The organism is Desulforhopalus sp. (genome assembly GCA_030247675.1).
Classification (GTDB): Bacteria; Desulfobacterota; Desulfobulbia; order Desulfobulbales; family Desulfocapsaceae; genus Desulforhopalus_A.
In genome coordinates, this window is the sequence record JAOTRX010000004.1 from 288,035 (window position 1) to 345,705 (window position 57,671).

Genomic DNA, 57,671 nt, shown 5'->3' on the forward strand with positions numbered 1-57,671 from the left:
GGTGGTACGGGTCAGTTCGTCAAGGAGGGCGACCAAGCCAGGTTTTTCCGGGAGATCGCGGCCATAGTTGCCGAGGTGGATGCCGGTGAGGACTATCTCTTTATGCCCTTCGTTGGCAAAGACCTTTGCCTGGGCTATAACCTCGGCCATCGGTAAACTACGGCTTGGCCCTCTGGTGAAAGGGACGATGCAGTAGGTGCAATAGCTTTCGCAGCCGTCCTGGATGCGCAGGTAGGCACGCACCCGGTCGCCGAAGCGGCGTACCGGCAGACGGCAGATTTCTAATGCTTCCGCGATATTGCCGAGGAGAATCTTTGGCGCGGCGGATGAGCCAGCGAGGGCCTCGTCAACCAGCTGGTCTTTTTTGCTGTTACCGATAAGGGTATAGGCTCTGCCTTGCAGCTCTTCGTCTGCGGCCAGCTCACTGGCGGCGATCTCGGCATAGCATCCGCAAATAATTATCTCTGCACCTGGATTCTTGCGCAGGGCTTTATGGATCGCCTGGCGGGACTGGGCCCCGGCGCTGCCGGTGACGGCGCAGGTATTGATGACGACGATGTCCGCCTGGCCATTGCGGGCGACTACGGTCAACCCGGCGTCCTCAAAGCCGGCCTTGAAGGCCGCCGACTCGTATTGATTGACCTTGCAGCCGAGAGTGGTGATCAGGACCTTCTTCATTTGGGTGCTTTCCCGGAGTGGATGATGCCGGAGCCGAGAAGCTCATCGCCGTCGTAGACCACGGCAAACTGGCCGGGGGTGATGGCCCGCTGCGGGTCGTCAAAAAGAATTTCGCCACGACCGTCCTCCTGCAAAACCAGACGTGCTGCCGAGCCCTGATGGCTGTAGCGGATGCGAACCGTATACATCATGTCGGTATCGGGTGGGGTTCCGGCCAGCCAGTGAAAACCTTCAGCCAGGATGCGGTTACTCATAAGATCCTGGTTGGTGCCGACGATGACGGCGTTTTGCGCGACATCAAGGCCAACGACATAAAGAGGTGCCTCGGCGGCAATGCCCAGTCCCCGGCGTTGGCCGATGGTATAGCGAAACAGACCGCGGTGGTTGCCAAGTCGTTTTCCCGAGGTCGAGAGGATCGGCCCGCCGGTTTCCTGTGAGGGAGCGAGGTTCTCAAGATACTCGCCGATCTCGTTATTCTGCAGAAAGCACACATCCTGACTTTCCAGTCCCCGAAAATCATCAAAACCGTATCCCTGAACCAGTTGATAGGTACTTTCCTTGGTTTGTTGCCCTAGAGGGAAACGAATTTTTGCCAACTGTTCCTGGTTGAGGCGCGAGAGAAAGTAGCTTTGGTCTTTTCTTTGGTCAAACCCCTTGAACAGGCGATGAATTTTTCCGTCTTCAATGATCCTGGCGTAATGGCCGGTGGCCATTGCCGTCATCCCGGCATTTGTCATGGCATCCATGAACAGGCCGAATTTGATCTCGCGGTTGCAGATCACACAAGGATTTGGTGTGAGCCCCTTGAAATAGCTGCCGGAGAAATAGTCCAGAACCTTTTCGCTAAAGGGTAGGCGCAGGTCGATGACGTGCAAGGGGATTCCCAGGCGGGCGGCAATGGTTCGCACCCGTTCCTCATGCGCCGCATAGTTAGGCTGGGCGAGGTGCATAAAAAAGCCCTCGACCTGGCAAGTCTCTTTGAGGAGAAGGGCGCAGGCGGTCGAGTCGACGCCGCCGCTCATGGCTATACCAATCCGTGTATCTTTCACTCTTGTTGTTGCAATCCCGAGCCTTGTGCTCTATGAAAGGGCTTGAAAAAGTATCCTTCGTACATACAAGTCGATTACCGCCGCAATTTAGGGAAAACCCCTGCGGCACCCGGTCTGAGCCGCCGCTGATTGCAGGAGAACAGGCCGGAAAAATAAGCCTTCACAATACTCGACCATGAAAAAAAATGAAAGCGGCAATGGCCGGACTCCAGCCATGCCAGAGCTGCTGGCACCGGCCGGAACCTATGAGAAACTGGTGACCGCCGTGCATTACGGGGCCGATGCCCTGTATCTTGCCGGTAAACGATTTGGCCTGCGCGAGAAGGCCGGCAATTTCACCGACGAGGCCCTCCGCGAGGGAGTTGTTTATGCCCACGAGCATGGCGTAAAGGTGTACGTGACGGTCAACATCTTTGCCCATAATAGCGACCTCGAAGGTCTTGAGGAATATCTGCTGTCTCTGCGGCAACTCGGCGTTGATGGCCTGATCATCGCCGATCCGGGGATCCTCAGCATAGCGCGTAGGACCGTGCCGGAGCTGCCCATCCATCTTTCCACCCAGGCCAATGTCACCAATGGTCCGGCGGCCGCCTTCTGGCTTGGGCAGGGGGCTGTCCGGCTGAATCTTGCCCGGGAGCTGTCGCTTGCCGAGATTCGCCAGATCCGGGCGCAAACGGCTGCCGAACTGGAGGTCTTTGTCCACGGCGCCCTGTGCATTTCCTATTCGGGGCGGTGCATGCTTTCCAACTACATGACCGGCCGGGACGCCAATCGCGGCCACTGTGCCCATCCCTGCCGCTTCAGTTATGCCCTCGTTGAAGAAAAACGGCCCGGCGAATATTTCCCAGTGGAAGAAGATGAACGCGGCACGTACATCTTTAATTCGAAAGACCTTTGTTTGCTTGAGATGCTGCCGCAGCTGGTGGCCGCCGGGATCGATTCCCTGAAGATTGAAGGGCGCATGAAATCGATATTTTATGTGGGCGGCGTGGTGCGAGTGTATCGGGCTGCCCTTGATTACCTCAAGGGGCTGCCGGTTGAGGCCTGGGATGATCCGGCAGCGATTCGTCTGCCCGCCGAATTTATGGAGGAGATCCAGCGCACCGGCACGCGGGGGACAACCGAAAATTTTATCACCGAGCGGCCGGGGAGTTCTGAGATGATTTATCTGTCCTCCCGGGCAACGCAGAGTTACGAGCCGGTGGCGGTAATTCTTGAGCCTGGCAGCAGCCTCTTGGTCGAGCTGCGCAATCAGGTTCTGGTTGGCGAGGAAGTGGAGTATATGGACCGGGGCATTGGTGTACAGCTGCTCACCATAACCGCCTTACGTGATAGCGAGGGGAATTCCCTTGATAAAGCCAATCCGGGTAATCGGGTAGTTCTGGTGACGGAGCCGGAGATCTCGCAGGGCGAGGCCAACGGCATTCTGCGGCGAAAGAAGCTTTGATTTGGGAGGGAAGAGCGGCAGAACAGTGAGGGCTACGCCCAGAAACAAAACAGGCGGCAAAAGCTCTTCACTTAGCCGCCTGTTTCGTGTAACATCACGAATAAATTACATATTATTCATTTTCGCTATTTCTTTCTGCCAGAAGGCCGGGCCGGTCTTATGGACCGCCTCACCGCTTGCATCAACTGCCACGGTCACCGGCATATCCTCAATCTCAAACTCGTAGATTGCCTCCATCCCGAGATCGGCAAAGGCAACAACCCGGGATTTCTTGATTGCCTTGGAAACCAGATATGCGGCACCACCGACGGCCATGCAGTACACGGCTTTGTGGTCCTTGATGGCCTGAATGGTTGCATCACCGCGTTCCGACTTGCCGATCATGCCAAAAAGACCGGCCTTTTCCAGCATCATATCGGTGTATTTGTCCATACGGGTAGAAGTCGTTGGTCCGGCAGGCCCGACCGCTTCGTCACGCACCGGATCGACCGGGCCGACGTAATAGATAAAGCGGCCGTTGAAGTCGACTCCCTCCGGTAAGGGTTGGCCATCGGCATACAGTTGCTGAATGCGCTTGTGGGCGGCATCACGGCCGGTGAGTATCTTGCCGTTGAGGAGCAGCGTCTGGCCGGCCTTCCAGGTGGCGATCTCTTCCTTGGTGATGCCTTCGAGGGACACCCGTTTTACCGAGTCACCGGCCGCAAGGGAGATGTCCGGCCACTGGTTGATGTCCGGTGGAGTTAGCTCTGCCGGGCCGCTGCCGTCGAGGACGAAATGGGTATGCCGGGCGGCGGCGCAGTTGGGGATCATCGCCACCGGCAGGGAGGCAGCATGGGTCGGGTATTCGGCAATCTTTACATCAAGGACGGTGGTAAGGCCACCCAGGCCCTGGGCGCCGATGCCGAGGTCGTTGATCGCCTTGTAGATTTCCAGGCGTAACTCCTCCAGTTTGTTGGCAGGTCCACGTTCGATCAGTTCCTGAATATCAATAGGTTGCATGAGGGATTCTTTGGCGAGGAGCACCGCCTTGTCGACGGTGCCGCCAACGCCGATGCCGATGATGCCCGGTGGGCACCAGCCGGCGCCCATGGTCGGAACGGTCTTCTTGACCCACTCAACGATCGAGTCGCTGGGGTTGAGCATGACCACCTTGCTTTTATTTTCTGATCCACCACCCTTGGCGGCGATATGCACCTCTAACTTGCCGCCGGCAACAATCTCGGTGTAGACCACCGCCGGGGTGTTGTCCCGGGTATTCTTCCGGTCGGTCGCCGGATGGGCGACGACGGATTTACGCAGGGTGTTGTCAGGATGGCTATAGGCCCGGCGGGCGCCTTCATCGACCATTTCCTGAATCGACGTATCGGTATCAAATTTACAGTCAGTCCCGATCTTTATGAATACATTGACAATTCCAGTGTCCTGGCACATCGGGCGTTTGCCGATGGCGGCCATCTTCGAGTTGATGAGGATCTGGCCGATGGCATCCTTGGCTGCCTTGTTTTGTTCCCTTTGATAGGCGAGATGCATTGCTTTGACAAAATCCAGGGGATGGTAGTAGGAGATGTATTGCAGGCTGTCGGCAATGGAATCGATAAAATCATTTTTCTTTATGATAGTCATGGTAATCCCTTAATGAAGTTGAAGGTTTAGCAGATCTCTGAGGGCTCATCATTCACCGGTGGATAATAGCTCCCTCTCCCTTACCGGTCAAGCCATAGTGTATGGAAAAACCGGAAAGCTGGCGTTTCCTTGGTAGCTTTTTCATGCGTTTCTCGAAAATTCAGTGTATTCTGTGGGTTTCCCGGCGGATTATGCCGCTGGTTCAGGGCCTTTAAGGTGACTAGTCGATGGAAAAAGAAACCGAAATTGTCAGGTTGGATAAATGGTTGTGGGCGGCGCGTTTTTATAAAACCCGCGCCCTTGCCAGCCAGGCCGTGGCCGGGGGCAAGGTTCATGTCAACGGCAATCGGGGCAAGGCTTCGCACAGTGTTGTGGTGGGCGACAAGCTTGTGCTGACCATCGGCACCATGGAGTTTCATCTTACCGTACTGGCAATCTCCAAACTGCGACGACCAGCCCCGGAGGCGCGCCTGTTGTATGTTGAGTCGGCGGAAAGCATTGCCGCCCGGGAGGAGCAGCGGGACCTCAAAAAGATGCTCAATGCCGGTTTTACCGCCCCTGCCCAGAAACCCGGGAAGCGCGATCGTAGAAAGATTCGGTCATTTACCAGAAACGATTGATTGGAACTGACCTTACATTCCACGCAGATGGTTGGTGGAGAGGAGCAGTTCCATAACCACAATTTGAAGAACCGAAAGAGAGACAAACATGCACAAAATAGAACGAGCGTTGATAAGCCTCACCGACAAATCCGGCATCGAGGGTTTTGCCAGCGAGCTGGCAGGGCTTGGCATTGAACTGCTTTCAACCGGCGGGACGGCGAAGAAACTTCGAGACGCGGGTCTTGCGGTACTGGACGTCTCAGAATTCACTGGATTTCCGGAGATGCTTGATGGCCGGGTAAAGACCCTGCATCCCAAGGTACACGGCGGCATTCTCAATCAACGGGCCAATGACGATCACCAGAAGCAATGCGCCGCCCACGGCCTGCGCAACATCGATCTTATCGCCGTCAATCTTTATGCCTTTGAAAAGACCGTCGCCAACCCCAATTGCAGCCTGGCCGATGCCATTGAAAATATCGACATCGGCGGGCCGACCATGCTCCGCGCCGCGGCCAAAAATTTCCACGATGTCACCGTTATTGTCGATCCCGCCGACTATCCGCAGGTGCTGCGGGAGATCAAGGCCACCGGCAATACGTCTCTCAAGACCCGGTTCGCTTTAATGAAAAAGGTTTTTGCCCTGACGTCGGTCTACGATACCGCCATTTCCAGATGGCTGGAGCAGGTTGATGTCGCGGCAAACAGCTACTTTTCCGGAGAATAAACCATGCTGAAGATGGCCGTATTATTGTCGGGCAGCGGACGAACTCTTGATAACTTCCATGAGCGAATAGAAAAGGGCACACTCAAGGCCCAGATTCAGGTGGTTGTCGGCAACGTCGAGGGCGTGCTTGGGCTGAGCAAGGCCGAAAGATACGGCTATCCGGCCTTTTACCGGCCCGATAATCAAGGTATCAATAAGGTCTTGCAGGATTATGATATCGATATCGTCGTTCTCGCCGGCTATCTGAAACTCTATACCCCACCTCTGAAGCTTGCCCGGGCGGTGATCAATATTCATCCTGCGCTTATTCCGAGCTTTTGTGGTGACGGATTTTACGGGCACCACGTGCACAGCGCCGTCAAGGCCCGTGGCTGCACGGTGAGCGGCTGCACGGTCCATTTTGCCAATGCGCAGTATGACCAGGGCCCGATCATTTTGCAAAAATGTGTCGAGCTTGCCTACGAAGACGATGTCGACACCATCGCTGACAAGGTGTTTGCGGTTGAGTGTCAAGCCTTCCCCGAAGCGATCAACCGAGTCGATGAACGGGGTATTGATTTCTTTTGGGAGAGGGTGCGAGGTGCTGTATGAGTAAAAGAGTTATTATGTCGGCCCATGATATCGATCTGGCCATTCAACGGATTACCTTGCAGATCCTCGAAAAGAACCACGGCGGCGGCTCCCTGGCAATAGTCGGCATTCATACCTGCGGCGTTTATGTGGCCAAGCGGATCCATGCTGCCATACAGGGGCAGGTGAGTGAAAACATTTCCTTCGGATCGCTGGATATAAACCTGTACCGCGATGACTGGAGCTTGATCAGTCAAAACCCGGTGGTCAAGACCACCGAGATCTCCTTCGATGTCGATAATACCAATCTGATCCTTGTCGACGACGTTATCTTTACCGGCCGGACCATCCGTGCCGCCATGGATGCCATTATGGACTACGGTCGCCCCCAGACCATCCAGCTGGCAGCCCTCGTTGATCGGGGGGGCAGGGAACTGCCGATCCAGCCCGATTTCACCGGAATGACTACGGCAATTCTGGCAAACGAACGGATTAAGGTGCTGCTAAGTGACCAGGGCGCGGATGGCGAGGTCATCATCGAAAGCTGATGGCGGCCGTCGAACTCCTCGCCCCGGCCGGAAGTGTCGAAACCTTCCGGGCTGCCTTGGACAGCGGCGCCGATGCCATCTACGTCGGCGCCCCCGGCTTGAATGCCCGCAATCTGGCGCGCGACCTGCGCCTTGAAGAAATCGGCGCGATGATCCGCTCCTGCCACCAGTTCGGCAAGAAGCTCTTTGTCGCTGCCAATAGCCTCATCCTTGAAAAAGAGCTGCCGCTGGTCATCGAAAATCTGGCGCTGCTTCAGGAACTCCAGCCGGACGGCCTGATTGTTCAGGATCTCGGGATTATCCAGCTGGTAAAGAGCGCTTTCCCCAAATTGAAATTGCACGCCTCAACCCTGATGCTCGCCCACAACTCGGAGGCGGTTGCCTTTCTCGCGGGCCTTGGCTGTCAGCGGGTGGTCCTTGCCAGGGAACTCACCCTGAAGGAGATAACGGCGATTGCTGCGCGCCGCGGTGACACCGAGATTGAGGTGTTTATCCATGGCGCCATGTGCTTTTCCTATTCCGGCCTTTGTCTGTTTTCATCGTACCTCGGCGGCAAAAGCGGGTTGCGCGGTCGTTGTGTCCAGCCGTGTCGGCGGGCCTACAGCGAGGCAAGCCAGAAGGGTCGCAGTCATGGCAAAAAGGATGATCCTTCCCGGTATCTTTTTTCCATGAATGATCTCAGTGGCCTGGACGTCTTGCCTGCCCTGCTGCAGACCGGCATCACCTCTTTGAAGATTGAGGGACGGTTACGTTCGGCCCACTATGTGCAGTCAATCGTTGGGGCCTATCGTCAGGTGCTTGACGCCGCCCCGGAGGACCAGGAAAGGGCCATTGCCAAGGCAAAGCAGCTGGCCGACAGGGCGATGAGCCGTAAGACCTCGTCCGGTTATTTTTTCTCGCCCCAGCCGGCCGAGGCGATTACTCCCTATCATTCCGGTAATATGGGGGCACACCTCGGTCGTTTTACTACCGTGAAAACGGCGGGGGATGAACGGATCTGCAGATTCGTTCTGAAGGGTGATTTGTGTGTCGGCGACAGGCTGCGCCTGCACCTGGAGCCCTCGGGCGAGCGCACGCCGTTGCGGGTGAAGGCCCTTTTTGTTGCAGGGAATGAGCAGGACCAGGCCACTGTCGGCCAAAAGGTGTCGATTGCCTTGCCGACAGGGTTCGAGGTGGCTCCCGGTGGTCATGTTGAGGTGTATAAGATCGACAGCGCGGGAGGCGGCCTTGGTAACTCAGGCTTTTTGCCGACGGCGGAAATCGCCAGGGAACTGGCCGGGGTACGCAAAAGGCTTGGGCGAACCATCCAGCAGATAACCGCGAAGGTCTGTGGCACCGGCGAGGTGGCTGAAAGTCCCGTCGAAGAGCATAAAGGCGAAAAGGCTGGCAAGCTCCACGGCCGTGCCACGCCGAAAAAAGGCCTCCCCATGGAATGGTGGCTGAAAATCGATTCGGTCAAGACGCTCCTTGGCGACCTGCCGCCATCGCTTGCGCCCGACCGGTTTCTTGTCAATTTTGATAAGCAGATTCTCAGCCAGGCAGGGAAGATTAAGGGCAGCCTCGGTCGAAGGGCGCGCATGGTAATCTGGGCCTTGCCGCCGATCATTATGGAAAATGATCTTCCCCGCTATCAAAAACAGATCGCCGTGCTGGTGCGCACCGGTTTTCGGAGCTTTCAGATTGGCCATGTCAGTCAGGTAGCGCTGTTTGGCGGTGAAAAGGTCCAGCTCTTTGCCGATTACACCATGAATCTGCTTAACAGTCAGGCTCTCGCTCTGGCCGGTGGGCTTGGGATCTCCAAGGCCCAGGCGGCAATTGAGGTAGATCGCCAGGCGCTTACCGATCTTCTTGCCGACAAAGGGAAGAAACCGGTCGGCGACGGTGACTACCGCGCCACAGAGCGCTCCATTCCCATCGGTTTGACGGTTTATGGCGCGCCGGCCCTGTACACCTCGCGGCTTGCCGCCAGCCATTTCCATTTTGACCGGCAGATAAAGAGCCCGAAAGACGAGGGCTATATAATTAAAAAGATGGATGGCTGTACCCAGACCTTCCCGGAAAAACCATTTTCCTTGCTGCCCTATCTCCAGGAGCTTCGCGAGCTAGGGGTGGGTTATGTGGTGATCGATGTGTCAGGCGGCCGGGACTCGAAGAAGAATCTCCAGGAATTACAAGAACGTCTCGCCAATTCAGGACGCTATGGCAAGCTTCCCACCTTTAATTATCTCGGGACGCTTTTGTAGCTCCGTTTCCATTTCTCGCCAATCAATTGGTCTTCTGGGGTTTGCCTTCATCCATGCGGCGCATGCCCTCCATGAGCAGTTTCATGAAAAAGCCGATCTCCGGGGTGCTGAAGTCCTCCGGAGCGATACCGGGGGTAAAGCGGAACCGCCCGGACTTTTCCTTGAGGATCTGATAAAAGGCCAGATCTCCGGAATATTCACTGTATTTGGCCTTGATAAGCGCCCCCTGGCGAAAAGAAAACCGGGCGGTACCCTTGCTGAGGTCGGTGATGGTCAGAATTCCGGTCTTGCTGTTCATATTGAGGGTCTGAAACAGTGCCTCGGCGGGAATTTCGGTGAGGTTGCCGTTGATTCCCGATGACAGATCTTCCGCCCGAATCTTGTTGGACTTGTTCAAACGTTCGGCCATGAGCCTCGAAAAATACAGCTGAATCGCCGGATAGATATCGAGAATTTTCTGGAAACTGGGCTGATTGATGAAGATGATCGAACTTGGTTCCTTCACCTGAATCGTGGCGTTGACGGCATCGTTGCAAATAAGGCTCATCTCCCCGAATACCTCACCCTTGCCGAGGGTAGAGATGATAATCCCAGCGTCGTTTAAGACATTGACGCTTCCTGAAACGATGATAAAGAACCTGCCCCCTGGATCGCCTTTGCGAATGACGATGTCACCGGCGGCGTAGGTATTCATAGTAAAGTAGCTGACCACCGTGTCGAGGTGCTTTTGATCGATATTTTTAAAGAAGGAAAAACTGCTAAGGAGGTGCACCACCGAGCCGAGTTCATCCGATAAGGTGTTTTTGTTGCCCCTTGCCAGGTGCTCTTCCTTGCTGTATTCGAGTTTGATTGCTCCGGTGCAACCGCTGCAGCTGATCATGCACACCGGGATTTTATCGGCCCGTTCGTACTGGATGACTATCCTGCCGAGATCGGCATTAAGGATTTTACAGACGTGTCGGTCGGTGGGATATTTGATGATGGTAGTGGTGATGAAACTGTTTTCGATTTCAGCGAGCAGCGGGATGGCGATACCTGATAGTTCAAAGACATCGGCGTACTGGTACATCGGACAGTTACGATTTTCAACGATACGAAAGAGTATTTTCGGAAACCCCATACATTTAGCCCTGCATGTTGATATCATTTGAACAGGTATGTGAAATGATAAATCATCCCGGTGTTTATCCTGAACAGCCAACATAGCCTATCTTTGCTGTAAGTGTCAATTAATCTGAGTAGTTTTCCATGCCGGTCGTCGTCCTTGATCTTCTGATGATATCTGTTGACATATTATTTCCGGTGCATTATAAATTGCGATCTTTGAATGTTAAATGCGCCTGGTTGCCGGCAGGGTTGGCCTTTGGGCTGGATGGCATTTTGGCGATACGAGAAAATCAACGATTTTGAAGAGATGATATATTTACAGGAGGAGTACCTACGTGGCTAATCATAAATCCGCTGAAAAACGAAGTCGTCAGGCTCAGGCTCAACGTTTGCGTAATAGAATGAACAAAAGTAGAATCAAGACGGTAGTGAGCAAACTCGATGAAGCTGTTGCCTCCGGTTCGACAGACGCAGCGCAGGAAGCCCTGAAAAAGGCCATTTCGGTAGTTGCCAAAATCGCGAGCAAAGGCACCATTCATAAAAAAACTGCCTCTCGAAAAATCTCTCGGTTGACCAAACGAGTTAACGCTATGAACTCCGCTGCATAATCTGCTGGAGCACCGAACCCCCTAAAGTGTGGGGAGCAGTAAGGTCGATGAAAGAGCCATGAAATCACAGGATTTCATGGCTCTTTTTTTTTTGTGGCCGATGGCCAGGACTGGACAAGACGGGGAGGCAACTGGTATGTTGCTTCTTTATCGTCGGCCAATGGCCGGAATAACAAGGAATGTAATGGTAATGGGGACATGGCCGAGAGAATTTTTAGCCCAGACAGGCAGCAGTTTTTAACCGATATGCAGGGGAACCGGCTGGTACCGGTTTCCACCCAGATTGTCGCGGATCTTGACACCCCTTTGACCTTGTTTTCCAAGGTTGCGGATGGCCAGAGCCACGCATTTCTTTTCGAGAGCATGGAGGGTGGCGAGAAATGGGGCCGGTTTTCGTTTATCGGTTTTGATCCCTTGGTTACCTTTACCTCTACCGGCGATTTAGTGACTGTGCGCCAGGTGCATGGCGGTAAGCGATGTTTTACAGCCAATCCCCTCGATGCCTTGAAATCGCTTGTGGCCGAGTTTGGAGCGGCGGAGTATGACCATCTTCCCCGGTTTTGCGGCGGGGCTGTCGGCTTCCTTGGTTATGATATGGTCAGGTTCATGGAGGACCTTCCCGACCAGCGGCCAGCTACAGGTCTTCCCGACTCATCGTTTATGGTGCCAAAGATCGTCCTGGTACACGACAGCTTTAAGCAAACAGTAACGGTAGTTTGCTGGGTGCAGACCGCTGGGGGAGATGGTGAGACCCTGTACAGCGAGGCCGTGGCTCTGATCAACGAGGTTATCGCCAGGATCAAACAGCCGGTGGCGCCGTCCCTGTTTCAGGAAAGTACGGTGGGAAGCCCGGCGCTCCACGTCTTTACCTCGAATATGGAGAAAGAGCAGTTTGCCGCCATGGTGGACCGGGCCAAAGAGTACATCCTCTCCGGCGATATCATTCAGGTTGTGCTCTCTCAACGTTTTCATACCCGTACCCAGTTGCCGCCCCTCGTGCTGTACCGCGCCCTGCGGCATATTAATCCCAGCCCCTATCTCTTTTACCTGCGCCTGGGCGATATTATCCAGATTGGGTCGTCGCCGGAGATCCTGGTGCGCAAAGACGGCCGGAACATCGAGCTGCGACCCATCGCCGGAACACGGAGGAGAGGTGCAACCGCAGAGGAAGATTTGGCCCTGGAGAAGGAACTTCTTGCCGACCCGAAAGAAACGGCAGAGCATCTGATGCTTGTTGATCTCGGTCGTAACGATGTGGGGCGTGTCGCCAAGGGCGGCCATGTGACGGTTCAGGATCTTCTGGTCATTGAGCGCTACAGTCACGTCATGCATATCGTTTCCGGGGTTCATGGCGAGATCGCCGACGGCAAGGACCAATTTGACGTCATGGCCGCCTGTTTCCCCGCCGGAACTGTGAGCGGTGCGCCAAAGATCCGGGCCATGCAGATCATCGATGAGCTGGAACCCGACAAGCGGGGTGCATATGCCGGTTCGGTAGGCTATTTTGGCTTCTCCGGCAATATGGATTTTTGTATAACCATCAGGACATTTGTCATGCACGGCGATAATCTGTGGATTCAGGCAGGGGCAGGGATCGTTGCCGATTCTCAAGCGGAAAAGGAGTTTGAGGAAACGGTCAATAAATCATTGGCATTGCGCCGGGCGGTTGAGCTGGCTGAGAAAGGATTTTAGGAAATGCTTGTTATAATAGATAATTACGATTCGTTTACCTATAACATTGTCCAAACTGTTGCCGCCAACGCCCTGGCGGAGGGTCGGACAGAAGATATTAAAGTCTTTCGCAATGACAAGATCACCGTCCAGGAGATTGAGGCGCTACGACCCGATCGGCTGTTGATATCGCCTGGTCCCTGTACCCCGAAGGAAGCAGGGATTTCCATCGAGTCGATACAATATTTCGCCGGCAAATTACCGATCCTTGGGGTGTGTCTTGGTCATCAGTCGATAGGCGATGCCTTTGGCGGCCTGGTGGTTCGGGCGCGGCGCGTTATGCACGGCAAGACCAGCCCAATGACTCACGATGGGATTGGGGTTTTTACTGGCCTTCCCAACCCCTTCGAGGGCATGCGTTACCATTCCCTGGTGGTTGAAGAAAAGGGCCTGCCCGATTGTCTGCAGGTGACTTGCCGGACCGATGAGGGAGAGTTGATGGGCCTCAGACACCGGGAGCTGGCTATCGAGGGAGTACAGTTTCATCCTGAGTCGATCATGACGCCTGCGGGTATCCAGTTGCTGAAAAATTTTATGGACCCCGGGTATCTGCAAATGCTCCGCCCTTGAGGCGCCTTGAAGGAAAACTCAATAGGTAAAAGGGATTATGAACATCAAACAAGCGATAAACAGGGTTGTCACAGGCCAGGATCTGACTGAGCCGGAGATGGTGGCGGTCATGAACGAGATCATGAGCGGCAATGCCACCGATGCCCAGATAGGCTCTTTTATCACCGCCCTGCGCATGAAGGGTGAAACCATCGATGAAATTGTCGGCGCGGTTCGCGTTATGCGTGAAAAGGCAACCTTTGTTGACTCGGGCATAAACACCGCCTCCGGTCAGGTACTGATGGATATCGTCGGCACCGGCGGCGATTGCTCGGGGACCTTCAATGTTTCGACAACCTCAGCCTTTGTCGTGGCTGCGGCAGGAATCCCCGTGGCTAAACACGGCAACCGCGCGGTTTCTTCGCATTGCGGCAGCGCCGATGTCCTTGAGGCCCTTGGTGTAAACCTCAGCCTCTCGCCGGATAAGGTCGCAATGTGTGTTCGCACTGTTGGTATCGGTTTTCTCTTTGCCCCTATGCTGCATGGGGCGATGAAACACGCCATCGGCCCGCGGCGGGAAATCGGCATCCGCTCCATCTTCAATATTCTCGGGCCAATGACCAATCCGGCCGGGGCCAACGTCCAGCTCACCGGGGTATTTGCCAGGGAGCTGACCACGGTTCTTGCTGAGGTGCTGGTCCGTTTGGGAATGAAAAGGGCCTTGGTCGTTTGGGGTGAAGGCAATCTTGATGAGTTGACCATTACCGGAACCTCGCATGTCGCCGATGGGCAAAACGGCAGGGTGAGCACCTATACTATTTGCCCGGAAGATGTTGGCCTGGAGAGGGCGACCCTTGAAGAGATTCGCGGCGGTGCCAGTCCTGCCGAGTCGGCGCAGCAGGTGCGCGAGGTATTAGGGAGTGTGGCCGGCCCGAAACTTGATATGGTGCTGCTGAATGCCGGGGCCGCCCTCCATGCTGCCGGCAAAAGCGAAACTATTAAATCGGGGGTAGCGCTCGCCAGAGAGGTCATCGCCTCGGGTGCGGCTCTCGCTAAACTTGAACAATTACTGGCATTTTGTCGTTCTGTCTCTGCTGCATAAACGAATTTCTTCTCAGACCATGATTCTTGATACCATAGTTGCAAAAAAGAAACAGGAAGTTGCCGCATTGCGGGCCAAGGGCATCGTTTTACCGGCAGAGTTCCAGGGCAAGGAAATTGCCCCGCCACGGGGTTTTCGCAAGAGTCTAACCGCGTATTCCGGGGTGGCGGTCATTGCCGAGGTGAAAAAGGCCTCGCCGTCAAAGGGCGTCATTTGCGCCGACTTTCAGCCGGTGAATATCGCCCGCAACTACCAGACAAATGGCGCCCAGGCGATTTCCGTGCTCACCGATGTCGATTTTTTCCAAGGTTCGCTGCTCTATCTCATGCAGGTGCGTGAGGCTGTGAACTTGCCGGTACTGCGCAAGGATTTCATCATCGATGAATTGCAGATACAAGAGGCTGTGCAGCATGGGGCCGATGCCATCCTGCTCATCGCGGCAATCCTTGACTGGCGGCAAATCGCCGATTATCAGGCCTGCGCCTTTGAATGCGGCATGGATGTCCTGGTGGAAGTCCACGATGAGCGGGAAACCGAACAAGCCCTCAAGGCGGAAAGTCAGCTCATCGGTATCAACAACCGCAATCTGCAAACCTTCGCCGTTGATCTGGCAACGACGTTTCGGCTGAAAAAGCTTATTCCCTCTGAGATTCCAGTCGTTAGCGAGTCGGGATTGAAGACGGTTGAGGATTTTCGCCGGTTGCGGGAGGAGGGCATCAAAGCTGCCCTTATCGGTGAAACCCTGATGCGCGCCGGTGCCGATAGTGACCTGCTCCGCTCACTGAGGGGCTAGGGGTTGCTCATGGAGCAGCGGCCAATCCGAAGAACCCGTGTCAAGATGTGCGGCACCACCCGGCTGGAAGATGCCCTCGGCGCCGCTCGCCTTGGCGTCGATGCCCTGGGGTTTATCTTTTACCCGAAAAGCCCGAGATACATCAGCCGGGAGGCGGTAGCCAGCATCCTCGCGAAACTGCCGCCGTTTGTAGCGCGGGTGGGGGTCTTCGTTGATGCGCCGCTTACCGAGGTGGTGCAAACGGTTGGAACCGGATTGTCATTTGTCCAGCTGCACGGCAGCGAAAGCCCCGAGTATTGCCGAGAATTACGAGCCCTGCTGCCCAGCTGCGGGTTCCTCAAGGCATTCAGGGTGAGTGCCGAGAGTTCCGGCGCCACCTTTACCCCGTACGAAACATGCGTCGATGCCTTTCTTCTTGATACCTATATGAAGGGCGCCAAGGGGGGGACCGGCGAGGTCTTCGACTGGTCGATTATCGACAAACTCAAGTTGCAGCGTCCGGTTATCCTTGCCGGCGGCCTTTCGCCGGAAAACGTCGCCCAGGCCATTTTGGAAGTTGCGCCCTATGCGGTTGATATCAATTCAGCAATTGAATTGCGGCCGGGAGTAAAAGACATCCGCCGTCTGCAGACAGTCATGGAAATGGTCGGTGAGGCCGACCGTCGCTAATTTTCCTGTAAGCTTTTTCGGGCCTTAACGGGCAATCACGAATGCCCCCCTATAACCGCTTTCAATGAGGGCCTTTTCCGCAGTTTTGGCGCTATGCAATGTCTTGCCGACATAGACCCGGACGCCGTATAAAATATCTTTAGGGCTGAAAGACTTATGGATGATTGTGGTATGCCCGGCATCAGTGAAGCGCTTTTGTAGCCTCGTTGCATTCGATTCTTTTGCGAAAGATCCAATCTGCACGAAAAATTCCCCCAATGCATAATCCTCGTTGTCTGGGGTGGCAGTTTCACCTTCTCTGGTGGTCGTCCCATCGGCCAGGGTAACGATTTGTACCTTAGCGGTGCCGTTGCCGACAACTCCCAGTGATTTAGCTGCCTTATAGCTTAAATCAATAATTCTTCCCCTGATTAATGGGCCTCGGTCGTTGACGCGGACCAGGGTGTTCTTACCGTTTTCGAGATTTTTTACCAGGAGGACGGTGTCCATAGGTAAAGTCTTGTGGGCGGCAGTGAGCGAGTGCATGTTATACAGCTCACCATTTGAGGTTTTACGGCCATGGAAGGGAGGACCATACCACGAGGCAAAGCCCTTTTGGATAAAACCGTTTGATGAGGGGGTTGAATAGTATGATTTTTCTGCAATAACAAATGGTTCCTTGCTTCTCAGCCAAATATTTCCCGCCTCTGCTCCTTTTGGCAAAAGAAAAAATATACTGAACGCCAGAAGGCAAACTACCCCCGGTAGACCCGCCGTCAGCCAGCGGGTGGAAGCCGCATTACATAGCTGTTTAAGGGTTCGCGAGGATAATCGGTGGCACAAGGCCATCCGGTGGTGAAGAAGGTACATCATAGGTTGATAATACAGCCTTGATTAAAAGAAGGCAGCTAAGAAGGCCAAAAGCGAGAACGCTTCTCAGCAACCCTTGCAAAGATTTACGAGGTATCTATGTGCATACCAGGCCGGCGACCCTTGAAGAATGGCTGGTTGGTGACCAACAACACTTCGCTGCAACAGGCCTCGGATAGGGCAAAGACCTGAGCATACTGCATCTATTATGTTCGAAATGATTGTAATAGTCAAAAACCAACCGAAAATTGGTAGCGAAAAAATGGCAGGGTAACGCCGGAGCTTGGCAGTGAGGAGACTGATTTTCTTTGCAAAGAGCGAAAAGAGTTTGTTGTACTATCCCGATTTTGCAGGAAAATATCAGAAGAACCTTGAGTAAATCAAAGAGTCCAAGCTTTCTATAATAGTTGAACTTTCAAGAAGTACCTGATATATAGGCCTACTGGAAGTCGCGGAGCCTTTTGTTGCATACGTTCTCTCGATCTTCCGATGTTTGCCAGCATAGCTCAGTTGGTAGAGCGGCGCTCTCGTAAAGCGCAGGCCAGCGGTTCGATTCCGCTTGCTGGCTCCAGTAAATTCAAGGACTTATGGCTTTATGTCGTAAGTCCTTTTTTCTTTTCCCCACACCATTCCCCACAGGTTGTCCGAAATACCCTATATGCTCATTTAAGGGATGATGCATTAAGACAAGCGGCAGATCTGGCCGGGGACATAATCAATGATGCAATAAATCAGAATTGCCAAACTATAGACCCACTTGCAGAGTTGAATAATGGATAAGCAACGTGGATTCAAATCTGGAATTATTATATTTACTCCAGAATGAAAGAGTGAGCGGCGAAAGCTTCTTGCTCATCATGGGATGAGCGCGGAAGATTTCTTCTGACGCATCACCCAACAACAGAAAGTGGACTATGTTGAGGAGAATCAGGCTGGTTTTTCTTACCTGGATATTCAATTGGAATGTCAGAGCAATGGCCCGTTTCCCGAAGACCTTCGTAGAAGCCTATCCGCAATGCAGACCCACCATAGTGACTTCTGACAATTTCGAGTCATTCCTCCTGCTGCCCGAGGATGATTGATCCGGATCCTCACACCGCACTTTCTATCACAACCATCTGTCTCAATTTCGAGCAGCACAAGTAGATTACTTTTGTTGACCATTGAGAGTAAGAAAGAAATCCTTGTAATGGTTTTTGAGAATTAAATTGACAATTTGTTCATGTAGGGGGTAACTGGGGCTCGAAAAGGGTAACCCAAAAAAGTCCCAATATAATCGGTTTTCAAACAGGATAGGGTAGCTACCGAAAAGCCGTAACCTTGACGGCCTACCAGTTCGATTTCTATATCAAGGAAATGATCTAAATAGGGTTGGGATAGAGTGTATTTTCTCAAAGAGACGGCCGATAAAATAAAGACTACCGAGAACGATATTTTACGCAGAGCAATGCTTAGCAATAATGATGGTTCTTTTTTCAGCAACCCTACAGATGTGTATCTGTCAATTTGGTATACAGGTCTTCTTTGGAAAAGGAGTACTGAACATGTCTTGGGAGGTCTCAGAGAATGGAATGGCCTCCTGGATATTCGGCCTGCTGATGTGCCAATGATTTTAGTAAATTTGAAGCCTGTTTACCTTTCCTCATTTATAGAAAGACGGGATCAATATATAGCATTGGAATCGCGTCCTGCTGGGCAATCACACGAAATAGATCCATATGTCAATGCCGGAGACACAAATGAGGGCGTTAGATTTCGCTCACTTGAGTACCCTGAAAGGCTCGTTCCTTTGATTAAGAAAGTGGAAGTTTCAAGAGATAACATTTTGGTTAATGAATGGAATTTTAGTCTGTTAAAAATGTTACATTCAAGTAATACGAATTCGAAATCTCCATTTCCTGTTGAACCTGTCGCCCAAAAAGATATGTCCGTAACATTGAGGGAAAAAGAAAAACCGTTGCGAACCTTAGAGACGATAGCGAAGTATTGTGGAGTCCACGCAAAAACCATTAAGCTTTGGAGAAAACGTGATAAGGATTTTCCCGCGTCGTCAGTCGGTACAGGGACAGTGACGGCATTACCGTCTGAATTAAATGCATGGATGTTGCGAAACAATAAAAAATAACTACACTCCCTTATCTTCCCCAATTTACCCCTAATTTACCCCTGTATCACCTCTTTGTTTTCCCCAATTTATCCCCGCTTTTGCTTCTGCAGCCTTTTTTTGATTGTGTAATTATCCACGCATATCCAACAGGGTATTGGGTTTTATATTATTCAACATAAGGAGAATATGTGATGGCAGAAAAAAAATGGATTAGTGAAAAGGAAGTTGAGGCGATGACAGGACGGAAATTACAAACCCTACGGAACGATCGGTTTCATGGACGTGGTTTTCCTTACGTAAAAAATGGAAAATCAGTGAGATATTTGGTCGATGATGTTGTGGCATTCATGGAAGCGAGGCGGATTTCTACCTCAGATGACCTGCAGAAACAAAATGTGCCACTTAAATGACCGGACACGAAAAAGCGACTTCCCTTGAATTGGCTGGCAGGCCGGAAGTCGCTCTCTCACAACAGAAATATCATAGCATTATTCACATACAAAAACGACCAGATGAACTTTTTAAACAGATAGGATCACACCAGAAAGCTCTTTTTTTCATTCCGCCACAAAAAAATTTTCCGTTTGTTGGAAATGTCAGAAATATTTAAGAATCAATAATTAGATTGGTGCGTTCGGACCACAACATGTAACTAAACTATGATTTTTGATGGAGAAGAGAATGGGTAATCCCCCTATAAAATACGAATAACCAATTTCGAATAAAGTCTAATCGGAGCGCTACATTTTTCTTGTTCTTGGCATGGTCTTTTACTTTGATGCCTAACGAGGTGAGGCCATGATATTGTTTGTCCAAAACGAACAGGGACAATATACCCCTGCAACGTCAAAAATGATCATCAAAGAAGGTCGTTGTCGCACTCGTGACGCTTTGAAAAAAGGAACTGATTATATTGGATCGACAGAAGATGCAAAGGAGGCGATCTCCACCCTTCTCATAAAAAAAGAGCATGAGGTCTTCGGTTGTCTGTTTTTAGACTGTAACCACAGGATTATTAAATGGACAGAAATGTTTTTTGGTACTATCGATTCTACAGTTGTTCACCCTCGCGAAGTGGTCAAAGAAGCCCTACGTCTAAATGCCGCCTCGGTAATTTTGGCCCACAACCATCCTTCAGGGACTAGTAAGCCAACACGACAAGACATTGAGATCACACGTATTTTAAAAAATGTTTTGTTGGTTATTGATGTTCTGGTGCTGGATCACATAATCGTAGGAGATGACGTGACATCTCTTAGCGACATAGGACAGTGTTAATCTCTTAGATCTGAAATCCTCTCTCAAAAGGTTTTAGCGGGCGGTCTGTTTAAGCACCGAGACTTTAGTCAGATGCATCTCCAGTTGCTTTTTGAGAGTATTGATGAAAAAGGGTTTCGATCTCTGTAATAATCTCGCCGCTGGTGAGTGAGTATTATATATCGACTACGCATCCGTTGAGGCTGGACGTGCTAAGGACCATCAAAACATGGCTTACCGAAAGTAAAAGCTCAAGTTAAAAGTAGAAGAATAGGTTTGGTACGTATACTCACTGACCATCACGGAGACTCAGGAACAATCTGAGGCTTCTACCTTTTATTTTTCTGTCATGAAATGTTTGCTTCTCAAAAGATCAATATGACCTTTTTATGTTGCTAGGTGTTCGAGGCAACCAATTGATTACGTATATACAGTAGATACCTTTAATCAATAAGGATTCCCTCCAGATTAAGATGCTCTTTGGATAGCTCTTCTTTGCAGTTGCTCCATTTCTGACCAATTCTGTGTTGTTATCCGATCATACGCTCTCAGGAAACATATAAACTGAATGTGTCGGGCATTCACTTTACAGATCGAACCTAAGACAATCACCGACCCGCCGAAAATTAAGACTAATAGTGCACCTTTTTCCAGATGGAGCCTTGAACCTTATTCTCGATTAATGTGGGTACGGTGTCATTATTGCGGGTTTCTACACTTAGTGAGTCTCACGCTGTTCTATGCCGTGAAGCAGGAAATTGTTGATAGCATTAAAGAGCTATATCTCATTGTACCGTCCCAATTGATGGAGATACCCGCAGTAATCAACTACTCCTAACAAGAGGTGGGCGGCAAGTGTCGGGTTGATGGGGCGGATGACACCCTGCTCCACACCCTTTTGTATCTCACGGACGAGGGGAGTTGTTATCTGCCGCACGATCTGTCGGTACTTCTCACCGAAAGCATAATTAGGGCTCACCGAGGCACCGCGGAGAAGGTTCATTGCGTCGGCCCACCTGGGATAGGTCACAAGAAAGCTCCAGGCCCGTTTGCGCAATCGCAGCACAATGTTCCGTCATCCTTTACCTCCTGCCAGACGTCCGCGTACAGATCGAAAAAGAGACGCTCGGCACTGTCTATGAAGATCTCGTCCTTGTTCTTGAAGAAGACATAGAAGGTTCCCCGACCGATTGCCGCCTCGGCAACAATATCGGCGATGCTCGTATCCGCACACCCTTTTTCTATGAAAATACGGATCGCCGCGCGGACGATCGCCTCCTTTTTGTCGATATTGAGAGGGAGCGCGTTCTCCACCCCATGCTGGTCCTGCAATCCCTTGGCGGTGCGCCGCAGCCAGTCCGGCAACTGCCCGGTCAAGTGGCGGAAATGCAGATAATCAAGAAGAATGTCGTTTCGACCGCCCCAAAGGGCGGCATTATAAAGATCTTCAAGGGTTTCCGGCGAGAAGAAGAAACCGGAATCGTTCTCCGTCAAATAAGGATAATGGGGAACGATCAGTACCCGCGCAACGGCAGAGCCAGCTTCGGTCTGCTAACGGGCGCCCAATTCATCTCCCTGTCGATAAAGTTCAAGAAGCAGATTCCTTGTCTTTTTCCGATCGCGGAGCAGTTCCTTCTTGATGGCACAAAGCTGTTCATAGACCACCGCACTGTTGGTGCTGGCGTAGGTCGGTCCAGGTTCCATGAAGTAGGGTGGAACGATCCCCAGCCTGGTCAGCCTGCGGGGCCATTTTTTGTAATAGAATTCGGTAATCTTCAGGTTGTAGATGAATTGGGTCTGCAGAAACCGGTGAAAACCAATGTCGGTGAAGCGGCGCAGGTGAGGGTTCTCCCACTCATTGAAACCATCGTGATAAAGAACCCCCTCGCGCAAGCCTCGCATGATCGGCAGAACGTTGTGCAAGAGATATTCGTTGGGTACATGGCCAAACAGAACCCCTTCAGGAGCCAGCAGGTCGCCAATCATCTTCAGGGTTCGAAGGGGATCCCGCAGATGCTCGAAGACATCGGAGCAAACTGCGATTTCGATATTTTCCAGGTGGGGGGCCGGCCCTTGGTCGAGATCGCACCGATGAAACACCGCACCGAACCTTGCAAAGTCGGCCTGAAACTCGGTGCCGACGTCGATGGCATGCTTTTCCGCAATCATCGCGGGCGCCAGGGCCAGAAACTCTGGGCTTCCAGACCCGACTTCCGCCAGACTCCGGCTGTCCATCCGTTCGATGAATAACAGATAGAGGGCGCGCCAGCGGCCGAGTTTCAGCTTCCGGCGGTGCCGGAGAAGGTAACTGGACTCTTCTTCACTCAAAGGAGTAATCCCCCTCCCCCACGAATCGGCAGGCACAATGCTTCCGATAGAGATCGCAATGGACCTTTACCGCATGGTTCATGTTCATGGTGTCAATCATCAGTGCACGTGCCTGTCGGCCGTAGGCACGGCGGGCTTCTTCAGGGCCCTCGGCAACCTTCAGGAGAGTTTTCGCCAGGGCCGCGGGACTTCTTTCAACCAGGATGAAATGCTGCTCTGCTTGGCCGAGTTGCGTCGAATCACGGAAAAATGGAGTCAACACACAGGGCAGTTCGCAGGCCATGGCCTCCAGAACCGCATTCGGGACGCCCTCGTTTTCGGACGGGAAGACGAAAGCGTCAGCTGCCTGCAGGTAATCGACGATATTGCTTTTGAACCCATAAAAAATTACCGAATCCTCCATGCCGGGGCCTGCCATCGCTCGGGCGATGGCAGCGGTAAAATCCGCCCATTTTGGGTTCTTGAGATCGAACCGGGGCCCGATGATACAGAGCCTGGCCTTGCTCCCCGCGTTCACCACCGTCTGCCACGCTTCAAGCAGTATGTCGGTCCCCTTGCGCGGCTGTACTGACCCGACGTAAAGAAATACCGGTTCATCCAGTGGCAGTCCGAGAGATTGCCGCAGTCGCAGTTTGTCTTCAGTAGTCGACGCAGGGCGGAACACCTCGGTATCGACGCCATTGGCCACGATTTGTATTTCCCTCCTGACTCCTAATTGAAGTAAATAGTCCCGCTGGTCTTCAGACTGACAGATGATGGCATCGTAGAAATCATACTGCTGGCGTTGCAACCTCTTGAGGGCCCGGCTTTTCACTTCGTAATCTTTGGTAATCGACAGGATTCTCACCACGGGGAAGAGGCGCAGAATCAGTGCCCAGAGGAACGTTTTGGGCTTGGCCTGCTGCAGCATGTGCACCACCCGGATGTCCCGGTTGGTCAGCAGCATCCCATAGACCAGCTGAAAAAGTATGAATCTTCTGACTATTTTGCTTTCGCCAAAAGGCCGGATCGAAACAGCCGGTGTGTCGTCTACCCGCGCCCGCATCACCAATCCCTTCATCGGCGGAGGGCTTGCTAATCCATCCATGCTCTTGAGCCGGAGGGGGGGGGAGGTCGCTACCACCGGCTGGATGCCATAGAATGGCATCCGCCGGAAATATTGGCGGTACCGCCTGGTACTGCCAGCAAAGGCAAAAAAACCGCCAGACGCGAACAGAACCCGCAAGGGTTTGTGCGCATCGTTATTGCAGCCTTCCGGTATGCCATCGGCGGGGAGCGATTTCTCATCACAAAAACCCGAAATGGCGTGATTTTTTCTCATATTCAGAAGTCCTTACTTGCGGGAAGTTTCTCTGGCACCAAAATCAGTTTTCTAACCATTATCATACTCCAAGTTCATAAATGAGTCGGATGTCCGTCCCTGGGTAAATAATTTCAGTTTCATTAAGCTGTTCAAAAAGTGACTGGAGAGATCTGTTGGCCGCGGGCCGGGAAGCACCATGGATCTTGATCCGTAGAATCTTATTTTCGATACCAGGGAGAATATCAGCCTCGGTAACGAACAAATCCTGGAGTAAACGTCGAGTCGCCGTGGTATCTGCCGTTGACCCAGTAAATAAACCGGTCATTGCCGTTTCAGCACTGTAAGCAAGCCTGTCGGAGGAGTTGGGTTCTGCTGGAGCTGCTGTATTGAGAATCATCAACTCCTTCGTGTATGAACTTATCAGAGTTTTAACTCCCGGTCCAGTCGTCCATGAAAGTCTGTTTCACAAAAATAGTTTTCAGCAACAGACGCGGTTGTTTTGATCGTTAATATTGACCTGAATACACTGGTCGTGTACCTTCTTGCCGGCGGTGACATTTTCAGGGTTGTTTTCGAAACCTCTGGAAATTTTTCAAGTCGATACCATTTCGTTTTGTTTCTGCATTCGTCCTTCTCATCCCTTTATTTCATTGTATGAAAGACACCATTTCTGCAAATGCGGTACCCCCAAAGAGCGCAGCATGTACAAGGGGTTCACTGCGAATCGTGAAGGTTGAAACTCGTCCGGAAATCAAGAAATTTATCCAAATTCCCAGGTCGTTATACAGGGACGATCCAATGTGGATACCGCCACTTCTCCTTGAGCAGCGCATGCTTTTCTCTCCTAAGAATCCGTATTTTGAACACGCAACCTGCTGTCGTTGGATAGCACTTCGAGATGGCCACCCGGTAGGACGTATCAGTGCCCAAATAGACAGACTGCATCTCGACCGCCACCAGGATGGCACAGGATTTTTCGGGATGCTGGAGGTGGAAGATAACAGAGAAACTTTTCGGGCAATCCTTGCGACCGCGGAAGACTGGCTCCGCAGCCAGGGCATGAAATCGATCAGGGGACCGTTCAACCTGTCCATCAACCAGGAATGTGGTCTGCTAGTCGACGGATTTGAGACGAAACCGTCGATGATGATGGGTCATGCCCACCCGTATTATGCGATGCGTCTGGGACAGTGCGGTTATGTGAAGGAAAAGGATCTCCTGGCGTACACGATTGCCACCGATGTCGAACCCTCGGACGTCATGAAACTACTTGTCAAACGGACCCAAAAACGTGTCGAGACGAGGCCCGTTCGAAAAAAAACCTTTCAGGAAGACCTGGATGTTGTCTTCAACATATTCAATGATGCCTGGTCGGATAACTGGGGTTTTATCCCTTTGACCAGGAACGAAATCGTCCATATGGCGAATGATTTAAAGTTGCTGATCAATGAGCAGTTCACCAGGATCGCCTTTGTGGATGGTCAGCCGTCTGCATTTATCGTGGTGCTGCCCAATTTGAACGAGGCTATAGCGGATCTCAACGGCAGACTGTTCCCTTTTGGATGGCTCAAGCTGTTGTGGCGCCTCAAGGTAGGACACCCGCGAACCGGGCGGGTGATCCTCATGGGCGTCCGGAAGGCGTATCAGGGAACCGTTCTGGGGGCAGCCCTGGCGTACAGGGTGATCGGCGATGTCCAGCAGGCGATTGTTGATCATGGCGTGAGGGAACTGGAATTGTCCTGGATCCTGGAGGACAATATCGGGATTCAGAGCATCATTCAAGACTGCGGCGGCAGGCAATACAAGCGATACCGCATTTTCGGCAAACAACTGTGAGCACAGACACCATGGATTCCGGACAGCAGGTATTTACCGCAATTATCCTCGCCGCGGACCGGGAAAGGCACAACCCCGTTGCCGTAGCGGCGGACGTCCGTTGCAAGTCGATGGCGCCGGTGAACGGCACTCCGATGCTCTTCAGGGTCATTGAAGCGCTGGCATCATCCGCTTCCGTACACAACCAGACCCTTTGCGGCCCTCCCCGATCCATCATGGATCAAGAACCGACGCTGGAAGAGTATGTTGTTTCCGGCAGGGTGGGCTGGATGGAAAATCAGGCGACGCCAAGTCTGAGCGCCTTTCATGCCATGGCATCACTGCCCGAGGATGTCCCCCTCCTGTTAACCACCAGTGATCATGCCCTGCTCAGCCCGCGGATCGTGGATTACTTCTGTCGTGAAGCCTGCAGAACGGAATGTGATGTTGCAGCGGCAGTGGTCCGCCATGAGGTTGTGACGGCAGCCTATCCTCACACCCGCAGAACCGCATACACATTCAAGGATGGAGCATATTGTTCGTGCAACCTTTTTGCCTTTATGACATCACGATCACGGCAGGTGCCAAATTTCTGGCGCCGGGTTGAACAGCAGCGCAAGAATCCGCTACGGGTGATCAATATCCTGGGATGGATGACGGTAATCCGCTACCTGCTGAGGAACCTTACCCTGACCGAGGTTCTGAACAGGCTGTCGCGGCAACTGGGATGCACGGCCGGGGTGGTTGTCCTCCCGTATCCGGAGGCAGCAATCGATGTAGACTCGGCCGACGACTGGCGATATGTGCAGCAGATCGCGGCCAAGACTTTGTCATGACACGTGCCGGAGACCACCTTGTCAGTTGACTGTCACGTTTTGCACCTCCAATTCGAGGGTGCCGATGCTGTTGACGGTTCCGCTGATCTTGACCGGTATCCCTTTTTCCGGATCCAGGTATATCCGAATGTCTTTTTGAAGGCCAAAGAGCGAAAAGACTTCAGGAGCCTGATTGGCGGTTCCCATGTTTTCCGAGGTGACGGCATACACAACCGGAAGAATCTGCTCCGTCACAACAGTCTCCTTAAGTGCAGCGGAACGGACTGTGTACGCGACTTGTAAAGGGGAGGCTCCTTCTTGCGTGATGGTGAGGCGATGCAGCTGTTTTTTGCCGAAAACGCAGAGTTCAAAAGGATCTTGCCCGATGACAGGGGTAAGACTTGATACCTTGTATACAATGAGGGCCGGGTCCGATATCGTGCCGCAACCAGTCCGGTTTCCAGGATATCTGTACAGGGACTCCGTGTGCTGTGACCATACTGACGCGGGGAGTTTTTTCTCGGCCGAGTTTCCCGGCACAACTTTATGCCGGCGTACACCTTTTTCCTCCCAGCAATAGCTTTTCATCCAGAAGGCATTGCCTTGGTTCAGGCGGTTACGTTTGTAGGGCAGTCCATCATGTTCTTTAAACCAGACCCTTTCTTCGTATTTGTCTTCAGAGCCCAGGCCCTGCAACGAGGCTTTTATTGTCAGCAACATGCCGTCATGAACTGTTTCCGGACAAGCACCCCATTCCTTCCCTTTGGGAGAGGAATTATTCCCGGAGGAGTCAGCCATTGACTCAAGCTGCATTTGGACTTTAAAGTAAGCTGAAAATTTGGAACCTGTAAATATCAAGTCAGACCAGGAAACTTTCTTGTTCGTCGGGTTTGCAGTCGGAGTATTTTCTCCGGCAAGACAGGATTTCGGCAGAATAACCAGACCTGCCAGCAGCAAAAAAAATACACTGAGTTGCACCACCGACTGCATCGTCTTCATCCGGCCGTTAATTCCCGACAACAACGTATTGAAATTATATCGTAAAATTGACATAAATGTTTTTTTCTACCCAACATCGATGCATAACTGCCAGGCAGCATCCCCGAAACCCAGCACTATCATCCCATTTCCACTTCGGTTAGGACGACGACTGATTTTGAGGAAATTTCCTCACCAGACAAAGAACTCTTTATTACTCGGCCAAATTGATATACAAGTGCGGATGTCGCTCTCTGTTCAATCTCCCCAGCAGGATGTTTCAAAACTGTTTATACACCAGAATGGAGTTCTTTGCATGAAAGTCATTATTTTAAGCGCCGGCCAAGGCAAACGGTTATTACCCATGACTGCTGATTTACCCAAATGCCTTTTACCGGTTCAGGGCAAAACAATCATCGAATGGCAGATCGACGAACTGCACAAATGCGGCATTGACCAAATCACCGTAGTCGTCGGATATAATGCCGATAAAGTTAAAGAACTTCTGCGACATCGCTACGGATCGGAAAAGATCAAAACCTGTAACAATGCAGATTATGCAACAACCGACAACTTGATCAGCTGTTGGATGGTTCGGCATGAAATGACAGAAGATTTTATTCTCTTGAACGGTGACACCCTCTTTGAGGCGCTGATAGTCAAGAGTTTGCTGGCATCGCCTGCCGCCCCCATTACGGTTACCGTGAATCTCAAAGATACCTATGATGCGGACGACATGAAGGTCAGTCTGAAAGGGCAACGTCTCACCCATGTCGGCAAAAATATTCCGCAGGATAAAATTGACGGGGAATCCATCGGCATGATCCTGTTCCGCGGTATAGGCCCGATGCTCTTCAGGAAAGGACTGGAAAATGCCCGGGCTGACGCATCGTGTTCCCGGAGATGGTTTCTGTCGGTCATTGATGAGATTGCCGGAAAAGAAACCGTGCTGACCTGCTCGATCAGGGGATTAGCCTGGTGTGAAATCGATTTCCCGGCAGACCTGAACGAGGCTGACCGGATTGTTGCAGCAAACTTCCACAGGCAGGAAACGGCAGAGCTTCAGGTTTCTTGACAGTAAAAGGGTTTCCACTGTAGCCGACGGCAGGCACAGGCTCTTCAAACGGAGTTTCAACGACGGATACAACGTGATTATTGATCGTTACATAATGCGAGAAATAATTAAACCCACAATGATCATTTGCGTTGTGCTGGTTTTTATCTTCGGATGTTATATCTCGGCCCGTTTCTGGGAAGATGCGGTTCATGGTCTGTTGTCGGGTGTCACCGTCTTCCTGTTGGTTCTGCTCAGGATTATTATCGCCCTTGAAGTGCTGCTGCCGACCACATTTTACCTGTCCGTGGTAATCGCTCTCAGTCGCTTCTACAAAAACGGTGAGATAACCGCCATGTTTGCCAGCGGAATAAGCATGGCCAGGATCACTCTCTCTATTTTCCTCTTATCCTTAATGGTTGCTGCGATTGTTGCCATCCTCTCGCTGTACATCCGTCCCTGGGCCTGGACGCAGTTCTTCCTGCTGAAGGCTCAATCAGAAGCCCAGTTTGATCTTACAAGGATGCAAAGCGGCAATTTTTATGAGGTCGACGACGGGGAACGGGTTATTTTTGCCGACAAGGTCAACACCCGGGAAAACCGGGCAGAGGGAGTTTTTATTCTGAACAAAAAAAATACTTCGCTGCAGATAATTTATGCGGAACAGGCCGACCAGTACCAAGACGAGAAGAGCGACAATCCCATCATCGCATTCAAAAACGGCCATTGGTATGAGTTTCCCAACTCAAGCGATAAGGGATTGATCATAAAGTTCAAGAACGCTGCCATGCCTCTACAGCCTGATGGTACCATCCTTCCCAGCCACAAGGTAAAAGCCGCGGCTACCAGAACCCTTGTGCCCGCGGATAATCTGGAGGAAATAGCAGAATTGGAGTGGCGGATCATCACCCCCCTGTCCAGCATCCTTCTTGCGCTGCTCGCCATCCCGTTAAGCCGGTCCTCGCCGCGTCAGAGGCAGCGCGTCAATATACTGGCGGCCATTCTGATTTTTGCCGCTTATTACAATTTCAGCGCCATCGCGAAGAAATTGGTCTCCCAGGGTGTTATCGGCATTTTGCCCGGAATCTTCTGGAGTCAATTGCTGCTGGTTGTCTGCCTCGTCCTCCTCACCTGGCGGCCTCGTTTTTTCCGGCACTGGCACAGGCTATGAGAATCCTGGACGTGTATATAGGCAGAACGTTTCTGACATACTGTCTGTTCATCATGCTTATTCTGGCGGTGCTGCTCAGTCTGTTCGAGTTGATCTCGCAACTTGACGATGTAGGAAAAGGCAGTTATCGACTGCACAACGCCATCCTTTTCGTACTTCTGACCCTCCCCAAGCGTATTCTTGACCTACTGCCGATTACGACGCTTCTTGGCGGTATTGTCGCCATGGGAGCCATGTCCGACCATGGGGAAATTGTCGGCATGGAGGCCGCGGGCATATCTGTTCCGAGAATATGCACGACGGTTCTGGTCACCAGCATGCTTTTAATGCTGACAGCCGGCATACTGGCTGAATTAGTTGTGCCGACTATGGAGCAACAGGCCCGCAAGTCCCACGCGCAGGCCATCTCCAGTGATGAAGGTATTGACTTGAGCAGGGAAGGTTTCTGGTTGCGCCGTGACAATGCCTATATCCATGTTGAAAAGATGCTCCGAGAAGGGGTTGCCGCCAAGCTTGATATTTTCAGATTCGATGACCAGAAACACCTGCAGACCTTTACACATGCGCAATACGCCGTTCTCCAAGACAACAGCCAATGGATCCTGCACAATATCACCCAGAGGACGATTGACGACGGTGAGATGATCACCAGACAATTGCCCACCCTGGCCATGGACATTTTTTTAAGTCCCGAGCAGGTGAGAATTCTGGGCCTGCCTCCCTACAGTTTATCGACCCCCGACCTTATTCGTTATATCGAAACCTTACGAGTGAGCGGCCAGAATGCTGACCAATATTCTATCGCATTGTGGCGCAAACTCACTGTCCCCCTGGCCACCGTGGCTATGGCGTTGCTTTCCCTCAGTTTTGTCTTCGGTTCTACACGGAGTATCAGTGCCGGTTATCGTATCACTATCGGCTCATTTGTCGGAATTGTCCTGTATTTTGCCGACCAGATGTCGATCCAGTGGGGGCTGCTGCTCAATATGAGTCCTTTTGGTACTGCCATGCTGCCTGTCCTGCTGATTTCGGGCATCACTCTCGTGCGGTTGCGCAAAGCCTTTTGACCGGAACGGCCCGCTACCAGGGAAGAATCATCTCCCGTCGCTGTCCGGCAATAAACTCCTCCCGGTCTGCCGCGAAGATGCGTTCCTCCATGCGGACAATCCATCGGTCGGCGGATCGCTTGATTTCATACAGGGAATAACGGGCACGCCGTTCGTCGGTGCGCACCAAGGATGATACCGATGGCACTCCCATTGCGGGGATCAGTCCCACCGGCCCGGAGAGAGAGCCCTGTATTGTTTTGTGGGCATGACCAAAGAGGACCAGTTCGACCCCGTAACGCGCAATCAATGCCTGCAGGGCCGACGCATCGGTTAGACTTCGCCGCCGGCTGACGACACCCGATATCGGCGGGTGATGGATCAGAAGTATACGGAAAAGGTGTTGACCAGGCAACTGCTGCAGAAGCATTTCCAGCTTAGCCACCTGCTCTTTGCCGAGTCTGCCCGTGGCAAGGTGGAGTGCGCTCGGTCGGGCCGTACTTGTGCTGATCAGGGCAATATCACGACGGATGCGCAGCGTCGGAAAGAGTTCCTCTAGGCTGGTGGCGGAAGCAGCAGTCTGCGGAGGCGAGTTATCGCCCTGCATGTAGGGCAGCCAGAAGGCAAACGATTGCTGCCATGCAGTCCTGACATACTGGTCATGGTTGCCGGGAATGACGGTGACCTGTTCGGGTGTGCCGACCGCCTGCAGCCAATCCCGGGCCGATGCGAATTCAGCTGGCAGGCTCAGATGGGTCAAGTCACCGGTAATGACAATATGGTCCGGTTGTGTCCGTTGCAGATCTTTAGAAAGAATGGTAAGTAACTCATCGTGCTGCTCGTGTCTGCGTTTCAGCTGCCAGCGCAGACAGCCGAGCATTCTTTTGTTGAGAAAATCACCTCGGCGGCTGTGCTCAACGCAGGTGATGTGCGGGTCAGAGCAATGGGCAACAACGTACCCCTTGGCTGCAGATGCATCGTCCGCCGCCCGGATGATCGTCCTGCCGGAGTTGAGAATGTCTGGAAAGGTCGCTGGCATAATGGCCAAACCTATACAGGAAGGAGAGTGTTTTTGCAAAGATTGACTATAAAAGAACAGCAGTATGAGTAAATATATCCATTTTTGTCATACATGTCCGGTACAGATCTGGGGCATGACCTCACAACAGCGGATAGAGCGTATTCTGGGAGAAACCGCCCAAAGCTGTACCGCAGATGAATTGAAAAAGCTGTCTGACAGCGATACCGTCCTGATTCTCCGTGGCGACTACCTGTTCGATGACCGGCTGATCGAAAACCTTGCTGGAACGCCAAATGTTCTCCTGAACTTGCAGGACCGCCAGCCGCAGACAGCCGTTGCCGCGCATGTCCCGGCCGGCTTGGCACAGCAGGCCCTGGATCTGATCACCGACAAGACAACGAACGACGTACTGCCCGGCGTGGAAAATCTGACCCCTTCGACCTTCCCTCTATCGTTTCATAAAAAATTGCGCAAGAATGAACCGCCGTTTGTCCTCCCGATCACCGCTGAACGAAAAAAGGACCTAGAACGGCGTCTTTTCGACTGGTCCTATAAAGGCGTCACGGATCTGGTCACGAAATGGGCATGGCCCTGTCTGGCCCGCCATGTGGTGGGGTTTTGCGTCCGGCTGCATATCAGGCCCAACCAAGTCACCCTGGCCGGTTTGGTGCTGGTGATCATCGCGGGGATTTCCTTTGCCACCGGCCAATACGGCATCGGACTGGCAGCGGGATGGCTGATGACCTTTCTGGACACTGTGGACGGCAAACTGGCCCGCGTAACTCTGACTTCCAGTAAATTCGGCCACTACTTTGACCATATGATCGATCTCGTCCACCCTCCCCTCTGGTATATACTGTGGGCGATTGGCTTACCTGATGCCCAGGCAGACAGTCTGGGACTCCCTTTGAACGCTTTTTTCTGGGTGATCCTGGCCGGGTATGTGGGCGGCCGTCTGGTCGAAGGATCCTTCCAGTTATTGCTCGGCAGGTTCAGCATATTCTGCTGGCGGCCGTTCGATTCGTATTTCAGGCTGATTACGGCCAGACGAAATCCGAACCTGATCCTGCTGACGCTCAGCTATCTCGCTGACCGTCCGGATCTAGGACTGGTGGCCGTGACGATCTGGACGGTTGCCAGTACCCTCATCCTGCTTGTCCGACTGGCGGCCGCCGGTTATGATCGGGCCAGACAAGGAGGACCGCTCGGTTCATGGTTGTCCGAGGCGGATACGCCGAGGTATTACAACTCACGTGCGGCCCGGATATTTGCAGGCCATGCGGGCCGCTGATCTGCAATGGTTTTGCTCTGCTTGCCGAAATGAAATGGCCGCGACAACGCCTGCAGTTGTTCAGCCGGTGCGGATCGGCGTTCTGTATAATCCGTTGAGTGGTAAAAACCGTCAGGCCCCTGGAGTCCTGCCGCGTATAATCAGCGGCTATCCCAAGGTGCTTCTGAAAGAAATCCGGACTCCCCATGCGGTGCACGACGCGCTGGTAGATTTCGCCCGCCAGGACATTAACCTGATCGTAATAAGCGGCGGCGACGGAACTGTCCAGGCCGTCTTGACGGTGATGTTCACCCGGCAGCCCTTTGTCACGCACCCTCAACTTGTTGTGCTTGAAGCGGGTACGACCAACATGATTGCTGGCGATGTCGGCCTATCAGGCGATCAACACCGGGCCTTGCAAGGTCTGTTTGCCTGGGCCCTGACCGGCAGGGGCCGGGTCACCCGGGCTCAAAGACCGGTTCTTTGCCTGCGGGTCTCCGGTCACGAGGCGAAATACGGCATGTTTTTCGGCGCTGCCATCATCAGCCAAGGCATCCGATACTACCAGCAGAACCTCCATAACCACGGATTACACGGTGTTTTGGGGATAGGTCTGACCCTGTTCCGTTCCCTGTGGGCTGCTATCAGACACAGCAACAGGCAGATGACAACCACCGCCATGACGGTTTGTCTTGACGGACGACCGCCGCAACGGGACAATTTTTTGTTATTTTTTGTCACGACACTGAATCGGCTGTTTTTCGGTCTGCGGCCGTTTTGGGGAGATGAACAGGGGCCGTTGCGCTATACAGCCGTGAGAACACAGGCACCATATCTCCTGCAGGTCCTGCCCATGCTGGCAAGAGGAAGGCGGTGCCGCAAGGGAACGCCGGAGAATGGCTATTTCTCCGGCAATGTGCGGGATATACAGTTTTTTCTGGACAGCCCCGTTGCACTGGACGGTGAATTGTACACACCGGATTCCATCCAGGAACCAACCGTGTTGCAGTGCGGCGGCAGTGCCACCTTTTTACGAGTAGAATAATGTCACCTCCAACAGAACTGGTTCATGTAATCCAGCTGCATACTTCTCGACATGCCTCACCGGCGGTCTCCCTCCTGATGCAGGAGGTTTTTTCCCGTCATGGTAACTCCGTGCAGGGGATAGTGTTTTATGGGTCCTGCATGCATTCGGGTGATGACCTGGACGGACTTTTTGATCTGTACGTTCTGGTGGACGGGTACCTTTCCGCCAATCGCAGCCTCCTGTATGCTTTCCTCAACAACGTGCTGCCGCCCAATGTTTTCTATCTGGAATCCCTGCTTGAAGGTAAACGGGTCCGTGCCAAGTACGCTCTCTTGTCCCTGGCTGATTTACGCAAAGGAACATCGAGGCGCTGGTTCCATTCTTATTTATGGGCCCGTTTCTGCCAGCCGTCGGTGGTCGCCTATGTACGAAACGACGATGTTTTGAACCAGATCCACACGGCCTTTGCTCAGTCGGTCATCACTTTTATCTCAAGGGTATTGCCGCTCTTGCCGCCGCAATGGACCATCCGGAATCTGTGGCAGAAAGGGCTCGGAATGACGTACCGGGCCGAGTTTCGTCCAGAACGTCCGGACCGGCAGGCACGCTTCTTCGATGCGTCAGCGAACTACTTTGAGGAAGTGACCCTAAAAGCCCTTGAGAGCGTTCCGTTCCGGATAACAAGCACAAACGGCCAGGGGGCTACGCTTTATTCGGCCAGCGTTGACAATTCAGTGAGTTTCTTTTCACGTCTCACCTGGGCCATTCGCATTGTGCAGGGAAAAATCCTTTCCGTGTTGAGACTGATGAAGGCTGCATGGACCTTTGAGGGCGGCGTGGAGTATATCGTTTGGAAGATCGAGCGACATTCCGGAGTCAAAATCGAGGTGAGCCCTTTTTTAATGCGGCATCCCATTCTCGCCCTGTGTTTTTTATCATTGCGGTTATATCGGCTGGGTGGAGTTCGATGATTCTGGTTCAGGGCGTTTCGGCAGCGTATCGTTACCGGTTTACCTGCTCTCGCAAATTGAACATTTTTCTCAGGCAACTAAAATAGTGGTAAAAATGATGCTTTTGAAGTAAAAAAACTGTCAGTAAAAATTACAGAATGCCATCAGACAGCAAAAACGAACGGTCTATGTTGTTATATGGTTTTCCTGGAGTTATTTCAAATTAATGAAAGCAACGCCTACTACACATGATTTACCGTTACTATACGAAGGATTTTCGACCCTTGCCGAAGCGCTGGATTACGCGGCCCAAGGAGAAACCGGTTTTAATTTCTATTCCGGCCAGGGAAAACTCTTTGCAACGCTCTCCTACGCGACCTTGCGCGATGATGCACTGAACCTGGCAAAAAAGTTACTCTCCTTGAACACGCCCCGCGGTACACGGGTGGCTTTAGTTGCAGATACGCATCCTGATTTTGTCCGGTTCTTTTTCGCTTGCCAGTATGCGGGGTTCATCCCGGTCCCCCTGCCAGCTACAATACAACTGAGCGGCCAGCAGGAATATACCAATCAGCTGGAACGCTACCTGTCAATATGCCAAGCGGAAATCGCCATAGCTAATGATGATTTTCTTCCCTTTCTGATCGAGGCAGCCGCACGGCTGAAAATCCGCTTCGCTGGAAATTCACAGACTTTTGAAAATCTACCGGAATCGGAAGCCCCACTGCAGCCCCTGCAAGCGGATGAACTGGCGTATCTTCAGTATACTTCGGGCAGTACCCGCTTCCCGCGAGGGGTCATGATCACCCAGGAAGCGGTTTTGCATAACACTCAGGCAATCATAAAGCATGGTGTGCAGATTCGCAGGGGAGATCGTGCCGTTTCCTGGCTTCCTTATTATCATGATATGGGACTTGTCGGGCTGCTCCTTACACCCTTGGTCTGCCAGGTCTCGGTCGACTATCTGAATACCCGACATTTCGCGATGCGCCCGCGCCTGTGGTTGAAGATCATGTCCGAAAATCGGGGGACCATATCCTTCAGTCCGCCGTTCGGCTACGATCTTGCCGCCCGCCGTCTGCGGGACGTCGATCTGGCCAGTTACGATTTACGGAGCTGGCGGGTGGCCGGTGTCGGCGCGGAAGTCATCCAAACCGAAACCCTTGCCTTTTTTGCTGATCGCTTGAAGCTCAGCGGCTTTGATGCGCACGCTTTCCTGCCCTGCTACGGCATGGCTGAATGTGCTCTGGCCGTGTGCTTCGGTCAGCTCAGTCAAGGAGTGCAGGTGGATCGTGTTGACGCGGAACAGCTTGCTTCCCGCAAGAGAGCTCTTTCTGTTCAGCCTGATGTGAAAAATGGAACACACAGAGCCAAAAAATTTACCAACTGTGGAAGCTTGCTGCCCGGATACGAGTTGGAAATCAGAGACGCGCAGGGCCAAATACTCCGAGAAAGGGATTGCGGGATACTCCATGTGCGAGGCCCGAGCTTGATGTCAGGTTATTTTGACAACCCTGAGGCCACACGTGAGGTCCTTTCTCCGGACGGCTGGCTCAATACGGGCGATATAGCGTATCTGGTCGGTTCCGATGTCGTTATTATTGGACGGTTAAAAGACGTAATCATCATGAATGGCCGCAATATCCTGCCGCAGGATATTGAATACCTGGCGGAATCACTGCCTGAAATACGGACAGGCGATGCGATAGCATTCCCAGTCCCGAACCCGCAATCGTATGATCAGGCGGTTCTTCTTGTTGAATGCCGGGAAAATGACCTGCTGAAACGTCAGGATCTTGTCAAAAAATTAAAACAGAAAGTCCGTGCAGAGTTGGGAATCGACTGCATTATTGAATTGGTGGGCCGCAACACCTTAATCCGAACGACGTCCGGAAAGCCATCCCGTCACTCCACCAGGAATGACTATCTGCAACATATGCTTCAACTCACCACTGTAAGTCCATGAGACGCTGCAAAAATCGGATAGAATCCGTAAAATTATCATGTCTCGAACTATTGCAATAACCGGAGCAACTGGATTTATCGGCAGCATGGTGGCCCAGAGGTTGGTTTCCTCCGGTTGGCAGGTGCGGGCGCTGGTCCGACCTGCTTCGCTCCATAAGCGCCCCCAAGGTCTTGGTGTCGAGTGGATTACAGGTGGCATGGACGATACAGACAGCTTGCAACGGATGACCGCCGGGGTGGAAGCAATTGTCCACTGTGCCGGTGTGGTCCGCGGATCCACTCTGAAGGATTTTGAATACATCAATGTTGATGGTGTAGCCCGATTGGTTAAGGTAGCGACTGCGCAGCACCCTCAACCGAAGTTTTTACTCATTTCCTCCCTCGCAGCCCGTGAACCCCATCTTTCATTTTATGCCGCGAGCAAGCGCAATGGCGAGAATATGCTGGCCTCTCTCGCAGGTGATATGTTTTGGGGGGTTTTTCGCCCTGCCGCGGTATATGGCCCCGGAGATCATGAAATGCGGCCTCTGTTCCAATGGATGTTCAGAGGTGTCGCCCCGCTCATCGGATCTGAAGAAAAACGTGTTTCGCTATTGTACGTGGTGGATCTGGTTGAAGCCATGCATTCCTGGTTGCAGAACAGCAAACATTCGCAGCGTTGTTATGAGTTGCACGATGGTCACCCGAACGGATATTCATGGCATGAGATTATTTCCGCCGCCGAACGGTTGAGCGGGAAGGCAATATTCAGGGCTCATATACCGGTATGTTGTGTGCGAATACTCGCAAAACTGAACCTCATGGCAGCACATGTTCTTGGCGGACCGCCAATGCTGACGCCCGGCAAGGTGCGGGAATTGATCCATCCGGACTGGGTGGCGGACAACAGTCAGTTGCACGGTGAAACTGAGTGGAGTCCTCGGATTTTGCTGGAGGAAGGGTTGCAGCAAACGATGAGGCTTGCAAGATGACAGTTCTTGACACCGTATAAAAAAAAGAAAGGTTTACATTTCATGGCAACAGATGAACAGATATTGCAGCAGATCCAAGGCTTGTTGCAACAGATACTCCCGGGACATGCCCTGCGGGTGACGGTAGACCTGAATCTGACGAACGATCTGGATCTTGATTCACTCAAGGTTTTGGAACTTCTGGAGAAATTAGAAGACGCCTATGACATTTCCATACCGATTAACATACTGGCGGGGATCCGGACCGTGGGAGATCTCGTTGAAGAAATTGAGAAATTGACTGATTCATAACGAGCCGGCCATGCTGATCCCGGGCCTCTCCAAGGACATGTCCGGCCTTTTGTTGATCGACCCACCTTAAAGGGGGTACGTGGCAGCCAACAACCTGCGCGTTTTCGCCTTTGTTCTTGGGGCCAGATCCGGCGACCACATCTTACACGTTGAATAATGGAAAGAAAGCTTTCAGCACGGGGACTTGAGAAGTCCTATAAAGGCCGGAAGGTTGTTCGCGGGGTCGACCTGGAGGTTAACTCAGGGCAGGTTATCGGCCTGCTGGGTCCGAACGGTGCAGGAAAAACAACGACCTTTTATATGGTGGTCGGCCTGATTCAGCCAGACAAGGGCCAGGTTCTGCTTGATGAACAGGACCTGACCGACTTGCCCATATACACCAGGGCTCGTGCCGGAATCTCCTATTTACCGCAAGAAATGTCCGTTTTCCGCAAACTGACCGTTGAAGACAATCTACTGGCCATCCTGGAAACCTTAAATATCAGCTACAGCGAACAACAGATACGCAAGGAGCATTTGTTGGCTGATTTCCGGTTGTCGTATTTAGCAAAAAACCTGAGTTATACGCTGTCCGGCGGCGAACAGAGACGTCTTGAGATTGCCAGAGCACTGGTGATAGAACCGGCATTTATCTTGATGGATGAACCATTTGCGGGAGTCGACCCCATTGCCGTCATCAATATTCAAAACAGTATCCGTCAATTGAAAGGGAGAGGGATCGGTGTGCTGATCTCGGATCATAACGTCAGGGAAACGCTGTGCGTCTGCGATAAAGCCTATATTCTCGACCATGGAGAAATACTGGAATTTGGCGAACCTGACTTTATCGCCACCAGTCCCAGGGCTAAAGAAACCTACCTGGGAGAAAAATTCCGGCTTTAAATTCCGGCCCCCTGCAACTTCCCGGCCCGCTACGCCAGGGAAATATGGCGCTGTATCTCTCAGGGGCATAGTCGCCTCATTCTATGTAATGAGCAAATCCGCTTTCGAGCCGGTATGCCCGGTCGGCTGCATCCAGGATGGCTGTCTGATGAGATATAGCCAGAATCGTGAGCGTACCGCGCAGCTGCCTCAGGGTAACACAGATAGCAGCCTCGCTGGCCGGATCAAGGGCGCTGGTGGCCTCATCCAGGATCAGCAGCCTGGGTTTATGGACCAAGGCGCGGGCGATGGTAATGCGCTGTCGCTGCCCACCTGAAAGGCGGCTTCCCCGTTCTCCAACCACGGTATCGATCCCATCCGTCATTTCAGCGACAAAATCCCAGGCCCCCGCTGCTCGCAGGGCATCTTCCACATCCTTGTCGGTGAACCTTGAGTCGCCAAGAGTCACATTCAGTTGCACGGAATCATGCAACAGCAGGGTTTCCTGCGGCACATAACCTATCATATGGCGCCAACTTCTCAGGTTGATCGCGGCAAGGTTTCTATCATCAATCCACACTCGGCCTGTCTGGGGCGAAAGCAGGCCGGTTATCAGATCAACGATGGTCGTCTTGCCTGCACCAGATGGGCCAATGATCGCTGAAAATGTCCCTTTGGGAAAATCCAGCGATATATTTTTCAAAATCGGTTTGTCCCCATACGAAAAATTGACATTGTGCAGGCGGATCGAATCGTTAAAGATCGGTTCAATCGTGCCGCTAAGATCTTCTTGTTCCTCTTCGTTCTCCTGAATCCTGGACAACAGAGACCAATATGCACTTTCAGCGATGACCATGGTCTGATGTTCTTTCTGGGCGTTCTGCAAGGTCTTTAGAATTTTCACCAGCATAAAGGCCATGGTTATAACGGTGGCCAGAGGGACATGCCACCAGATCATCGCCACATACAGGGCAAAGGCGAAAAAGATGGTAATCAGGGGTTCCTGCAGGGCCTTTAAGGCCTCTTTACTGAACACCTGCTTCTGCAAGACCCGGTTTAATTTTCTCGTCTCTTTCTGCAGCACCAGATCGGCCATATTTTCCCGGGCCATGGCCTTTAATGGTTTAATGGATTGCAGGGTATCGGTCAACAGGGCGAGCAGCGAATTGAGCAGGCTTGTCTGACGTTGCCCGGCCTTTTTGGCTTTGGTGACTAAGCTGCCAAGGATATAGAGGATAATGACGCCGGCCGCCAGTGCAATGAGGGTCTCTTTCCATGCCATCAGCAAGGCAACACCTGTGTACACCGCCGTGCGCAGAAGCAACGCGATGACCCGGATACCATACAGATAGGCGTCTGCCGACCGGTTGGCCTCAGTGGCAAACGCATTCGTATACTTGCCGATCGGCTGATGGACATAGTATTCCCAGCGTGTGGCAAAGAGTGCGCGTATCAGCGCCAGACGTAGATCAGTGGCCACCTGGGCCACCATATATCCAACCTTCTTATTCGCCAGCAGGGAGAGCAGGGCTGTTACGATAATGCATCCCACAAAAAAAGCTAAAAGGACACCCATGGTGGGCCGCAAACCGACCGCAGCAAAAAAACCGGTAACAAAGTGTTCCAGCGGCGAATGCGAATATCCGGCGAGACTATCCGCCCCGCTTGTTGTGTTGATGACAACGCCCAGGAGGGGCAGCAGCATCGTTAAGCCAAAGCCTTCGGCAATACCGGCAAGCAGCATGGCGATGAGCGTGACAATGCTCTGGGAAGGGTACGCCTTGAAGAAAGTGATGATTAAACGCATGGCCGCTTGCAGTTGACGCACAAAAGAATATTGGAGTATCCGAGAAGCTCAGCCATTTTGGCGACTGGCAATTCCTTGATCAATCCGGCATACGAAATTCGAACGACGTTTCAGGTACGAGAACCTGCCAGCGAAGCAAACGCCTCACCAATCCTTTCGATCTGCTCCTTGGAGTGTGCGGCACTGAGACTGCAGCGGAGGAGCGCCCCCCCGCCAGGTGTGGCGGGCGGCAAGACCATGTTGACATAGATGCCGCGTTGCAGCAGGCTGTTCCATATGGCGAAGGCCTCTTCCACGTTCCTGTAGTGTATGGCAATAATAGGACTGGCGGCGGGACCAACTTCGTAACCGAGTCCTTTGATCCGTTCATACAGGAAATTGGCATTGTCCCATAGCCGTTTTCGCAATGCAGGTAGTGAACGTATGATTTTCAGGGCTGTCCGGGTGGAGGCGATCGTCGATGGTGAAAGAGAGGCGGTGAATATATACGGCCTGCTGGCGTAACGGATAAGTTCCAGTTCCGGGTGGTTGCTGGTGCAGAAACCACCGATCGCCCCCAGGCTTTTGCTGAATGTCCCGATGACAAAATCTACCAGATCCTCAACCCCGGCCTCCTCGGTCAAGCCGCGGCCGTTCTCCCCAAGCACGCCGAGGGAATGTGCTTCATCAACAACGAGATACGCACCATACTTCTGCTTCACGGAGACAATATCTGCCAGCGGCGCCCTGTCGCCCATCATGCTGTACAGGCCTTCAACCACAATCAGCACATTGGTTTCTCTTTTGACAAGCCGCTGCAGGCGCTTTTCCAGATCGCGGACATCGTTATGCCGGAATCGGATGACTTCCGCTCCGCCCAACCGGCATCCGTCATAGATGCTGGCATGGCAGTCAGCATCCAGCAGGATCACCTCACCGGGGCCGACGGCGGTTGACAGTATAGCCAAGTTGGCGAGATACCCGGTAGAAAATATGATGGTATGGGTACGGCCATAAAAATCCGACAGCTCGTGCTCCAACGCAATATGTCCGGCAAATGTCCCGTTGGCCATTCGCGAACCAGTTGTGCCGGTGCCCTCCTTTTCCGCGGCCAGACATGATGCGTTGATGCATTCCTTGTTAAAGGTGAGCCCCAGGTAATTATTGGTGCCGAGCAGAAGTGTCGGGCGGCCGTTCACCACAGCCTCGGTGGGTGACGATATGTCCTCCAGAACGATGTTGAAGAAATCACTGCAATTCTTCTCCATCGACCTCCTTACCTCCGCCAGTTGCCGGAACTTATAAAAAATATCCATTTTTATCCATTTCAGGTTCTTTCTTTGTTAACTACTATCACTTGTGTTCCAACATTTATTTAAATAACGTAGGACGGTCAATCCGGCAAGAGGCTCATGCCCCAGAGAATAACCGGAGATCAAGAAAGAGAAAACCTTAAATGCTGCTTTGCGATCATTCTGAATGCGAATGTAATTTCCTTTTAGGTACCCCCGGCTTTGTCGGGGACAACAGAAGAGAGGTGGTTCCGAAGAATTGAACAAGCTGTTAAGTGGAAATTATCTCTGGCGGGTTAACGTGCCCTTCACCTGGAAGAATGAGCGGAGGGGAAATACCGTCTGCGTTGCACGAGGTTTGTTGGAATTTCAGCTTTCTCCAAGAAGTTCCCTTCGTATTAATATCCGATCATAAGCTCAAGAACTTCTCAATACACCCATGGTTAAAGCTACTACTGTATCTTGGAACCTCTGCTTGCCCAGATTCCTAGCAACAAATTTTGAATTTGGTTGTTGAGCTTATCCATGAACACCTTTACCTCAGTCGTGAGAGGGCATAGCTGAGCTTATTCCTGAACATTTGGACCTTGAGAAGAGCCCAAAAATCACACCAGAAAAGGAGCAATGTGGATCTTTTGTAAATTCGAAATTATCCCAGACGAAATCAGGATCTGAGCGGCCGAAAGAGTGGGGTTTTTACAAAAAACTTTTGAACAACAACACATTCAGCAGCGTTATGACGGTGCCGATAAAGAGCAGTAATAGCGTTGTTGCATTTGAGTTCGCATACTTACCCATGACCTTCCGCGACGAGGTCAGGTAAATCTGCAGGAAAATGGTAAAGGGGAGCTGGATGCTGAGGAGCATCTGGGAAAGGATGAGGGCCCTGAACGGGTTACCGATAAAGAGGATGACCGCGAATGCACCCAAGAGGGAGATGGCAACTCCGAGGCGAGTGTGGTTGTCTTTGAGGTCGTAGGGCTCGTTGTACATGCCGGCAAATATTGTGCCGCCGGCCATGGCCGAGGTTATGGTCGACGCCAGCCCGGCAAAGAGCAGGGCAACGGCGAATATCACCGCGGCATTTTCTCCCACCAGCGGCGTCAGCAGTGACTGCGCCTGCTGTAGTTCATTCACCGGCCTGCCGGCCTTGAAAAAGGTGGCGGCTGCCAACAGGATCATGGCGCTGTTGATGGCCCAGCCAATCCCCATTGACATCAGGGTGTCGAGAAATTCATAATCAAGCTGTTTGCTGATGGTGTTTTCATCTTCAAGATTCCACTGACGGCTCTGGATGACCTCAGAATGGAGGAAAAGATTGTGCGGCATGACAACCGCCCCGAGTACACTCATGACGATCATGATTGATCCTTCGGGTATGGTTGGAGTTATCCAGCCCGCGGCTGCCGCCGACCAGTCGATATCGACCAGGATGAGTTCATAGAGAAAGGACAGGCCGATAATCGAGACGAAACCGACGATGATTTTTTCAGTTATCTTGTAGGAATTGCTGAACAGCATGATCCCGACAATGGCTATCATCAGTAGTGATCCCGGTACAATGGGGATATGGAAGAGCATGTTTAGGGCGATGGCTCCTCCCATGATTTCGGCAAGCGAAGTGGATATTGAGGCCAGCACTGCCGTGAGTAGGACTCCGCGCGAGAGAGCCTTCGGGGTATAAGTGGTGGCGGCTTCCGAGAGACAGAGCCCTGTGGCTATGCCCAGGTGAGCGACGTTGTGCTGCAGGACAATCAGCATGATCGTGGAGAGGGTAACCATCCAAAGCAACCGGTAGCCAAATCCAGCTCCAGCGGCGATGTTCGCGGCCCAATTGCCGGGATCGATGAAACCAACGGTGATCAGCAAGCCGGGTCCGATGTATTTGAAGATCTCCAGGGCAGCAAAGACCGGGCGATAGCCTTTCCGGTCAATGGTTTCGAAATTAAATTTCATAGCAGTTGTTTCGGTGGCACAGGAAGGGCTGTATAAAGAAGGCTGACTTGTGGCATGGCCTGTCCATGCCTCAGTTCATCAGCTTATATCGGCCTTCTCGGTCACAGAGTGTGGTAGGTAATAAGTAGATGCTTTATTGAGTGTTCCTGAAAAGCCCCTTTCCAGCGAAGGGCTATCCTAGCAAAGCAATAAACCTACCCTCTCAAGACAGCATTTGCAAATATTTTCAGTCTGCAACCAATAGCTGAAATCCGCCTAAGGTTGCCAAAATTTTGTCAACAATATCAATAAAAAGAAGTTTGTCATTCCTTCACATCGATGAAAAACCTCTGATAATTTTTCCATCTTCCACAGGAGTTTCGGAGATAATCCCTCCCCGCTCAGCAATCCCCTTTAACATCAATACGTTGCGTCGCTCAATCCCGTAAGACCCTCCAGGAAAATCAATATCGTCATGCGAACATCCCAAAAATATTGGGTTTGCGAAATATTTTTCTTGACATGTAAGGCCCTACTGATATTATGCCTGCATGGCGCATTTTCACATAAAAACCAAAAAGGGAAGACCCTACCTCTATGTGCGGGAGATTGCCAGGGTAGACGGCAAGCCAAAGGTTATTTCCCAGATCTACATCGGGTCACCGGAAAAGGTCGCAGGTTTGCTTGGCGGCAAAGAGGCGGATCTTTTGAACTTGAAAGTTGAAGAGTTCGGCTCACTCTGGCTTGCACATCAGATCGATCGAGATATTGATCTCTGCGGAATCGTCGATAGTGTCGTTCCAAAGGCAGAGAGGGAAACCGGTCCTTCGATCGGTGAGTATTTTCTCTATTGCGTACTGAACCGGATGGTACAGGCCGTCAGTAAAAACAAACTCGCCGATTGGTATAAGAAGACGGCCATCCAGCATATCCGACCCGTCGATCTGGATGAACTCACCAGCAAGCGCTACTGGGAGAAATGGGACCGAGTGAGCGAAACAGAACTACAGACGATTGCTCGCCAGTTCTTCGAGCGTATCTGGCAAATCGAGACGCCGACCGCCGATTTTCTGCTCTTCGATACCACCAATTACTATACCTACATGGCCAGTCAAACCGACTCGAAGCTTGCCCAACGGGGAAAGAACAAGGCGGGCAAGCATCATCTGCGGCAGATTGGCTTAGGACTTCTGGTCGCACGGGATTCACGGTTGCCGTTGTATTACAGTGTCTATCCCGGCAACATCCATGACAGCAAGCATTTTGAGGCGGTGATGGATGAGATGTTTGGTGTTGTTTGTGGCCTCAACAAAACGAAAGAACGGCTCACCGTCGTTATCGACAAGGGCATGAACGCCGATGACAATTACGCTTGGATTGACGAGCAGTCCCGGGTTCACTTTATCACCACCTATTCGACATATTTTGCCGAAGACCTGGCGATAACCCCGATGAATCACTTTGAACCTGCCGATACGACCGAGAATCGTCGGCGTATTGAGGAAGGTCAGGAGGATGAGTGTCTGCTCGCGTACCGGACCAAAGGCGAGTATTGGGGCAAAGAGCGAACCGTGATTGTTACCCATACCCCTGCGTCTGCCCGCAAGCAGGCCTACACCTTTGCCGATAAACTGGAGGCCATGCGCCAGGAGTTGCTGGCCGTGCGGGCAAAGGTAAGAAAGGCTCCGCACTGGCGGAATGAGGTAGCTGTTCGAGAACGATACGTCAGATTTTGTGAACACATACACATGACGCCGCAATTGTATGAGCTGGAATTCGAACAATCCCCTGACGGCCTGGTGCTGACCTTTCGCAAAAATACCTACCTGGTCGACCGGAAGCAGGCCATGTTTGGGAAAAACATCATCATTACCGACAATACCGATTGGTTAACGGGCGATATCATTGAGGCAAGCCTTGCCCGCTGGCAGGTTGAGGAGCGCTTTCGACTCAGCAAGAACGATGATTTGGTAGGCACGAGCCCTGTCCGACATTGGACGGACAGCAAGATCAGGTGTCATCTTTTTACCTGTGTAGTGGCCATGACCTATTTGCGCAGGATCGAGTTGAAGATGACAGCTGCCGGACGGAAACGTTCAATTGAGGAGATCATGGAAGACATGCGGCATCTGCATTATGTCTTGAGCATAAAAAAGGGGAGCCGGACACCTGAGCGCCGCCTGGAAACTCCCAGTAAGACCCAAGGCGAAGTCCTATCGGCCTTTGGCTACCGCGTCGACGAGAGTGGGGTCTTACAGGGTCCCGTGGGTTAAACCCTTATGCTGCAAGGGCTCGCGGCCCGCCGCGCTGGTTATCTCCGAAACTCCTGATAATCAGGGCGTGGTGTAATAATACTTTGGGGTGCACCCCGGATGCTTACAATTCGGCACTGAATTTCAACGATTATTTGAGCTCCGTCGTTGCAAAGTGATTTCAAAAACGCCACGGCAAGTTAGATTGCGAAAATGCAATCAAAGATGGATCTAAGGGTAGTCAGAATGTTCAAAGTACAACCAGAGAGGTACAACCTTTTCACTTTCAGGCTTCAGGATGCTGATCATTAAAGAGCAAGAAGCACTGCTGCCACCAGACAACTCGTTGGCGCACAAAAGGAAAGTAAGAGCTGATCGAGGGTTCTGTACGACGCTGTTCCTACTCCGATATCACTATGGCAGGTGGTGAATCCTCCGCAACTCTTTATGATACCGTAAACTATGGCAAGACCCATCACCGGTAATGCTTGCTATGTCGTTACTTGATTCGGATAATCTGAGCATCTCGCCAGACAAGAAATCCCTAATTCACAAGAAAGCTGGCTGGACCTTGACTTTCACACCGAGCACCGATAAATAATCGGGAACCTCGATTATTTGGCAATCTCCGGCCATGTCTCAATTGCTTAGTAAACAATTATCAGGATAGGCTGGGGATACTTGAGGAGGTTGAGCAATACCTTACCCAATTTGCTTACTCGTGAACAATTATTGTAATTAAGCACACATATATCAGAGAATCGTGTAGCTTGCGATTCTCTGCGTTTGTCGCCTGATTTATCAGTCCAAAGTTTCGGCTTTTGCCTTTTCCAGACAGTCAAGACAAATACCATGGCTGGATTTAAGGGTATATTTCTTTTCCAGAAAACTTTCCATGGGTATCCATTGGTTATCCAACTTAATTTTTCTGCACCATGCACAGACTCGAATAAACCGCTCGATCTTCTCGTTTTTCCTCAAATATAATATGGTACTTCCAATTATAACAAGGCCCACGATCGTACAAGTTGCCGTCTCAAAAATATATTCGGCCATCCGAAATGGGGTAGAAGGAGATCCGAAAAATAGATATGGCACATCAACAAATTCATCGAGCCAAATAACCAATAACATCGCACAAAACATCAGTCCTTCTGCTGCTACGATCAATATATTTCGTGGAGAAGAGAGCATGGGATGACACCAATAGAGAAAATAATGGCCTTATATCTGAAATTCGAGACGACTTTACCTTAGCTTTAAGATAGTCGTCACAATAATGAGCTAAATCATTACTGAGTATTTTTAAAAACCCGGTAAATGTGTTGTCGCAGCCCAGATATCTTCATCTTTGGGTTCACAAATCATTGCAAACACAGTCCAACCCATAGGAGGATCGAGAATTTCCACACCCATTTTCCCTTCGGATGTATTCCCACTAACCCATTTTTGTTGGACCTGCATTCTGAAATTTCTACCCTTTGCGGAAACGATTATTGACAACTTTTTACCCTGGCTTTTAAGTTTTTGAGGAATATCATTCAATAGAATGCCAAGACGAGAAATGTTGCATACGGTTGCCGAGAAGAATTCAACTCCGTCTGAAAGATTAGCAACCAGATTTTGCACTTCAACCCTTTGGTGGCGTCGCTTTTTCATTTTCACCTCATGTTGTTCAGCTTTAATGCCGCTTCCCTCACTCAGAATATCTTGGTGCTATATTGATGTGGAAAGGTGAAGGATGGTTTCTATTTGTGCTGTTGATTTAATTACCTAACTCAAAAAGATGATTCAGAGAATCTCAAAGATAACCTGCAATCATCTCGAATACTCCGTTGCAACTTGATCAAACCTCAATCCTAAAAAATTGCCGCCTCTAGGAGTCGTGAAAATGGAAGGGCCAGGCTGACTTCACTAACATCAGAGAGAAAAGAATTTGTCCATGAGTAAACCTGGCCCTGTTTCTGATCAATGGTTTTCAGGGAGGAGAGTCACCATAGGTCAGTCCACGTTGTAGTTGTTGCATAGAAACCGAGTTGAGAACTTGTCAAATAAATGAAATGCATATCACAGTTTGCAATATACACAGCTATCATTACAGGGATCTTGCAGAAGCATTACAATACCGTAATGTTAACCAACATTTGTAATGATCAGGCTGACATCCTTATAAGCGGTCCAGCCTGTATTTGGCGACGGTTACGACCAGACTATTGCCCACTGCAATCTTTGCCAAGTAGGGATTGATTGGTAAAAGGTTTGCTATGGCAATCTTATCAGGTTACGAAAAACTGATAGCTTACTTCCTGAATATTCTCAGAACCACCGGTTGGAAAAGGAACTCTACTAAAAAGTTAGGCAGAAATAACGCGCAGCAGTAGAAACCTCCAATTCATGAATTGACAAGAAAACCAGACGTTTAATGTGGCAACATTAACCTCATAACTTGAATCGGTGACATTCTAGTCAATACGGCGATTGCGACCCGCAACACACTTCAAATGTCAATGTTCATACTGTCAATTATCTGATTGACAACACGATGTATTGCCACCCACAGTGCGGTATTACTTGGACAGTCCGCTTCCACATTCCATCTTATGTCAGTTGCCAACATGTGTAATCGGCCTTAAATCTTTTCATAATAAAAGTAGAGGAGATTTGACATTGGTTTGTTGTTAAGGTATTTAATAAAATTCTTAAAAACCAGAACGGGGACACCTACTGGTTTTGCCCCTGTGGGCCACTAGCGTAGTGTTTCGGAGAAGTTCATCATGTCGATTATATCCATATCACGAGGCTCATATAGCAGAGGTAAGGAAGTTGCTGAAAAACTGGCCAATGCACTGAATTATGAGTGTATTTCGCGAGAGATCATCCTTGAAGCGTCAGAGCACTTTAATATTCCCGAACTCAAGCTAGTGCGAGCTATCCATGATGCGCCGACCATTTTGGATCGTTTTTCCTCGGGCAAGGAGCGATTTATAACCTTTTTCCGAGCAGCACTCCTCAAACATCTGCAGCGTGACAATGTAGTCTTTCATGGTTTGGGCAGCCATTTTTTTCTGCAACATTTTCCTCATGTCTTGAAAGTCAGAATAAGCGCAAACCTTGAGGATCGTGTCCGTGAAGAGATGATACGTGAAAACATCTCTGCCGAAGAAGCACGCATGGTACTGGTTAATGATGATGCGGAACGGCGCAAATGGGGCTTGCAGATTTTTGGGCAGGACACCTGGAATCCGCAACTCTATGACATGATCCTACATATAGGCAATATGAATGTTGATCAGGCTGTTTCTATTATTTTTCATGCTGTACAACAGCCCTGCTTTCTAAGCACCCCCGAGAGCCTCCATATGATGGCTGATGAGGCTTTATCTGCACAGGTGGAGGCTACTCTCGCGAAGACCTTTCCCAAGGTAATAGTTGATTCTGGAAACGGTGACGTGTTTATCAATGTTCGTGGCTCAAGGGCTGATGAAAAAAACATCACTGAGAAGGTCAAACGCCTGGTCGAAAAAGTTGAGGGGGTAAAAACCATTCAGGTCAACATTGTTCCTTTTATTGTTGAAGATTGAAATTTGGTAAAAAAGTGACGAGGCAGATAACAGAACATGGCTACCAGATATAATTTAACACCCCAGACCAGCGGAACCAAATCCTGGCGACGCAAATTATTTCCCTTTCTTCGCTGGTGGGGCTTTATCGGCTGGGACACTTTAAGAGCTGACCTTCTAGCCGGACTGACCGGGGCAGTTATCGTCCTTCCACAAGGCGTGGCCTTTGCCATGATTGCCGGTCTACCCCCAGAATACGGCCTCTATACTGCAATTATCACCCCTGTAGTGGCTGCGCTTTTTGGATCTTCTCTGCATTTGATATCCGGACCGACAACCGCTATCTCTATCGTGGTCTTCAGCACCGTCAGTTCCTTTGCGGAACCGGGATCTGCCGAGTACATCCGGCTTGTTTTAACCTTGACCTTTCTGGCCGGGGTATATCAGTTGGCATTTGGTCTGGCCAGACTGGGGACGCTGGTCAACTTTGTTTCCCATTCGGTGGTTGTCGGTTTTACGTCAGGTGCAGCTATCCTTATTGCCACGAGTCAGCTTAAACATGTCCTCGGCCTCAAGTTGCCAGGTGGCCATGACTTTCTCGAAGTCTGGCTTCATATTCTTGGGATGTTGAATCAGATCAATTTTTATGTGCTGATTATAGCCATGGTCACGCTGGTCTCTGCCGTCTTTTTTCGGGCAAAAATGCCGCGGTGGCCCGGAATGCTATTTGCCATGATCATCGGCAGCCTGCTTTGCCTGCTTCTTAATGGCAGTCAGCACGGCATCACTCTTGTCGGCCAGATGCCGGCCAGATTGCCACCGCTGTCAATGCCGGACCTTTCTTTGGTAACCGTTCGTAAGCTGGCACCCGATGCACTGGCTGTAGCACTTCTAGGCCTCATTGAGGCCTTGTCCATAGGCAGATCGATTGCTGCCAAGTCCCACCAGCCTATTGACGGCAATCAGGAATTTATCGGACAAGGCATATCAAACATGATCGGTTGTTTTTTCTCCAGCTATGCCGGTTCAGGATCTTTCACCCGCTCCGGCATCAACTATCAGGCTGGTGCCATAACTCCTCTTTCTGCGGTGTTTTCAGCGCTTTTTCTGGCTCTGCTCCTCTTGCTTGTTGCACCACTGACCGCCTATTTACCCATTGCCGCCATGGGCGGAATCATCCTCATGGTAGCCTATCACCTGATTGATGTACATCATATCCATACGATAATAAGAACCAGCAAGGAGGAAACAGCGGTGCTGTTGACCACCTTTCTCGCCACCCTTTTCCTGGACCTGGAGTTTGCCATTTATATAGGAGTCCTGCTCTCCCTGGTCCTCTACCTGAACCGCACCGCACATCCGCGCATTGCCAATCTCGCCCCGAACTCTGAAGTCGCAGGTCCCCCTTTCATCGAATCAGAATCCGAGTGCTCGTATCTGAAGGTGATCCGTATCGATGGCGCGTTGTTTTTTGGTGCAGTCAATCATGTGAGTGAATATCTTTATAATATTGATAAAAGTCTGCTACGTAAACGGAATGTGCTGATTATTGGCTGTGGCATCAATTTCATAGACGTGGCCGGTGCTGAACTGCTTGCTCAGGAGGCACAACGTCGTCGGAGCCAGAGAGGAGGACTCTACCTTTGTGAATTTCAGCCTCAAGCCTATAATGTTCTGGAACGAGGCGGATACGTGGATAAAATCGGCAAGGAGCATTTCTTTGCCACTCAGAAAGAAGCAATCACCAAGATAATTTCTGAAGCAGATCAATCTATCTGCCGGAGTTGCAAAAATCATGTTTTTAAACAGTGCCCAACAATCGTTGAAGTATAGTATTAGAACTGGCAACTCTGATTATTGTTAAACAACAATTTCCGATGTTCACATTTGGGCATCCCGTGAGGAGATTTACCCCCATCATACAAAAGAGTGCAGTTATTTAGAGTGACTCACGTTCATCACGTGGATGTTTAATTATTACGACCAAATGACAGATAGGTTATTAATAATCAGCAAAACTCAGGGAGTAGAGTATGGCTATTATCACAATATCAAGAGGATCCTACAGCAGGGGCAAGGAAGTAGCGGAAGGGCTTGCAAAACGACTTGGATATGAATGTGTTTCTCGGGATATCCTATTGGAAGCCTGTGCGGAGTTTTCCATTCCAGAAATCAGGCTGGTTAAGGCCTTGCATGATGCACCGTCCATCCTGGAACGGTTCAGCCACGGCAAAGAACGGTATATTAGCTATTTTAATTCGGCTTTTCTCAATCATGTGGCCAAGGATAATATTGTCTTCCATGGACTGTCGGGCCATTTCCTGCTGCAAGATATTGCCCACGCCTTCAAGGTACGAATTATCGCTGATATTGAGGCTCGGATAGCAGAAGAGATGCGGCGGGAAAACTGTTCAGAGCAAGAGGCCCGCTATTTGTTGACCAAGGACGATGAGGAACGTCGTCGTTGGAGCATGGCACTGTACGGCAAAGATACCTGGAACAGTAGCCTGTATGATATGGTGCTGCATATCAACACCCTGAAAGTGGAGGATGTTGTGGATGTGTTGCATGATGTAGTGCGCAAGGGAAGATTCGATGCCACTCCGGAATCACTTACTCTCTTACGGCAGCGGACCCTTATGGCCAACATCCATGCGAAAGTTGTAGACTCTTCACCTCATGTAACGGTTGCCATCGACGAAGGGGTGGTGACGCTTGTCAATCTTGACGGCAACCTTAAAAATGATGGGCAACAACGCCAGAACACTGCGGCAATGCTGATAGATACCTATGGTCTGAAGGATGTTGTTTTTGCCAAGCCGGTCGAGAGCAAAAAAGATCATATCAATACCTTTTATAATCTCGATATCAAATAATCCGCACTGATGCCGCCCCCCTGGCAGTCGAAACGGAACACAAGCAAGGATCGATCACCCTCAATTTTGTTTTGCCGAATATCTGGCTGAGACGTGGTTTTGCGTACTTGGCGGCGATTATCGACCAGTACTATCATCGGGTATTGAACTGGCGGATCGCCGCCGTTTTTTCGTCTTTTTCTCAATAATCTCTATCTCGTCGGCAGTTCTCAAACCTTGAACTGACCCGATGGTGATTTGGAGCAAATTCGACGCACGAAGATTGGTATTGCCTGTATTGGTGAAAATCCAGGTAGAGAGATGCTCGTTCAGGCTTCATGGGTTCTGATCCGCAAAGACGGGCGCCCAGGAAGTGGTATGCGATTGCCTCGACTGTAAAGAAGCTCTTGCTGAATGTGCAGAAGACATTCGGCAAAGACAAGAAAATTTGAGCTATTTTATCGCTCGCTATAGAAAAGTGGCTGACCCCGGCGATCTTGGATTGTAGTGATAAAAAAATGATTCTCGAGAAGAGTCTGTCATGCAAAAAACACGAGGAATTCAGTATTCGAAACTAGGCGTCATTTCCTTAGCCCATATGCTTAATGATCTCTACAGCAATTATCTTCCCCAATTGCTTCCATTTTTGGTTGTATTGCATCAGGGATTTACAGCTACCAGAGCCGCGATCCTGGTCTCGACCTTCAGTATCACATCTTCGTTTGCCCAGCCATTTTTTGGCTATTTTCTGGACCGGCAAAGCAAGCGTTGGCTCTTGTATGTGGGGACTTTGTGGATGGCAGTCATGCTCAGCTTAACCGGAATTGTTGAAAGCTATTGGACGATCGTCCTTTTGGCGGCTTTGGCCGGACTTGGTACGGCTGCGTTTCATCCGCAGGCGTCAACCATGGTCAATGTATTGAGCGGAGATTACAAAGCTGTTCTGCTGTCAGCTTTCGTGGGGTTCGGCAATATCGGCTTTGCATTGGGACCGCTTCTGCTGGTGCCACTCTTTCAGGCCTATGGGTTGAAGGCAACTCTCGTTACCGTCATCCCCGGAATTATTGTCGCATTTTTGCTCTATTTCTTTTCGCCGCGAAATGCTCTATTAACAGGGGCATCCCCGGATCTTGCCGCAGTTTGGATCTCGGTAAAAGCGGCGCGACGGGAACTTTTCGCCATCATCAGCGTGATTGCCATTCGTTCCTTGTCATACACAGGGATGTTGACCATGTTGCCGCTATATTTTCAGTCTCAAAACATATCCAATATTACAGCGAGCCGGTTGCTGACCCTCATGCTGTTTACTGGGGCTGTCGGAGGTTTGATGGGCGGATTTATCTCTGACTATTACGGTCGAAAACGGTTGATTGTTGGATCGCTGGTCCTATCCACGCCATTATTCTTTATTTTTTTCTACACAGATGGAATTGTTAGCATTATTTTTCTGGCGCTGGCCGGAGCGACCCTGTTATCCAGCTTTTCGGTAACAGTGATTGCCACGCAGGAAGCCATTCCCGATAACAAAGCATTGGCGGCAGGACTGAGCATGGGGTTGGCTGGCGGGATCGGTGGGCTGGCAGTGATTTCTATCGGCTGGATTGCCGATATTTGGGGCCTTTCGTCGGCAGTGATTGTCATTTTTCTGCTGCCGGTGGTGGCCGGTCTGGTTGCTTTGCTGATGAAGAGCCGCCCAGCTGCTCGCCATCAGCGAAATCACGCGTGAATGTTGAGGCAATGTGGAGGATTGATTGACATGGATTTGGTTATAAATAGGAACAATAGGGTATACTAAAATTTCAGATAACCATTTAAATTTTGCCTAACTCCATAAACTTGATTATGCAAATCTGTAATCTTTTCACCGATGCAATTCCACCTCAAGAAGGCGAGCGCTTCGGCACAATTCTCAGTCATAAGAATCTCGTTATTGAACGTATAGTCAGCTCAGAAGCGATCCACTCCACAAGAGTACGTGCAAACTCAAGACGAATGGGTACTTTTGTTTCAAGGAGAGGCAATTCTTCAATTAGCAGGCGAATCAATTTCACTCAAGGCAGGCGATAATCTATTTTTGCCAGCCGGTGTACCACATACTGTCGTGCAGACTTCGGAAGGCTCAATGTGGTTGGCTGTTCATCTTCACCCCAAGTAAACACTTTTTCCTAAGTTTTTAGACAATCAACTGCCCGGAAAGCAATATAAAGTGATGCTTCCCAGGCAATTATTCTATCAACCGGTAACTTTACAGGAACCAGGTGTGCGGATCCTGTCTCTTGTCCCTTGACCTGAACCACCACCATTGCCATATCTTGCTGCAATTGCCTGAAGCATTGCAGAATCATCGATTTTTTCGATGGTTTTACAGGAACCAGGGATGCGGGTGCGGATTTGATCCCCTGTGCTGGACTTACTTTGTTTTCCCGCAGCCATTGCCGGTGCGGCGAACATCATGATTGTTCCAGCTACGAGTAATGTTTTGCAAACTGTCTTAAATGTATGCATATAACTGTTCTCCTATTGATCTTGCCGAACGGGATTTGCGGGTAATCCGCCATTAGAGGGACCCTTTCAGCTAATTACTATGCATACAACGATACAAACGACAAAAGGTTACAAGGAATATTGAAAAAATGTTATTTTAAGTGAGATAATGCCAATTGGGGGTATATGCGATCAGAGTCTACTGAGTTTATTTCTTCCTGGTTGGTGCCGATGTGATATTAATCTGGTGGATAAACGGGCGAATAAAATTTGATGGCCTTAGTGAATTTGTGTAAATCTTGTCGATGTTACATGATTTATTGAAATTCTACCAAATGATGTTGTATTGCAGGACACAAAAATGACAAGTTCAAATTAATGCAGAATAATATGACACAAAACACAACAGATGCAATTTACATCCAAGAATTCGTTATCCCCGAAAGCGCTCTGGACCAGAATGGACACGTTAACAATGTCGTCTTTGTCCAATGGATGCAGGATGTGGCCATTCTCCACTCGGAGTCAACCGGTGGAAATCAGGCGACGAATTCAATTGGTGCCACCTGGTTTGTTCGCTCCCATAATATAGAATACTTGACTCCAGCATTTGCCGGTGATCATTTGATTTTGCAAACTTGGGTAGTCGATTTTCGGCGAGCCACATCTCTTCGACGCTATCGATTCATACGAAAAAAAGACCAGAAGCTGCTCGCCAAAGGGGAAACTGAATGGGTTTTCGTGGATATGAAGAGCGGTCGACCTCGAACAATTCCACCCGAGGTCCAAGTAACTTTCCCACTCATTGGCAAAGATGATGAACCATTATAATTTCAATGCCTGATAACATTAAGGGTAGTTGGTTGAAATCGATCGGCGATAGTCAGGAAATGCATTTGAAATATCTTGCTTTCAAAAAATCAAAATTATAATACTAAAATATGATAGGTTTTCTAGATAACTCACTAATTCACTTACAATAGGCATTTATAATTCATGAATTAGCAAGAAAGCAAGGCGTTGAGTGTGGCAACATTAACCTCATAACGTGAATCGGCAACATTCAAGTCAATACGGCGATTTCGACCTGCAACACACTTCAAATGTCAATGTTCATACTGTCAGTTATCTGATTGACCACACGATGCATTGCCACCCACAGTGCCGTAATTGCCTGGACAGTTTTCTTCCATGGCATTCCCCCAATTGGCCTTTTTTTAAATAACGCTGGGAGGTTGCAATTATCCAGCGTACTGACTATCTTTCGACAGTTGCCTTTTGCATCACCGAAGGCTTCTCAGCCGACATTCAACCGCTGCACAGCACCGCAAAGATCCATGCGACCTGAGGTCTTGCTGCAGTAACTGCCTGTACCATTACCCGGATCATTCACTGTTGGGAAGGGTAAAGTTCTATGACATTTTCAATTCCACGCTCGGCGATCCTGCACCGCTTGCTTCCCCTGATTGCCCTGACCCTTTTCGTTGCGGCATTGTGGGTACTACATGATGCGCTCCGTGAGTTCCATTACCACCAGATCCTGGAACAGCTTCGCACCATCCCACTCCCCCATGTTCTGGCTGCCGTCGGGCTTACAGCTTTAAGCTATTTGCTCATGACCGTCTATGACCACTTGGCGATTTCTTATATTCGCCATCCACTGGACCCGCGCAAGGTAACTCTGGCCGCTTTTATCAGCTATGCCTTTAGTAACACCATAGGTTTATCTTTGCTGACCTCCGGATCAATCCGCTATCGCCTGTATTCGGCCTGGGGTTTAACCGCCCAAGAGATTGCCCGCATAGTTACCTTTACGGCGCTCACCTTCTGGCTTGGGATCGGCACGGTTGCGACTGTTGTGTTTATTGCCGAACCCATGGCCATGCCGGTTATAGCACACGTACCGGTACATTCGACCCGCCTGGTCGGGTTGATTTTTGCTGTGTTAGTGCTCGGCTATCTGGTTTTCGTCTCCTTATGGAGAAAGCCTTTCCGCTTCCTGAGCTGGGAACTGCCCATCCCCTCTCTGCGCCTTGCCGGGTTGCAGTTGCTGATCGGAGCCCTTGACTGGATTCTTGCCGGTTGCGTCCTTTTTGTCCTTCTCCCGGAACAGGCCAACCTGTCCTTTGGGCAGTTTCTCGGCATCTATCTCCTGGCCCAGGTTGTTGCCTTGATCAGTCATGTCCCAGGGGGCCTGGGGGTCTTTGAATCGATTATTCTGCTGTCGGCCCCACAAATCCCCGCCGATGCCCTGCTCGGCTCGATAGTCATCTACCGGGGCGTTTATTACCTGCTGCCCTTGTCTCTGGCGGCGCTCCTCCTGGGAGGCAACGAACTTGCTGAGAAAAAGCACCTGTTTAAAAAGACTTTCCGCCACGTGGA

52 protein-coding genes, 1 tRNA gene and 1 pseudogene (2 of these 54 running past the window's edge) are annotated in these 57,671 nt (G+C 51.0%); 35 read left to right on the forward strand and 19 right to left on the reverse strand.

What is annotated here, in order from left to right; genetic code table 11:
- On the reverse strand, window positions 1-678 hold the 5' portion of the coding sequence (gene mtaB / locus OEL83_10810) for a tRNA (N(6)-L-threonylcarbamoyladenosine(37)-C(2))-methylthiotransferase MtaB (GenBank protein ID MDK9707528.1). 645 nt of this gene lie to the left of the window's left edge; 678 of the gene's 1,323 nt are visible here — the first part of the coding sequence; its start codon is at window positions 676-678; its stop codon lies beyond the left edge, outside the window.
- The gene (gene mnmA / locus OEL83_10815; protein MDK9707529.1) at window positions 675-1,727 is read right to left on the reverse strand and encodes a tRNA 2-thiouridine(34) synthase MnmA; all 1,053 of its coding nucleotides are present in this window, start codon (window positions 1,725-1,727) and stop codon (window positions 675-677) included. The genes mtaB and mnmA overlap by 4 nt, the downstream gene beginning before the upstream one ends.
- Window positions 1,728-1,902: 175 nt before the next feature.
- Here mnmA and OEL83_10820 point away from each other — a divergent pair, with 175 nt between their 5' ends.
- Window positions 1,903-3,174: a U32 family peptidase gene (locus OEL83_10820; GenBank protein MDK9707530.1), complete on the forward strand. Its 1,272-nt coding sequence runs from the start codon at window positions 1,903-1,905 to the stop codon at window positions 3,172-3,174.
- A 105-nt stretch (window positions 3,175-3,279) separates the two neighbouring features.
- On the opposite strand, the gene OEL83_10825 is transcribed toward OEL83_10820, so the two are convergent.
- The gene (locus tag OEL83_10825) at window positions 3,280-4,797 is read right to left on the reverse strand and encodes a fumarate hydratase (GenBank protein ID MDK9707531.1); all 1,518 of its coding nucleotides are present in this window, start codon (window positions 4,795-4,797) and stop codon (window positions 3,280-3,282) included.
- Window positions 4,798-5,024: 227 nt separating this feature from the next.
- Here OEL83_10825 and OEL83_10830 point away from each other — a divergent pair, with 227 nt between their 5' ends.
- The 5 genes from OEL83_10830 (at window position 5,025) to OEL83_10850 (ending at window position 9,487) form a co-directional block, all read left to right on the forward strand.
- Entirely contained in the window at window positions 5,025-5,417 is a 393-nt protein-coding gene (locus OEL83_10830; GenBank protein ID MDK9707532.1) for a S4 domain-containing protein, read from the forward strand.
- Window positions 5,418-5,505: 88 nt separating this feature from the next.
- Window positions 5,506-6,126, forward strand: coding sequence for an IMP cyclohydrolase (locus OEL83_10835; GenBank protein ID MDK9707533.1), 621 nt, complete (start codon window positions 5,506-5,508; stop codon window positions 6,124-6,126).
- Window positions 6,127-6,129: 3 nt separating this feature from the next.
- A complete protein-coding gene (locus tag OEL83_10840) occupies window positions 6,130-6,717 on the forward strand; it encodes a formyltransferase family protein (protein ID MDK9707534.1) in 588 nt (195 codons plus the stop codon).
- The gene (gene pyrR / locus OEL83_10845; GenBank protein ID MDK9707535.1) at window positions 6,714-7,244 is read left to right on the forward strand and encodes a bifunctional pyr operon transcriptional regulator/uracil phosphoribosyltransferase PyrR; all 531 of its coding nucleotides are present in this window, start codon (window positions 6,714-6,716) and stop codon (window positions 7,242-7,244) included. Before OEL83_10840 ends, pyrR begins: the two co-directional genes overlap by 4 nt.
- Window positions 7,244-9,487: a U32 family peptidase gene (locus tag OEL83_10850; GenBank protein ID MDK9707536.1), complete on the forward strand. Its 2,244-nt coding sequence runs from the start codon at window positions 7,244-7,246 to the stop codon at window positions 9,485-9,487. The genes pyrR and OEL83_10850 overlap by 1 nt, the downstream gene beginning before the upstream one ends.
- 22 nt (window positions 9,488-9,509) lie before the next feature.
- Here OEL83_10850 and OEL83_10855 read toward each other — a convergent pair whose 3' ends face one another.
- Window positions 9,510-10,607 (reverse strand): cyclic nucleotide-binding domain-containing protein, encoded by a 1,098-nt coding sequence (locus tag OEL83_10855; GenBank protein ID MDK9707537.1) that lies wholly within the window; start codon window positions 10,605-10,607, stop codon window positions 9,510-9,512.
- Between the two features lie 322 nt (window positions 10,608-10,929).
- On the opposite strand from OEL83_10855, the gene rpsT reads away from it, so the two are divergent.
- The 6 genes from rpsT to OEL83_10885 all read left to right on the forward strand — a co-directional run bounded on the left by rpsT (window position 10,930) and on the right by OEL83_10885 (window position 16,046).
- The gene (rpsT, locus tag OEL83_10860; GenBank protein MDK9707538.1) at window positions 10,930-11,202 is read left to right on the forward strand and encodes a 30S ribosomal protein S20; all 273 of its coding nucleotides are present in this window, start codon (window positions 10,930-10,932) and stop codon (window positions 11,200-11,202) included.
- Between the two features lie 198 nt (window positions 11,203-11,400).
- Complete coding sequence (gene trpE / locus OEL83_10865; protein MDK9707539.1) at window positions 11,401-12,894, forward strand: anthranilate synthase component I; 1,494 nt, start codon at window positions 11,401-11,403, stop codon at window positions 12,892-12,894.
- 3 nt (window positions 12,895-12,897) lie between these two features.
- Window positions 12,898-13,503: an aminodeoxychorismate/anthranilate synthase component II gene (locus OEL83_10870; protein MDK9707540.1), complete on the forward strand. Its 606-nt coding sequence runs from the start codon at window positions 12,898-12,900 to the stop codon at window positions 13,501-13,503.
- A gap of 37 nt (window positions 13,504-13,540) precedes the next feature.
- Complete coding sequence (gene trpD / locus OEL83_10875; GenBank protein ID MDK9707541.1) at window positions 13,541-14,584, forward strand: anthranilate phosphoribosyltransferase; 1,044 nt, start codon at window positions 13,541-13,543, stop codon at window positions 14,582-14,584.
- Between the two features lie 19 nt (window positions 14,585-14,603).
- Entirely contained in the window at window positions 14,604-15,377 is a 774-nt protein-coding gene (gene trpC / locus OEL83_10880; GenBank protein MDK9707542.1) for an indole-3-glycerol phosphate synthase TrpC, read from the forward strand.
- A gap of 9 nt (window positions 15,378-15,386) precedes the next feature.
- Window positions 15,387-16,046 carry a phosphoribosylanthranilate isomerase gene (locus OEL83_10885; GenBank protein ID MDK9707543.1) on the forward strand — a complete coding sequence of 220 codons (660 nt, stop codon included), beginning with the start codon at window positions 15,387-15,389 and terminating at the stop codon, window positions 16,044-16,046.
- 24 nt (window positions 16,047-16,070) lie between these two features.
- Here the strand turns inward: OEL83_10885 and OEL83_10890 are convergent, their stop codons facing one another.
- Entirely contained in the window at window positions 16,071-16,289 is a 219-nt protein-coding gene (locus tag OEL83_10890; protein ID MDK9707544.1) for an SPOR domain-containing protein, read from the reverse strand.
- 75 nt (window positions 16,290-16,364) lie between these two features.
- A pseudogene (locus OEL83_10895) lies at window positions 16,365-16,652 on the reverse strand (septal ring lytic transglycosylase RlpA family protein).
- 738 nt (window positions 16,653-17,390) lie between these two features.
- Between OEL83_10895 and OEL83_10900 the strand changes: the two are divergent.
- From OEL83_10900 to OEL83_10915, 4 genes are all read left to right on the forward strand, one after another.
- A tRNA-Thr gene (locus OEL83_10900) sits at window positions 17,391-17,466 on the forward strand.
- Between the two features lie 810 nt (window positions 17,467-18,276).
- The gene (locus OEL83_10905) at window positions 18,277-19,020 is read left to right on the forward strand and encodes a hypothetical protein (GenBank protein ID MDK9707545.1); all 744 of its coding nucleotides are present in this window, start codon (window positions 18,277-18,279) and stop codon (window positions 19,018-19,020) included.
- A gap of 173 nt (window positions 19,021-19,193) precedes the next feature.
- Complete coding sequence (locus OEL83_10910) at window positions 19,194-19,412, forward strand: DNA-binding protein (GenBank protein MDK9707546.1); 219 nt, start codon at window positions 19,194-19,196, stop codon at window positions 19,410-19,412.
- Window positions 19,413-19,800: 388 nt separating this feature from the next.
- Window positions 19,801-20,280 (forward strand): DNA repair protein, encoded by a 480-nt coding sequence (locus OEL83_10915; GenBank protein MDK9707547.1) that lies wholly within the window; start codon window positions 19,801-19,803, stop codon window positions 20,278-20,280.
- Between the two features lie 757 nt (window positions 20,281-21,037).
- On the opposite strand, the gene OEL83_10920 is transcribed toward OEL83_10915, so the two are convergent.
- The 5 genes from OEL83_10920 to OEL83_10940 all read right to left on the reverse strand — a co-directional run bounded on the left by OEL83_10920 (window position 21,038) and on the right by OEL83_10940 (window position 24,287).
- Window positions 21,038-21,289 carry a hypothetical protein gene (locus tag OEL83_10920; GenBank protein MDK9707548.1) on the reverse strand — a complete coding sequence of 84 codons (252 nt, stop codon included), beginning with the start codon at window positions 21,287-21,289 and terminating at the stop codon, window positions 21,038-21,040.
- Window positions 21,286-21,753 (reverse strand): TetR/AcrR family transcriptional regulator, encoded by a 468-nt coding sequence (locus OEL83_10925; protein ID MDK9707549.1) that lies wholly within the window; start codon window positions 21,751-21,753, stop codon window positions 21,286-21,288. Before OEL83_10925 ends, OEL83_10920 begins: the two co-directional genes overlap by 4 nt.
- A gap of 57 nt (window positions 21,754-21,810) precedes the next feature.
- Complete coding sequence (locus OEL83_10930) at window positions 21,811-22,587, reverse strand: class I SAM-dependent methyltransferase (GenBank protein ID MDK9707550.1); 777 nt, start codon at window positions 22,585-22,587, stop codon at window positions 21,811-21,813.
- Complete coding sequence (locus tag OEL83_10935) at window positions 22,580-23,908, reverse strand: glycosyltransferase family 4 protein (GenBank protein MDK9707551.1); 1,329 nt, start codon at window positions 23,906-23,908, stop codon at window positions 22,580-22,582. The genes OEL83_10930 and OEL83_10935 overlap by 8 nt, the downstream gene beginning before the upstream one ends.
- Window positions 23,909-23,969: 61 nt before the next feature.
- Window positions 23,970-24,287, reverse strand: a complete 318-nt coding sequence (locus tag OEL83_10940; protein ID MDK9707552.1) for a hypothetical protein — start codon at window positions 24,285-24,287, stop codon at window positions 23,970-23,972.
- Window positions 24,288-24,688: 401 nt separating this feature from the next.
- Here OEL83_10940 and OEL83_10945 point away from each other — a divergent pair, with 401 nt between their 5' ends.
- A complete protein-coding gene (locus OEL83_10945) occupies window positions 24,689-25,726 on the forward strand; it encodes an N-acetyltransferase (GenBank protein MDK9707553.1) in 1,038 nt (345 codons plus the stop codon).
- A complete protein-coding gene (locus tag OEL83_10950) occupies window positions 25,723-26,541 on the forward strand; it encodes a nucleotidyltransferase family protein (GenBank protein MDK9707554.1) in 819 nt (272 codons plus the stop codon). The genes OEL83_10945 and OEL83_10950 overlap by 4 nt, the downstream gene beginning before the upstream one ends.
- A 21-nt stretch (window positions 26,542-26,562) precedes the next feature.
- Here the strand turns inward: OEL83_10950 and OEL83_10955 are convergent, their stop codons facing one another.
- Window positions 26,563-27,573, reverse strand: a complete 1,011-nt coding sequence (locus OEL83_10955) for a hypothetical protein (GenBank protein ID MDK9707555.1) — start codon at window positions 27,571-27,573, stop codon at window positions 26,563-26,565.
- 241 nt (window positions 27,574-27,814) lie between these two features.
- Here OEL83_10955 and OEL83_10960 point away from each other — a divergent pair, with 241 nt between their 5' ends.
- From OEL83_10960 to lptG, 3 genes are all read left to right on the forward strand, one after another.
- Window positions 27,815-28,573 (forward strand): phosphocholine cytidylyltransferase family protein, encoded by a 759-nt coding sequence (locus OEL83_10960; GenBank protein MDK9707556.1) that lies wholly within the window; start codon window positions 27,815-27,817, stop codon window positions 28,571-28,573.
- Window positions 28,574-28,646: 73 nt separating this feature from the next.
- The gene (gene lptF / locus OEL83_10965; protein ID MDK9707557.1) at window positions 28,647-29,723 is read left to right on the forward strand and encodes an LPS export ABC transporter permease LptF; all 1,077 of its coding nucleotides are present in this window, start codon (window positions 28,647-28,649) and stop codon (window positions 29,721-29,723) included.
- A complete protein-coding gene (gene lptG, locus OEL83_10970) occupies window positions 29,720-30,790 on the forward strand; it encodes an LPS export ABC transporter permease LptG (protein MDK9707558.1) in 1,071 nt (356 codons plus the stop codon). The genes lptF and lptG overlap by 4 nt, the downstream gene beginning before the upstream one ends.
- A gap of 13 nt (window positions 30,791-30,803) precedes the next feature.
- Here the strand turns inward: lptG and OEL83_10975 are convergent, their stop codons facing one another.
- On the reverse strand, window positions 30,804-31,808 hold the full coding sequence (locus OEL83_10975) for a metallophosphoesterase (GenBank protein MDK9707559.1): 1,005 nt from the start codon (window positions 31,806-31,808) through the stop codon (window positions 30,804-30,806).
- A 64-nt stretch (window positions 31,809-31,872) separates the two neighbouring features.
- On the opposite strand from OEL83_10975, the gene OEL83_10980 reads away from it, so the two are divergent.
- The 7 genes from OEL83_10980 to lptB all read left to right on the forward strand — a co-directional run bounded on the left by OEL83_10980 (window position 31,873) and on the right by lptB (window position 39,146).
- Entirely contained in the window at window positions 31,873-33,081 is a 1,209-nt protein-coding gene (locus tag OEL83_10980) for a CDP-alcohol phosphatidyltransferase family protein (GenBank protein ID MDK9707560.1), read from the forward strand.
- Between the two features lie 34 nt (window positions 33,082-33,115).
- A complete protein-coding gene (locus OEL83_10985; protein MDK9707561.1) occupies window positions 33,116-34,105 on the forward strand; it encodes a diacylglycerol kinase family protein in 990 nt (329 codons plus the stop codon).
- On the forward strand, window positions 34,105-35,058 hold the full coding sequence (locus OEL83_10990) for a hypothetical protein (GenBank protein ID MDK9707562.1): 954 nt from the start codon (window positions 34,105-34,107) through the stop codon (window positions 35,056-35,058). The genes OEL83_10985 and OEL83_10990 overlap by 1 nt, the downstream gene beginning before the upstream one ends.
- A 205-nt stretch (window positions 35,059-35,263) precedes the next feature.
- Window positions 35,264-37,003, forward strand: a complete 1,740-nt coding sequence (locus OEL83_10995; protein MDK9707563.1) for a fatty acyl-AMP ligase — start codon at window positions 35,264-35,266, stop codon at window positions 37,001-37,003.
- Window positions 37,004-37,040: 37 nt separating this feature from the next.
- Window positions 37,041-37,973: an SDR family NAD(P)-dependent oxidoreductase gene (locus OEL83_11000; GenBank protein MDK9707564.1), complete on the forward strand. Its 933-nt coding sequence runs from the start codon at window positions 37,041-37,043 to the stop codon at window positions 37,971-37,973.
- 42 nt (window positions 37,974-38,015) lie between these two features.
- Window positions 38,016-38,264 (forward strand): phosphopantetheine-binding protein, encoded by a 249-nt coding sequence (locus OEL83_11005; protein ID MDK9707565.1) that lies wholly within the window; start codon window positions 38,016-38,018, stop codon window positions 38,262-38,264.
- A gap of 156 nt (window positions 38,265-38,420) precedes the next feature.
- The gene (lptB, locus tag OEL83_11010; GenBank protein MDK9707566.1) at window positions 38,421-39,146 is read left to right on the forward strand and encodes an LPS export ABC transporter ATP-binding protein; all 726 of its coding nucleotides are present in this window, start codon (window positions 38,421-38,423) and stop codon (window positions 39,144-39,146) included.
- Window positions 39,147-39,222: 76 nt separating this feature from the next.
- On the opposite strand, the gene OEL83_11015 is transcribed toward lptB, so the two are convergent.
- The 3 genes from OEL83_11015 to OEL83_11025 all read right to left on the reverse strand — a co-directional run bounded on the left by OEL83_11015 (window position 39,223) and on the right by OEL83_11025 (window position 44,159).
- The gene (locus tag OEL83_11015; protein MDK9707567.1) at window positions 39,223-40,932 is read right to left on the reverse strand and encodes an ABC transporter ATP-binding protein/permease; all 1,710 of its coding nucleotides are present in this window, start codon (window positions 40,930-40,932) and stop codon (window positions 39,223-39,225) included.
- 110 nt (window positions 40,933-41,042) lie between these two features.
- Entirely contained in the window at window positions 41,043-42,227 is a 1,185-nt protein-coding gene (locus OEL83_11020; GenBank protein ID MDK9707568.1) for an aminotransferase class I/II-fold pyridoxal phosphate-dependent enzyme, read from the reverse strand.
- A gap of 672 nt (window positions 42,228-42,899) precedes the next feature.
- Window positions 42,900-44,159, reverse strand: a complete 1,260-nt coding sequence (locus OEL83_11025) for an Nramp family divalent metal transporter (protein MDK9707569.1) — start codon at window positions 44,157-44,159, stop codon at window positions 42,900-42,902.
- Window positions 44,160-44,689: 530 nt separating this feature from the next.
- On the opposite strand from OEL83_11025, the gene OEL83_11030 reads away from it, so the two are divergent.
- Window positions 44,690-46,411: an IS1634 family transposase gene (locus OEL83_11030; GenBank protein MDK9707570.1), complete on the forward strand. Its 1,722-nt coding sequence runs from the start codon at window positions 44,690-44,692 to the stop codon at window positions 46,409-46,411.
- 780 nt (window positions 46,412-47,191) lie between these two features.
- Here OEL83_11030 and OEL83_11035 read toward each other — a convergent pair.
- Window positions 47,192-47,560 (reverse strand): hypothetical protein, encoded by a 369-nt coding sequence (locus OEL83_11035; protein MDK9707571.1) that lies wholly within the window; start codon window positions 47,558-47,560, stop codon window positions 47,192-47,194.
- A gap of 135 nt (window positions 47,561-47,695) precedes the next feature.
- On the reverse strand, window positions 47,696-48,049 hold the full coding sequence (locus tag OEL83_11040) for a PilZ domain-containing protein (GenBank protein ID MDK9707572.1): 354 nt from the start codon (window positions 48,047-48,049) through the stop codon (window positions 47,696-47,698).
- Window positions 48,050-49,164: 1,115 nt separating this feature from the next.
- Here OEL83_11040 and OEL83_11045 point away from each other — a divergent pair.
- The 4 genes from OEL83_11045 (at window position 49,165) to OEL83_11060 (ending at window position 54,531) form a co-directional block, all read left to right on the forward strand.
- A complete protein-coding gene (locus OEL83_11045) occupies window positions 49,165-49,971 on the forward strand; it encodes a cytidylate kinase-like family protein (protein ID MDK9707573.1) in 807 nt (268 codons plus the stop codon).
- Window positions 49,972-50,007: 36 nt separating this feature from the next.
- Entirely contained in the window at window positions 50,008-51,783 is a 1,776-nt protein-coding gene (gene sulP / locus OEL83_11050) for a sulfate permease (GenBank protein MDK9707574.1), read from the forward strand.
- Window positions 51,784-51,983: 200 nt separating this feature from the next.
- A complete protein-coding gene (locus tag OEL83_11055) occupies window positions 51,984-52,826 on the forward strand; it encodes a cytidylate kinase-like family protein (GenBank protein MDK9707575.1) in 843 nt (280 codons plus the stop codon).
- A 520-nt stretch (window positions 52,827-53,346) separates the two neighbouring features.
- Window positions 53,347-54,531 (forward strand): MFS transporter, encoded by a 1,185-nt coding sequence (locus OEL83_11060; protein ID MDK9707576.1) that lies wholly within the window; start codon window positions 53,347-53,349, stop codon window positions 54,529-54,531.
- 506 nt (window positions 54,532-55,037) lie between these two features.
- Here OEL83_11060 and OEL83_11065 read toward each other — a convergent pair.
- A complete protein-coding gene (locus OEL83_11065; protein ID MDK9707577.1) occupies window positions 55,038-55,310 on the reverse strand; it encodes a hypothetical protein in 273 nt (90 codons plus the stop codon).
- A 324-nt stretch (window positions 55,311-55,634) separates the two neighbouring features.
- Between OEL83_11065 and OEL83_11070 the strand changes: the two genes are divergently transcribed.
- Both OEL83_11070 and mprF read left to right on the forward strand, forming a co-directional pair.
- A complete protein-coding gene (locus OEL83_11070) occupies window positions 55,635-56,120 on the forward strand; it encodes an acyl-CoA thioesterase (protein MDK9707578.1) in 486 nt (161 codons plus the stop codon).
- Between the two features lie 583 nt (window positions 56,121-56,703).
- Window positions 56,704-57,671: the 5' end (the start) of a bifunctional lysylphosphatidylglycerol flippase/synthetase MprF gene (mprF, locus tag OEL83_11075; GenBank protein ID MDK9707579.1), read on the forward strand. It continues 1,603 nt past the right edge of the window; only the first 968 of its 2,571 coding nucleotides appear in the window; it begins with the start codon at window positions 56,704-56,706; its stop codon lies beyond the right edge, outside the window.

Coding starts and splice junctions, on each gene's coding strand:
- OEL83_11060 (MDK9707576.1), top strand. CDS start 53,347: ATGCAAAAAACACGAGGAATTCAGTATTCGAAACTAGGCGTCATTTCC.
- OEL83_11005 (MDK9707565.1), top strand. CDS start 38,016: ATGGCAACAGATGAACAGATATTGCAGCAGATCCAAGGCTTGTTGCAA.
- OEL83_10850 (MDK9707536.1), top strand. CDS start 7,244: ATGGCGGCCGTCGAACTCCTCGCCCCGGCCGGAAGTGTCGAAACCTTC.
- trpC (MDK9707542.1), top strand. CDS start 14,604: ATGATTCTTGATACCATAGTTGCAAAAAAGAAACAGGAAGTTGCCGCA.
- OEL83_10975 (MDK9707559.1), bottom strand. CDS start 31,808: ATGCCAGCGACCTTTCCAGACATTCTCAACTCCGGCAGGACGATCATC.
- trpE (MDK9707539.1), top strand. CDS start 11,401: ATGGCCGAGAGAATTTTTAGCCCAGACAGGCAGCAGTTTTTAACCGAT.
- OEL83_10915 (MDK9707547.1), top strand. CDS start 19,801: ATGATATTGTTTGTCCAAAACGAACAGGGACAATATACCCCTGCAACG.
- OEL83_10995 (MDK9707563.1), top strand. CDS start 35,264: ATGAAAGCAACGCCTACTACACATGATTTACCGTTACTATACGAAGGA.
- OEL83_10885 (MDK9707543.1), top strand. CDS start 15,387: ATGGAGCAGCGGCCAATCCGAAGAACCCGTGTCAAGATGTGCGGCACC.
- OEL83_10980 (MDK9707560.1), top strand. CDS start 31,873: ATGAGTAAATATATCCATTTTTGTCATACATGTCCGGTACAGATCTGG.
- OEL83_11030 (MDK9707570.1), top strand. CDS start 44,690: ATGGCGCATTTTCACATAAAAACCAAAAAGGGAAGACCCTACCTCTAT.
- OEL83_11065 (MDK9707577.1), bottom strand. CDS start 55,310: ATGCATACATTTAAGACAGTTTGCAAAACATTACTCGTAGCTGGAACA.
- pyrR (MDK9707535.1), top strand. CDS start 6,714: ATGAGTAAAAGAGTTATTATGTCGGCCCATGATATCGATCTGGCCATT.
- sulP (MDK9707574.1), top strand. CDS start 50,008: ATGGCTACCAGATATAATTTAACACCCCAGACCAGCGGAACCAAATCC.
- OEL83_10985 (MDK9707561.1), top strand. CDS start 33,116: ATGGCCGCGACAACGCCTGCAGTTGTTCAGCCGGTGCGGATCGGCGTT.
- OEL83_11040 (MDK9707572.1), bottom strand. CDS start 48,049: ATGAAAAAGCGACGCCACCAAAGGGTTGAAGTGCAAAATCTGGTTGCT.
- OEL83_10825 (MDK9707531.1), bottom strand. CDS start 4,797: ATGACTATCATAAAGAAAAATGATTTTATCGATTCCATTGCCGACAGC.
- OEL83_10855 (MDK9707537.1), bottom strand. CDS start 10,607: ATGGGGTTTCCGAAAATACTCTTTCGTATCGTTGAAAATCGTAACTGT.
- lptG (MDK9707558.1), top strand. CDS start 29,720: ATGAGAATCCTGGACGTGTATATAGGCAGAACGTTTCTGACATACTGT.
- OEL83_11045 (MDK9707573.1), top strand. CDS start 49,165: ATGTCGATTATATCCATATCACGAGGCTCATATAGCAGAGGTAAGGAA.
- OEL83_10840 (MDK9707534.1), top strand. CDS start 6,130: ATGCTGAAGATGGCCGTATTATTGTCGGGCAGCGGACGAACTCTTGAT.
- OEL83_10910 (MDK9707546.1), top strand. CDS start 19,194: ATGGCAGAAAAAAAATGGATTAGTGAAAAGGAAGTTGAGGCGATGACA.
- OEL83_11000 (MDK9707564.1), top strand. CDS start 37,041: ATGTCTCGAACTATTGCAATAACCGGAGCAACTGGATTTATCGGCAGC.
- OEL83_10960 (MDK9707556.1), top strand. CDS start 27,815: ATGAAAGTCATTATTTTAAGCGCCGGCCAAGGCAAACGGTTATTACCC.
- OEL83_10955 (MDK9707555.1), bottom strand. CDS start 27,573: ATGTCAATTTTACGATATAATTTCAATACGTTGTTGTCGGGAATTAAC.
- OEL83_10935 (MDK9707551.1), bottom strand. CDS start 23,908: ATGAGAAAAAATCACGCCATTTCGGGTTTTTGTGATGAGAAATCGCTC.
- OEL83_10945 (MDK9707553.1), top strand. CDS start 24,689: ATGTGGATACCGCCACTTCTCCTTGAGCAGCGCATGCTTTTCTCTCCT.
- OEL83_10830 (MDK9707532.1), top strand. CDS start 5,025: ATGGAAAAAGAAACCGAAATTGTCAGGTTGGATAAATGGTTGTGGGCG.
- OEL83_11025 (MDK9707569.1), bottom strand. CDS start 44,159: ATGAAATTTAATTTCGAAACCATTGACCGGAAAGGCTATCGCCCGGTC.
- OEL83_10820 (MDK9707530.1), top strand. CDS start 1,903: ATGAAAAAAAATGAAAGCGGCAATGGCCGGACTCCAGCCATGCCAGAG.
- trpD (MDK9707541.1), top strand. CDS start 13,541: ATGAACATCAAACAAGCGATAAACAGGGTTGTCACAGGCCAGGATCTG.
- OEL83_10870 (MDK9707540.1), top strand. CDS start 12,898: ATGCTTGTTATAATAGATAATTACGATTCGTTTACCTATAACATTGTC.
- OEL83_10990 (MDK9707562.1), top strand. CDS start 34,105: ATGTCACCTCCAACAGAACTGGTTCATGTAATCCAGCTGCATACTTCT.
- OEL83_10835 (MDK9707533.1), top strand. CDS start 5,506: ATGCACAAAATAGAACGAGCGTTGATAAGCCTCACCGACAAATCCGGC.
- OEL83_11055 (MDK9707575.1), top strand. CDS start 51,984: ATGGCTATTATCACAATATCAAGAGGATCCTACAGCAGGGGCAAGGAA.
- lptB (MDK9707566.1), top strand. CDS start 38,421: ATGGAAAGAAAGCTTTCAGCACGGGGACTTGAGAAGTCCTATAAAGGC.
- OEL83_11020 (MDK9707568.1), bottom strand. CDS start 42,227: ATGGATATTTTTTATAAGTTCCGGCAACTGGCGGAGGTAAGGAGGTCG.
- OEL83_10940 (MDK9707552.1), bottom strand. CDS start 24,287: ATGATTCTCAATACAGCAGCTCCAGCAGAACCCAACTCCTCCGACAGG.
- OEL83_11015 (MDK9707567.1), bottom strand. CDS start 40,932: ATGCGTTTAATCATCACTTTCTTCAAGGCGTACCCTTCCCAGAGCATT.